This is a genomic window from Mycobacterium sp. E1386, assembly GCF_001672745.1.
Lineage (GTDB): Bacteria > Actinomycetota > Actinomycetes > Mycobacteriales > Mycobacteriaceae > Mycobacterium.
Map to the genome: position 1 here is coordinate 1 of NZ_LZKH01000038.1, position 49,191 is coordinate 49,191.

General features: G+C 67.9%; 40 protein-coding genes. 19 read left to right on the forward strand and 21 right to left on the reverse strand.

Features of this window, described 5'->3' with window-relative positions; all coding sequences use genetic code 11:
- From A5709_RS04240 to A5709_RS04250, 3 genes are all read right to left on the reverse strand, one after another.
- A partial coding sequence (locus A5709_RS04240; protein ID WP_197520074.1) for a chorismate-binding protein occupies positions 1-671 on the reverse strand: 671 nt, incomplete at its 3' end.
- A gap of 28 nt (positions 672-699) precedes the next feature.
- Positions 700-1,611 (reverse strand): RNA polymerase sigma-70 factor, encoded by a 912-nt coding sequence (locus A5709_RS04245; RefSeq protein WP_068118216.1) that lies wholly within the window; start codon positions 1,609-1,611, stop codon positions 700-702.
- Positions 1,608-2,789: an NAD(P)/FAD-dependent oxidoreductase gene (locus A5709_RS04250; protein ID WP_068118219.1), complete on the reverse strand. Its 1,182-nt coding sequence runs from the start codon at positions 2,787-2,789 to the stop codon at positions 1,608-1,610. Before A5709_RS04250 ends, A5709_RS04245 begins: the two co-directional genes overlap by 4 nt.
- A 292-nt stretch (positions 2,790-3,081) precedes the next feature.
- Between A5709_RS04250 and A5709_RS04255 the strand changes: the two genes are divergently transcribed.
- From A5709_RS04255 to A5709_RS04290, 8 genes are all read left to right on the forward strand, one after another.
- Entirely contained in the window at positions 3,082-4,701 is a 1,620-nt protein-coding gene (locus A5709_RS04255) for a hypothetical protein (protein WP_231971997.1), read from the forward strand.
- Positions 4,702-4,926: 225 nt separating this feature from the next.
- On the forward strand, positions 4,927-6,789 hold the full coding sequence (locus A5709_RS04260; RefSeq protein WP_068118242.1) for a bifunctional diguanylate cyclase/phosphodiesterase: 1,863 nt from the start codon (positions 4,927-4,929) through the stop codon (positions 6,787-6,789).
- 10 nt (positions 6,790-6,799) lie between these two features.
- Positions 6,800-8,476 carry a hypothetical protein gene (locus A5709_RS04265; RefSeq protein ID WP_068118222.1) on the forward strand — a complete coding sequence of 559 codons (1,677 nt, stop codon included), beginning with the start codon at positions 6,800-6,802 and terminating at the stop codon, positions 8,474-8,476.
- A gap of 164 nt (positions 8,477-8,640) precedes the next feature.
- On the forward strand, positions 8,641-10,098 hold the full coding sequence (locus tag A5709_RS04270; protein WP_067944127.1) for a polysaccharide biosynthesis tyrosine autokinase: 1,458 nt from the start codon (positions 8,641-8,643) through the stop codon (positions 10,096-10,098).
- Entirely contained in the window at positions 10,095-11,573 is a 1,479-nt protein-coding gene (locus A5709_RS04275; RefSeq protein ID WP_067944129.1) for an O-antigen ligase family protein, read from the forward strand. Before A5709_RS04270 ends, A5709_RS04275 begins: the two co-directional genes overlap by 4 nt.
- Complete coding sequence (locus A5709_RS04280) at positions 11,570-12,583, forward strand: glycosyltransferase family 4 protein (RefSeq protein WP_067944131.1); 1,014 nt, start codon at positions 11,570-11,572, stop codon at positions 12,581-12,583. Before A5709_RS04275 ends, A5709_RS04280 begins: the two co-directional genes overlap by 4 nt.
- Positions 12,584-12,599: 16 nt before the next feature.
- Positions 12,600-13,526, forward strand: a complete 927-nt coding sequence (locus A5709_RS04285; RefSeq protein WP_068118246.1) for an aldo/keto reductase — start codon at positions 12,600-12,602, stop codon at positions 13,524-13,526.
- On the forward strand, positions 13,523-15,208 hold the full coding sequence (locus tag A5709_RS04290; RefSeq protein WP_067944133.1) for an FAD-dependent oxidoreductase: 1,686 nt from the start codon (positions 13,523-13,525) through the stop codon (positions 15,206-15,208). The genes A5709_RS04285 and A5709_RS04290 overlap by 4 nt, the downstream gene beginning before the upstream one ends.
- A 13-nt stretch (positions 15,209-15,221) precedes the next feature.
- Here A5709_RS04290 and A5709_RS04295 read toward each other — a convergent pair whose 3' ends face one another.
- Complete coding sequence (locus A5709_RS04295) at positions 15,222-16,280, reverse strand: glycosyltransferase family 4 protein (RefSeq protein WP_067944135.1); 1,059 nt, start codon at positions 16,278-16,280, stop codon at positions 15,222-15,224.
- Positions 16,277-17,098 (reverse strand): class I SAM-dependent methyltransferase, encoded by an 822-nt coding sequence (locus A5709_RS04300; protein WP_067944138.1) that lies wholly within the window; start codon positions 17,096-17,098, stop codon positions 16,277-16,279. Before A5709_RS04300 ends, A5709_RS04295 begins: the two co-directional genes overlap by 4 nt.
- Positions 17,099-17,288: 190 nt before the next feature.
- Here A5709_RS04300 and A5709_RS04305 point away from each other — a divergent pair, with 190 nt between their 5' ends.
- Positions 17,289-18,155 (forward strand): hypothetical protein, encoded by an 867-nt coding sequence (locus A5709_RS04305; RefSeq protein ID WP_067944140.1) that lies wholly within the window; start codon positions 17,289-17,291, stop codon positions 18,153-18,155.
- 35 nt (positions 18,156-18,190) lie between these two features.
- On the opposite strand, the gene A5709_RS04310 is transcribed toward A5709_RS04305, so the two are convergent.
- From A5709_RS04310 to A5709_RS04330, 5 genes are read right to left on the reverse strand one after another with little or no spacing between them, the layout of a single operon-like run.
- On the reverse strand, positions 18,191-20,116 hold the full coding sequence (locus A5709_RS04310) for a glycosyltransferase family 4 protein (RefSeq protein WP_067944142.1): 1,926 nt from the start codon (positions 20,114-20,116) through the stop codon (positions 18,191-18,193).
- The gene (locus A5709_RS04315) at positions 20,113-21,576 is read right to left on the reverse strand and encodes a flippase (protein WP_068118225.1); all 1,464 of its coding nucleotides are present in this window, start codon (positions 21,574-21,576) and stop codon (positions 20,113-20,115) included. Before A5709_RS04315 ends, A5709_RS04310 begins: the two co-directional genes overlap by 4 nt.
- Positions 21,577-21,582: 6 nt before the next feature.
- The gene (locus A5709_RS04320; protein ID WP_067944146.1) at positions 21,583-23,169 is read right to left on the reverse strand and encodes a sugar transferase; all 1,587 of its coding nucleotides are present in this window, start codon (positions 23,167-23,169) and stop codon (positions 21,583-21,585) included.
- Positions 23,154-23,726 (reverse strand): dTDP-4-dehydrorhamnose 3,5-epimerase family protein, encoded by a 573-nt coding sequence (locus A5709_RS04325; RefSeq protein ID WP_068118228.1) that lies wholly within the window; start codon positions 23,724-23,726, stop codon positions 23,154-23,156. The genes A5709_RS04320 and A5709_RS04325 overlap by 16 nt, the downstream gene beginning before the upstream one ends.
- A gap of 46 nt (positions 23,727-23,772) precedes the next feature.
- Positions 23,773-24,984 carry a PPE family protein gene (locus A5709_RS04330; protein WP_067944153.1) on the reverse strand — a complete coding sequence of 404 codons (1,212 nt, stop codon included), beginning with the start codon at positions 24,982-24,984 and terminating at the stop codon, positions 23,773-23,775.
- Positions 24,985-25,693: 709 nt separating this feature from the next.
- On the opposite strand from A5709_RS04330, the gene A5709_RS04335 reads away from it, so the two are divergent.
- The 4 genes from A5709_RS04335 (at position 25,694) to A5709_RS04350 (ending at position 30,383) form a co-directional block, all read left to right on the forward strand.
- The gene (locus A5709_RS04335) at positions 25,694-26,371 is read left to right on the forward strand and encodes a TetR/AcrR family transcriptional regulator (RefSeq protein ID WP_067944154.1); all 678 of its coding nucleotides are present in this window, start codon (positions 25,694-25,696) and stop codon (positions 26,369-26,371) included.
- A gap of 129 nt (positions 26,372-26,500) precedes the next feature.
- Entirely contained in the window at positions 26,501-27,202 is a 702-nt protein-coding gene (locus A5709_RS04340; RefSeq protein ID WP_067944155.1) for a TetR/AcrR family transcriptional regulator, read from the forward strand.
- Positions 27,203-27,307: 105 nt separating this feature from the next.
- Entirely contained in the window at positions 27,308-29,305 is a 1,998-nt protein-coding gene (locus A5709_RS04345; RefSeq protein ID WP_068009206.1) for a hypothetical protein, read from the forward strand.
- A 22-nt stretch (positions 29,306-29,327) separates the two neighbouring features.
- Complete coding sequence (locus A5709_RS04350; RefSeq protein ID WP_068118249.1) at positions 29,328-30,383, forward strand: polysaccharide deacetylase family protein; 1,056 nt, start codon at positions 29,328-29,330, stop codon at positions 30,381-30,383.
- Positions 30,384-30,387: 4 nt separating this feature from the next.
- On the opposite strand, the gene A5709_RS04355 is transcribed toward A5709_RS04350, so the two are convergent.
- The 3 genes from A5709_RS04355 to metG all read right to left on the reverse strand — a co-directional run bounded on the left by A5709_RS04355 (position 30,388) and on the right by metG (position 33,188).
- Positions 30,388-30,750 (reverse strand): PAS domain S-box protein, encoded by a 363-nt coding sequence (locus A5709_RS04355; protein ID WP_067200408.1) that lies wholly within the window; start codon positions 30,748-30,750, stop codon positions 30,388-30,390.
- Positions 30,751-30,940: 190 nt separating this feature from the next.
- Positions 30,941-31,531 (reverse strand): TetR/AcrR family transcriptional regulator, encoded by a 591-nt coding sequence (locus A5709_RS04360; RefSeq protein WP_068118230.1) that lies wholly within the window; start codon positions 31,529-31,531, stop codon positions 30,941-30,943.
- Positions 31,532-31,646: 115 nt separating this feature from the next.
- A complete protein-coding gene (gene metG / locus A5709_RS04365) occupies positions 31,647-33,188 on the reverse strand; it encodes a methionine--tRNA ligase (RefSeq protein ID WP_068118232.1) in 1,542 nt (513 codons plus the stop codon).
- Between the two features lie 19 nt (positions 33,189-33,207).
- On the opposite strand from metG, the gene A5709_RS04370 reads away from it, so the two are divergent.
- The 5 genes from A5709_RS04370 (at position 33,208) to A5709_RS04390 (ending at position 39,257) form a co-directional block, all read left to right on the forward strand.
- The gene (locus tag A5709_RS04370) at positions 33,208-34,068 is read left to right on the forward strand and encodes a TatD family hydrolase (RefSeq protein ID WP_067944160.1); all 861 of its coding nucleotides are present in this window, start codon (positions 33,208-33,210) and stop codon (positions 34,066-34,068) included.
- A gap of 166 nt (positions 34,069-34,234) precedes the next feature.
- The gene (locus A5709_RS04375) at positions 34,235-35,362 is read left to right on the forward strand and encodes a resuscitation-promoting factor (RefSeq protein WP_197500945.1); all 1,128 of its coding nucleotides are present in this window, start codon (positions 34,235-34,237) and stop codon (positions 35,360-35,362) included.
- A complete protein-coding gene (rsmA, locus tag A5709_RS04380) occupies positions 35,326-36,279 on the forward strand; it encodes a 16S rRNA (adenine(1518)-N(6)/adenine(1519)-N(6))-dimethyltransferase RsmA (protein ID WP_068009307.1) in 954 nt (317 codons plus the stop codon). The genes A5709_RS04375 and rsmA overlap by 37 nt, the downstream gene beginning before the upstream one ends.
- 61 nt (positions 36,280-36,340) lie before the next feature.
- Entirely contained in the window at positions 36,341-37,297 is a 957-nt protein-coding gene (locus tag A5709_RS04385; protein WP_067944168.1) for a 4-(cytidine 5'-diphospho)-2-C-methyl-D-erythritol kinase, read from the forward strand.
- A gap of 325 nt (positions 37,298-37,622) precedes the next feature.
- Positions 37,623-39,257 carry a fatty acyl-AMP ligase gene (locus A5709_RS04390; protein ID WP_068009196.1) on the forward strand — a complete coding sequence of 545 codons (1,635 nt, stop codon included), beginning with the start codon at positions 37,623-37,625 and terminating at the stop codon, positions 39,255-39,257.
- 10 nt (positions 39,258-39,267) lie between these two features.
- On the opposite strand, the gene pth is transcribed toward A5709_RS04390, so the two are convergent.
- The 4 genes from pth to A5709_RS04410 all read right to left on the reverse strand — a co-directional run bounded on the left by pth (position 39,268) and on the right by A5709_RS04410 (position 42,806).
- The gene (gene pth / locus A5709_RS04395) at positions 39,268-39,843 is read right to left on the reverse strand and encodes an aminoacyl-tRNA hydrolase (RefSeq protein WP_067944172.1); all 576 of its coding nucleotides are present in this window, start codon (positions 39,841-39,843) and stop codon (positions 39,268-39,270) included.
- Positions 39,844-39,855: 12 nt separating this feature from the next.
- A complete protein-coding gene (locus A5709_RS04400; protein WP_068118235.1) occupies positions 39,856-40,524 on the reverse strand; it encodes a 50S ribosomal protein L25/general stress protein Ctc in 669 nt (222 codons plus the stop codon).
- Positions 40,525-40,663: 139 nt separating this feature from the next.
- Positions 40,664-41,545, reverse strand: a complete 882-nt coding sequence (locus A5709_RS04405; RefSeq protein ID WP_068118237.1) for an oxidoreductase — start codon at positions 41,543-41,545, stop codon at positions 40,664-40,666.
- 25 nt (positions 41,546-41,570) lie between these two features.
- Positions 41,571-42,806 (reverse strand): cytochrome P450, encoded by a 1,236-nt coding sequence (locus tag A5709_RS04410; protein ID WP_068118239.1) that lies wholly within the window; start codon positions 42,804-42,806, stop codon positions 41,571-41,573.
- Between the two features lie 173 nt (positions 42,807-42,979).
- On the opposite strand from A5709_RS04410, the gene A5709_RS04415 reads away from it, so the two are divergent.
- On the forward strand, positions 42,980-46,300 hold the full coding sequence (locus A5709_RS04415; protein ID WP_068118252.1) for a LuxR C-terminal-related transcriptional regulator: 3,321 nt from the start codon (positions 42,980-42,982) through the stop codon (positions 46,298-46,300).
- 32 nt (positions 46,301-46,332) lie between these two features.
- Here the strand turns inward: A5709_RS04415 and A5709_RS04420 are convergent, their stop codons facing one another.
- From A5709_RS04420 to A5709_RS04435, 4 genes are all read right to left on the reverse strand, one after another.
- Positions 46,333-46,980 carry an LpqN/LpqT family lipoprotein gene (locus tag A5709_RS04420; RefSeq protein ID WP_067944181.1) on the reverse strand — a complete coding sequence of 216 codons (648 nt, stop codon included), beginning with the start codon at positions 46,978-46,980 and terminating at the stop codon, positions 46,333-46,335.
- Positions 46,977-47,321: an arsenate reductase (glutaredoxin) gene (gene arsC / locus A5709_RS04425; protein ID WP_067944183.1), complete on the reverse strand. Its 345-nt coding sequence runs from the start codon at positions 47,319-47,321 to the stop codon at positions 46,977-46,979. Before arsC ends, A5709_RS04420 begins: the two co-directional genes overlap by 4 nt.
- Positions 47,322-48,302, reverse strand: coding sequence for a ribose-phosphate diphosphokinase (locus tag A5709_RS04430; protein ID WP_066957338.1), 981 nt, complete (start codon positions 48,300-48,302; stop codon positions 47,322-47,324).
- Positions 48,303-48,402: 100 nt separating this feature from the next.
- On the reverse strand, positions 48,403-49,191 hold a 789-nt coding region (locus A5709_RS04435; protein ID WP_304442535.1), incomplete at its 5' end, for a DapH/DapD/GlmU-related protein.

Here is a 49,191-nt window from a genome sequence, read left to right on the forward strand (position 1 = left end):
CGCAGGAATAACTCCGGGGACAGCGACGCCACCGCGCCCCACGCCCCGGCCAGATACGCGGCCCGCGCCGGGGAGGTGCGGGCGATGCCGTCGGCGAAGAAGTCCAGCGGGGCGCCGGTGACCGTCCCGGTGAAGTGCGTGCACACGCAGGCCTGGTAGACCTCGCCGGCGCGGATGGCCTCGAGGCAGTTCAGCACCCCATCTCGGTGGGCCGCCCGGTCGGCGGGCCCCCAGTCGATGCGGCAATCGCGCTCCGGCGGCGGCGTCGCCAGCGCGGCGGCCAGCCAGTCCGGCATCGGCGCGCCGGACAGGCTTTCGTACCACCACTGGCCGTCCCGGTCGCGGCGCAGGACGCAGTCGGTCCAACCGCCCGCGGCCTCGGGTATCCGGTTCGGCCCGCCCTCGGCGCCGGGATCGGGATAGGAGAGGTAGCCGATCCAGCCGCCCCCCACCGCCTGCGCGTCGACGGTCTGCGAGCTCAGCTGGACCGCGAAGGCCGCGTCGGGATCGACCGGCTGCACCGACACGCTCGGGGCGATCACCGCCAGCGCGCCGAACCAGTCGCCGGTCAGCGCTGCCGGCGGCGGCAGACCGAGGCGCGCCGTGGCGTCGCCCACGGCGCGTAACACCTCGGGTGCGGCGCCGAGGTCGCCGAGCCGGTCGATACGCACCGCCCTAGCTTGACAGAAGGGCGGTCACCTAGCCGCGGCTGACGTCACGGGCGGTCGCCAGGGCCACCAGCTTGTCCGGGTTGCGCGTGACGTAGAAGTTGGTGATTTTGTCGTCGGCGATCTCCAGCGTGATCACCCCTTCGAGGTGATCGCCCAGGTAGAGCAGGACGGCCGGGGCGCTGTTGCACGTCACCATGTCGACGCGGAATGCGGCGAACTCCGTGGCCTTGCGGATCAGGCCGATGATGGCCCGGGCCACCCGGTCGGCCCCCACCACCGGCCGGCGCGCCGCGGACACCTTGCCGCCGCTGTCCGCGGTCCAGGTGGCGTCGGGGGCGAGCATCGTGATGAGCGTCTCCACATCGCCGCTGGCGGCCGTCGCGAGGAACTGGGCGGTGATCTGCGCGTTGCGTTGCGGGTCGGCCGCGTCGAACCTCTTCCGTCGCGCCCGCACGTGCTCACGCGCCCGATGTGCCACCTGCCGGACCGTCGGCGCGGGCTTGCCCACCGCCTCGGCGATCTCGCCGTAGTCGAAGCCGAACACCTCGCGCAACACGAACACCGCGCGCTCGTCGGGGCTCAGCGTCTCCAACAGGACCAGCATCGCCATCGAAATCGATTCCGCCAGAACGACATCGGTGGAGGGATCTTGGTCGTCGAGCAGCAGCGGCTCGGGCAGCCACGGCCCCACGTAGTCCTCGCGACGACGCGCATCGGTGCGCAGCGCGTTGAGCGCCTGGCGGGTCACCAGCTGGGCGAGATACGACTTGGTGTCGCGCACGGTCGACAGGTCGACCGCCGCCCACCGCAGGTAGCTGTCCTGCAGCACGTCGTCGGCTTCGGTCGCCGAGCCCAGCATCTCGTAGGCGATGGTGAACAGCAGCGGCCGCAGCACGGTGAACCGTTCCGCGTGCTCACTGCCGGCGGGCGGGCGCGTCATCGCAGAGCGATCTCGGCCGGTGCCTGCGCGGGCCTCTTGCCACCCTTGAGCCAGAGGTAGGAGCCGGGCTTGGCGGCCTCGCGCCGGATGGCCCACAGCGTGCCCTTGCAGATGGCTTCTTTGATGGAGGCACCCGTCCTGCCGCCCAGCGCCATGTTCACCGGGGTGTCGTCGGTGCGCGACAGCTGCACCGTGCCGTAGGTGCGGCCGAGGCTGATGCACTGACCGACGAACGCCTGGCTGAGCGGGGCCGGGGCTGTTCCGGCGATGCGGCTGAGCACGGTGTTGGCGGCTTGCGCGCCCAACGGCCCGGCGGCCTGGCAGCTCATCCGCAGGGGCTGCCCCGACGGCGCGGCGGCGTCTCCCGCCGCGACGACGTAGGGATTGTCGACGCTGGTCAGCGTCTCGTCGGTGATTAGGCGGCCCGCCGCGTCCGTGCTCAGGCCGCTGCGCGCGGCCAGGTCCGGCACGGCGAATCCGGCCGTCCAGACGGTCGCCGCGCTCGGCAGCACGGCGCCGTCGGCGAGCACCACCGCGTCCCAGCGCACCTCGGTCACCATCGCGGATTCCAGCACGTTGACGCCGAAGCCGCGCAGGCGCTTGGCGACCGAGCGCCTGCCCCGCTTGCTCAGCGACGGGCCGAGCGCGCCGCCGCACACCAGGGTCACCTGGCGGCCCTGTTCGGCCAGCTCGGCGGCGGTTTCGATGCCGGTCAGGCCGCCGCCGACGACGGTGACGGGCGCGGCCAGCGGCAGGTCGACGAGCGCGTAGCGCAAACGCTGCGCACTTTCCAAGTCGGCGACCGCGTACGCGAAGTCCGCGAATCCGGGCACCGCCACCGGTGTCGCACCGGTGCTGCCGACCGCGTAGATCAGGTAGTCGTAGTCGAGCTCGGCGCCCGAGGACAGCAGGACGCGACGCGCGGTGGCATCGATGCGGTCGACGGTGTCGACGACCAATCGGATGCCGTCGCCCAACAGCGTGGAGTAGTCGGCGGTCGCGGCGCCGGTGTCGGCGACCAACTGATGCAGGCGGATCCGCTCCACGAAGACGGGCCGGGAGTTCACCAGGGTGATGTCGATGTCCGGACGCTGCCGTAGATGGTTCGCGGCCACTGTTCCGGCGTATCCGCCTCCGACCACGACGACGTGAATTTTCCGGGCGGCTACCTCGCTCATTGCTGTCTCCTGTTCTGATGGGCCTGATGCCCTCGAGACACCGCGGGCCGGCCGAGCGTGACAGGCCCGCCCCACATTGTGACGCGCCTCACGAGAGCCACCTCGGGGGCCGGGGACGGCGGCGACGTGCGTGTTAGGCTGCGCTACGCCAATTCGTGACCTGCCCCGCGTCGGATACACGTACCGGATAACCCAGGCAGTATGGGGCCACTTCAGTGGGCATCGGTGTGTGTTGGGAGAAGCAACCGTGAAGACGAGGAATAGCGCGCTGGCCGCTGCCGTGTGCGCGGCTATGGTGCTGAGCGGATGCGGTGGCAAGAGCGATCCCGGCCCACTGTCCGCGATGGTCAGTCCGGCCATTCCGCCTACCGCTCAGGAGATCCCCAACCCGCTGCGCGGCCAGTACGAAGAAGGCTTGAATCCGCTTTTCCCGCAAGGCAATCCCGCGCAGCAGCGATACGCTGCCTGGCCCGCGTCGGACGACGCCAGCTTGCGGGTTTCGTGGCGGCAGCTGCAGCCCGTCGACCCGCGCACGCTGCCCCCCGACGCTCCCGACGACCGCAAGTTCGACTTCAGCGTGATCGACGACGCGCTCACAAAGCTCGGCAGCCGAAACATGCGGCTGACCCTGGGCGTATACGCCTACAAGTCCTGTTGCAACGATTTCTATCCCGACAACACCAACATCGCGATTCCGGACTGGATCCGCTCCGCGGCCACCAGCTATCCCGCGGCGCCTAACGGTGCCGGACCCGGTGTGGCGCAGGTGGTCCCGAATTGGAATGATCCCGGCTACCTGAACGGTTTCGGGCAGTTGCTCGCCGCGCTCGGGCGGCGCTACGACGGCGACGAGCGCCTCAGCGTGTTCGAGTTCTCCGGCTACGGTGATTTCGGCAAGGCCAGCCTCGCGTACGTGCGTGATGCGCTCGGCGCCCCCGGCCCCGCGCCGGACGACAGCGTGCCGAAGTTGGGCTATTACAGCCAGTTCCGTGATCAAAGCATCACCAAGGCGTCCATCGGGCAACTGGTCGCGGCGAACGTCGGCGCGTTCCCTCACACCCAGCTGGTGGTCGCCGCCGAGAATCCGGAGATCGTCCGCGAGTTGTTCGCCGACGACGTGACGAAAAAGCTGTCCGCACCGGTCGGCGTCCGCGCGGATTGTCTTGGGGTGCAGTCACCCCTGCCGGAATGGGCCGAGTCCAGCGACTCCCACTACGTCCGGTTCGACGACGCCGCTGTCAACACGATCAAGCAGCGGCTCACCTCGGCGCTGGTGATCAGCCAGTGGTGCCGGTTGCCGAACGGGACCGACCCCCGGTCGTACTACGAGAAGGCCCTGCACGACGTCGTCAGGTATCACGTCTCGATGACGGCGAGCGCCGACTTCCCCGACCGGGATGCGACCTCGGCGATGGACTCCAAGCTCTATCTGCTCTGGGCCAAGGCGAACACGTCCGCCGGTTACCGGTATTCGGTGGAGGCCAAGCCGGGCTCGCAGTCCATCCAGGGCAAGGTGGCTTCCATCTCGGTCATCTGGACCAACTACGGTTCGGCGGCGGCCACCGAGCGATGGGCACCCGGTTACAAGCTGGTCGATTTCTCGGGAGCGGTGGTCCGCACCATTCCGGCGACGGTCAATCTCAAGACGCTGTCGCACGACGACTCCAGCCAGTCACGCGAGGAGGCGGTTCCGGAGTCGTCGACGGAGTCGGTGCGCGTCGACGTGACGGGGCTGGCGCCCGGGCACTACACGCTGCGCGCGTCCGTGGAATGGCAGCAACACAAGCCGGGCGCCTCCCACGTGGTGAACTACGCGCCGATGGCGCTGGCCCGCGACGGCCGCGACGGTTCCGGCCTGTATCCGATCGCCACGCTGGACATCGCGAGCGACGCCTCCGCCAACGGTCAATGATGCGCCCGTCTCGCCGTAGACCAGCGCCCGCGCAAGTTGCTCGTTAGCCCGGATGAAGCGGCTACTGCGTGATACGTTTTTGCTGACTGAAACCGATCGTGACCTGCCCTCGATGCGTACGGGCGCGCATTCGACGGGATTCGTCATTGAGACCGTCCCCCCGATCGGGCAACCGTCAAACGCGGTGGCCGCCCGGGTGAACGTATGCCCGTATCGGAGGAGACCGTGCCGCGCAGCCTGGACCTGGTCGTCACCTCCGTTGCCACGCAGCTGATGGAAGCCACGGCAGCGACCGCCACCCTGGTGAGCCAGAAGGTGCTCGCACAACTCGTCGAGCAGTTCGACGTGGACGCCAGCTTCTTGCGACACCTCGACCCGCAGACCCGGGCCTCGGCGCTGGTTGCCGAGTGGCCACCCCGAACGGTCGCCGCGGATCCGGATCCCACGGACTTCGCCCAGCTGGACATCGCGGAGTCGGTCCTCGCGCAATGCGGGCACGGCCGCAAACCGGTGGTGATCCGGCCGGCGCAGTCGAAACGCTATTTCCGGCGCGGGCCGGGCGGGGCCAAAGTGGCTGCCTCGCCTTCGGTCGCCGCCGCCCCCCTGGTCTCGGGCGAGACGACGACCGGCTTGCTCGGCTTCGTCAAGTTCGGCGCCCGCAAGTGGGAGCAAGACGAGATCAATACGCTCGAGGCCGTCGCCGCGCTGTTCGCGCAGGTGCAAGCGCGCATCGCGGCGGAAGAGAAGCTCCGCTACCTCGCCGAGCACGACGATCTGACCGGCCTGTACAACCGTCGTGCCCTGGTCGCCCACCTGACCGAACGGTTGTTGGCGGGGCGCCCAGGGCCGGTCGCGGTGCTGTACCTCGACCTCGACCGGCTCAAGCCGATCAACGACTACCTCGGCCACACCGCCGGTGACTGGTTCATCCGGGTCTTCGCGCAACGCATCCGGATCTGCGCTCCCAACAGCACGATCGCCCGGTTGGGCGGGGACGAGTTCGTCGTCGTGCCCGACGAGCCGCTGGCGCCGGAAGCCGCGGAGTCGTTCGCCCGTCGCCTCTCGACGATGCTGTGCGAGCGCCTGGCCATCGGCGGCCACGTGATCAGCCGGACGGTCAGCATCGGGCTGGCGGTGGGCGTCCCGGGGCGGGACAACTGCACCGACCTGCTCCGCCGGGCCGACGAGGCGGTGCTGACGGCGAAACGCGGTGGCGGCAACCAGATTGCGGTGTCCACCGACGACATGTCCCTCAAGCGCGCATTCCGCAACGACATCGAGCTGCATCTGCAGGGCGACATCGGCAGCGAGGCGCTGCTGCTGCACTACCTGCCGGAGGTCGACCTGTCGACGGGCGCCATCGTCGGCGCCGAGGCGCTGGTGCGCTGGCGGCACCCGATCTGGGGGCTGCTGCTGCCGGATTCGTTCATCGGGATCGCCGAATCGACCAACCTGGCGATGGAGTTGGGCCGCTGGGTGCTGCGCAGCGCATGCGCCGAGTTCAGTCGCTGGCAGGCCAACGGCGTCGGCCGGGAAGCCGTCATGCGCATCAACGTGTCGCCCGTCCAACTGATCACCCGCGGGTTCGTGCGCGACGTCGCCGGCATCATCGACGAGTTCGGCATCGCGGCCGGTTCGGTGTGCCTGGAGATCACCGAGCGCGCCGTGGTCCACGACATCGATACAACCCGAAAAACTTTGGCGGAGCTCAAGGAAGTCGGGGTCCAGCTGGCCATCGACGACTTCGGCACCGGTTATGCGGTGTTGTCGCACCTGAAATCCCTGCCGGTCGACATGCTCAAGATCGACACCGGATTCGTGCGCGACCTGGGCAACAACGCCGGCGATCTGGCGATCGTTCGCGCCATCATCGGCCTGGCCGAGGCGTTCGGCCTGGACGTGGTGGCCGAGGGAGTTGAAACAGCGGCCGCGGCAACGATTTTGATGCAGCACGGCTGCCGCCGGGCGCAGGGCTTTTTGTTGTCGCGCCCCGTCCCAGGCGACGAGATGGAAGCGCTGCTGGCCGCGCGGTGGTTGCCGATGCCGTTTTTGGCCGACCTCAAGGCGTTGCCGACGAGCGCCATCTAGCATCGCACCGATGGTCCGAAAATTGAGGAAGTGTGCGGCGGTGATCGTCGCGTGCTCGGCGCTGGTGCTGAGCGGATGCGGTGGCCACAGCGACCCCAACCCGTTGTCCGCCGTGATCAGTCCCGCCATCCCGCTCGGCGTGCAGGAGGTGCCGAATCCGCTGCGCGGGCAGTACGAAGACCTGATGATGCCGCTTTTCCCGCAAGGGAATTCCGCGCAGCAGCGGTATCCGGCGTGGCCGGCGTCGTACGACGCCAGCTTGCGCGTTTCGTGGCGGCAGTTGCAGCCCACCGACCCGAACACGCTGCCCGCCGACGCTCCCGACGACCGCAAGTTCGACTTCAGCGTGATCGACGATGCGCTGGCGAAGCTTGCGAGCCGGAACATGCGGCTCACGCTTCGCGTGTTCGCCTACAACTCCTGTTGCGACGCCACCTATGCGAACAACACGAACATCGCGATCCCGGACTGGATGCGGTCCGCCGCCACCAGCTATACGGGGCCGCAACGATACTGGTGGACACCCGGGGTGGCGCACGTGGTGCCCAACTGGAACGACCCCGTCTACCTGAACGCCTTCGGGCAGCTGCTCGCCGCGCTCGGTCGCCGCTACGACGGCGACGAGCGGCTCAGCGTCTTCGAGTTCTCCGGCTACGGGGACTTCAGCGAGAACCACATCGCCTATCTGCGCGACACGCTTGGCGCGGCGGGTCCCTCTCCGGAAGAGAGCATCGCAAAGCTGGGTTACTACAGCCAGTTTCGTGATCAAAGCATCACCAAAGGGGCCATCGGACAGCTCGTCGCGGCGAACGTGAACGCGTTCCCTCACACGCGGTTGGTGACCACCGCGCTGAATCCCGAGATCGTTCGGGAGCTGCTCGCCGACGATGTCACCAAGAAGGTGTCCGCGCCGGTGGGCATCCGCTCGGATTGCCTCGGCGTGTACGCGCCGCTGCCCGTATGGGCGGAGTCGGATGGCTCGTACTACGTGCACACGAAAGATCCGGTCGTCGGCCAACTGAAAGACCGGTTGGCCTCGGCATTGGTGATCACCGAATGGTGCCAGCTGCCCGATGGAACCACTCCGCGGTCCTACTACGAAAAGGGCCTGCGCGACGTCGTGAAGTATCACGTGTCCATGACGTCGAGTTTCAACTTCCCGGCCGTTGATTCGAACACCCCGATGGATCCGGCGTTGTACCTGCTGTGGGCGCAGGCCAACGTGTCGGCCGGCTACCGCTACTCCGTGGAAGCGCGGCCGGGGTCGGAATCGTTTCGCGATCGCGTGGCGACCATATCGGTGGTTTGGACCAACTACGGCAGCGCCGTCGCCGTCGAGAAATGGGAGCCCAGCTACCGGCTGGTGGATTTCTCCGGCGCGGTGGTCCGCACGCTGCCGACAGCCGTGGCCCTGCACAAGCTGGTCCCGTCCGGGGAGAACTCGGGTAATCAACCGGCTCCGGCGTCGTTCACCGAATCGGTGACCGTCGACCTGGCGGGTTTGGCGCCCGGGCACTACACGCTGCGCGCTTCCGTGGATTGGCAACAGCACAAGCCGGACGCTTCACACGTGGTGAACTATCCGCCCATGCGGCTGGCCCGCTCGGGACGCGACGAATCCGGGGGGTACCCGCTCGCGACCCTCGACATCCCGCGGGAGGCACTGACTTCCGCCCCGCGCCAATGATGGTGGGCTCCAGCAAATGCTTCTAAGCGGGTGTAACAACGCATTGCGATTAGGACGATGCTGCGTGGCGAGTGCTGCATAATGTGCACTGGGCTTTGCGCGGCGGGTGTAAGGCAAATCAATTCGACGCTATTGGCGTGGCGTCGCCCCAGAGAGGTTAGTGGATGGATTTCCGCACCTTTGTCCGGACTCTCCTCACGCACTGGAAACTCGCCTTGGGCGCATTGCTGGCGTGCACCATCGGCGCCGCGGCGGTCACGGCATTGCAGACCAAGCATTACCAGTCGACTGCCACCATCCTCATTTCCTTTCCCGGTGCCACCGACCTCACCGAGTTGTACAACGGCACCCTGACCGCACAGGAACGGTTGTCGTCCTACGCGCAGATCGCCGGCGGCCGGACGGTGGCGGAGCGCGCGGTCAACCAGCTGCAAGCACCGATCAGCGCCGACACCCTGGTGACCCAAACCCAGGTGAAATACACCGCCAAGTCTCAGCTTTTCACGATCACCGTCAAGGACACCGACCCGAACCGCGCCGCGGCCTTGGCGGGAGCCATGGCCGATCAGTTCGCCGCGCTGGTGCCGACACTCGGCGCGACCACGGGTCCGAATGGCCGGCCCGTACCGGTGACGTCCGGCCCGCGGTCCGACGCCGGCGAGCCGAATCCACCCGCGGCCCCACCGTCGGAAGCGCCCGGCCAACCGGCGGCCAAACCCATGCCGGTGGCCAGGGCGCGGGTGGTGGAGGCGCCGCGGGTGCCCGATCACCCCGTGACGCCCGTGCCGGTGCGCAACATGGCGATGGGATTCGTTGCCGGAATCCTGCTGGCCATGGCGGTGGCGGTGGCCCGCGAGGCCAGCGATCGCACCGTGCGATCTCGGGAGAAGCTGGAACAGCTTTCGGGCCTGCCGACCTTGGCCGAGCTGCCCGGCAGGCGCGGGAACACCCCGCGGTTCGGCGTCGACTCCGCCCTCGACGACGCCGTGCGGGGCTTGCGCGCCCGGCTACTCAGGGCGATCGGACCCGACGCCCGCCGCGTGCTGGTGGCGGCGCCGTTCGGTGGGGAAGGAACGACGACCACCGCACTGAACCTGTCGCTGGCCCTGGCCGAAATCGGCGAGGACGTCCTGCTCGTCGAGGGCGATACGCGCCGGCACGTGATCGCCGGTCTGCTGCGGGTCGAGTCAGGGGAGGGGCTGGCCAACGCGCTGGCCAGCCCCGGGATCGCCGCGGAAGCCGTGAAGCCGACGCCGATCGCCAAGCTGTTCATCCTCGCGTCCCGGTCCGCCCGCCGCGAGACCCCGCCCTGCAGCGCGTTTCTGCCGGAGGTGATCGACAGGGTGATGCTGGACTTGTCGTCACGCTTCGACCGGATCGTGGTCGACGGGCCGCCGGTGCTGGCGACGCCGGACAGCGGCCTGCTGTCGGGCGCGGTGTCGGCCACGGTGCTGGTGGTGCGGGCGCGCCGGACCACCGTCGACGAGCTCAACGACGCGGTGACCGCCCTGCGCTCGGCCGGCGCACAGGTGGTGGGCACCGTGCTGACCGACGCCCGGCCGGCGCTGCACATCAGGGCCGCGGCCAAGACCTATCGGACGAAGGTCGGCGGCCCGGCGTGATTCCCTACCTGCCCGGTCGCCCTCGCCTGGCAGTGGACGGCGTCCTGCTGACGGTATTCCTGTTCGGCTGCTTCGTCTTTGGTGTGCTCGCGGTGCGCCGAACCACCGAGGGAGTGTTGCTCATCGCCGCGACGTTCTGCCTGGTTGTCTATTGGGTGAAGCGCGAGGCGCTGGTGGGGGTGACGCTGTTCCTGGCGTTCGCGGCGCTGCCGGAAGGATTGCACATCGGCAAAGTGATCGGGCCGGTGGCGATCTACGCCTACCAGGTGGCCGCGGTGCTGGCGATCGGTTACCTCATCCCGATCGTCAGACCGCGGTCCAAGGATTTCCTGCTGCCGGCGATGTTCGTGTTGACGGTCGTGTACTTCACCGCGGTCGGGTTTCAGATGGGGCACGACGCCACGATGGTGCTGCACGAAGCGACGACTTTGATCGAGATGGTCATCGGCTTCGTCTTGGCGCTGTTGATCGTGTACGGCGGCTATCTGAAGTTCTGCATGCGCGTGATGGTCGTGACGCTGTGGTTCTCGGCGGCGATGGCGATCTTCAGTTCGTTGCATGCCATCCGGCTGGCCGGCCGCGCCGAAAGCCTGGAGGGCGCGACGGGCGCCGGCCAAGCCCTCCGCATCGTCCTATCCACCCAGACGCCGGCCACCGCCGCGCTCACCGCGCTGGTCGCCGCGTCGATCATCGGTCGCGTCCGGCCCATGACGTACCTGGCCTTCGGTCCGCCCGCGCTGATCATTTCGCTGCTGGCTTTCTCGCGGAACACGCTGATCGCGGTGGCGGTGGGCGCGACCGTCGCCTTCTTCGCCAGCTTCGGCTGGCGGGCGCTTCGCCGTTCGGCCGCCGTGGCCGCTGTCAGCGCGGGTGTGGCCGCGCTGATATTGCCCGGGTCGCTATTCCTGCTCCAGCAGTCGGACGCGGGGTCGTGGCTCAGCGATCAGTTCACCGCGTTCAATCAGCGGGTCTTCGGCGGGGTTTCGGCCAGCGCGCTCGCCACCGACGAATCGACGCTGGACCGGCTGCGGGAAGTTGCCCGGCTCAACGCCGCGATCGCCCAGGCGCCGGTGTTCGGCCACGGCCTGGGCTACGCCTACCAGCTGCCGTCCGGCAACGATCCGAAGGCCTTCGCCTGGACGTTGGGCCCCACCTACTCCCACCTTTTCTACCAGTGGTGGCTGGCCAAGGCCGGGGCCGTGGGCATGGCGGCGTTCGCGTGGATCGCGTTGACACCGATTGTCCGCGCGCTGCGCTGTGCGACGATGCAGGCGAAGGTCAGTGCGGCGGTCTGCGCCGGTCTGCTCGCGATATCCGCGGTCTGGCCGCTGCCTGAAATGCCCATGGACGCACTGGCTTTGGGGCTTGCCCTGGGAACGGCGATGGGATTCGCCGGCCTACTTCGCAGGAATTCCGAAGCGGATCAGGCGGACGCCGGCCCGGCGCCGGCGCCGGCCGCTGCCGGCGGAAAATGATTGCGGTCACTCACGTCGGGCCCGACATGTACAGCTTCGGCGGGACGCAGTCAGTGATCCGAGTCATCCGCGACAACAGGATCGGCGCCGACGAAATTCGCGTCCTGTCAACGTGGAACGGGCGTCACCACGCCAAGAACCTGTGGCTCACCGCGCGCGCGGGCGCCGCGCTGGCTCGGGCACCGCGCGGGAGCGTCGTGCACTTCCATATGTCGAACGGCGGCGCCTGGCTGCGCGAAGGGTCGCTGATTCGCGTTGCGCGGGCGCGAGGGTTCCGGGTCATCGTCACCATCCACGGCTCCGACTTTCCGCAGTTTTCCCGGTCGCACCCCCGTTTCGTGGCCGCCACCCTGAGGAAGGCGGACCATCTCATCGTGTTGTCGGAGGAAGCGCGTGCCTGCGCGCAATGGGTTGCGCCCGCGGTGCCGGTGTCGATCGTCGCCAACCCGATCCCCATCGATCGAGACGCGCCCGGGGCCGCCTCGACACCGCCCGTGGTGCTTTTCGCCGGCACCATCGGCCGCCGCAAGGGCGTCGACACGCTGGTCGCGGCATGGCAACTGTTGCTGGCCGAGGGCATCGAAGGGCGTTGCCGCATAGTCGGTGTCGTCGACGACTACACGCCGCCGCCAATGGAGCGGCTCACCGTCGAGCCCCCGGTGCATCCGGATCGGGTCCGCGAGCTACTCCGGTCGGTCCGCGTGGTGACGCTGCCGTCGTACGCCGAGGCAATGCCGATGATCCTGACCGAGGCCCTCGCTGGCGGACGACCGTTCGTGGCCACCCCGGTCGGTGGCACGGCGGAGATCGCCTCGGACCCGGGCATGCTCGTGCCCGTCGGTGACGCGTCCGCGTTGGCGGCGGCGATCGGCCGGTACCTGCGCAACCCGGAGCTGGCAGAGCGCGACGGGCGGCGCGGTCAGGAACACATCGCGGCGACGCGGAGTCCGCGGATCATCGACGCGGAGCTGCGCCGGATTTACGAGGGCTGCGGTGTTGGAACGAGTTGAACTCGAGGGGCCGCAGCTGAGAGTGAGCGCGGTCGGCTTCGGATGCGGCGGTCTGATGCAGTCGCCGTCCCGGCGGGAACGGATGACCGTGCTGGGCGCCGCGGTGCACAGCGGCATCACTCACTTCGACACCGCGCGGATGTATGGCCTGGGCAGGGCGGAGGCGGAACTCGGGGCGTTCCTGCGGACGGTCCCGCGCGACACCGTCACCGTGGCAACAAAATTCGGCATCGACGTCGGGGGGATGGCCCGGCGCCTCGGCCGGTTTCAGGCTCCGGCGCGGGCGCTGCTGCGCAAGGCGCCGGCGCTGCGACGCGCGGTCAAGCGGCAGCAGGCGGCACCCGAAACCGCCCGGGTGTACGCCGCGGCCACCGCGGCCCGCAGCCTCGACGAGAGCCTCGCGGCGCTGGGCGTCGACTACGTGGACATCCTGTTCGTTCACGGTCCGCGGCCGGGGGACACCGTCGCCGGCGGCGAACTTCGAGAATTCTTCGAACGCGCCCGCCAGCAGGGCAAGATACGCGCCTGGGGTGTCTCACAGGACGAGGGGCTCGACACGGATTTCGCCGCAGCCTTCGCGCCGGAAGGGGTGAGCCAGGTGCGCGCCGATCTCTTCCATCCGCCGCCGCGCCCAGCGGATCTCGCGTTCGGCGTGCTGCAACGGTCGTACGCTGCGCTCTCGAACGCGTTGCGGGCCGACGCGGAGTTGGTGCGACGCTGGCGCCAGGCCCTCCAGCTCGATCCGCTCGCTCCCGGGGCGCTGCCCAGGCTGATCCTCGCTTCCTCGGCCAGCGCAACGGGTTGCCGCGCAATCCTATACAGCACCACCGACCCACACCGGGTCGCCGAAGCGGCCGGCGCCGTCTCGGCGCCGCCGGACCAGGAGACCCTGACGCGGTTCCTCGCGCTGGTGGCCGAGGTGCGCGGGGGCGCTGCCGCGTGATCCGCGGCCCCCGGGAGTTCGCCCCGAACACGACGGTCCGGACCGACGTCGTGGTCGTCGGGGCCGGCGCGATCGGCATTGCGACGGCGCTGGAACTCGCGCGAGCCGGCATCCAGGTGGCGTTGATCGAGAGCGGACTGGAACGCAAAGACGAAGCGGCCCAGGATTTGTCGGCCTTGGACTCCCGGCAGGACGACGATCTGCATGCGCGCAGCGAGCTGATGATCCGTCGGCAGGTGGGGGGGACTACCGCGCTCTGGGGTGGCCGCTGCGTCAAGTTCGACCCCATCGATTTCGAGGACCGCCCGCTCACCGCGCAGGCGCCCTGGCCGATCCGATACGAGGACGTCGAACCCTACTTGCAGCGTGCCTGTGATTGGGCGGCGTGTGGCCGGGCGGCGTTCAACGCGCGGGAGATTCCGGAGCTGGCGCACCACGACCTGATCGCCGGGCTGCCCGACGGCGACGTGCGCACAACCGACCTCGAACGCTGGGCGCTGCCAACGCGTTTCGGCCGTGAGTACCGGGACGCGCTGCGTGAGGCCTCTGCCCTCACCGTGTGGACCGGCCTCACCTGCACCGAGATCGTGACGACGCCGGCCGGTGACTCCGTTGACCACCTCGTGGTCAAGACGCTCGAGGGCCGACAGGGGAGCGTCGTCGCCGCGGACTACGTCATCGCGACCGGTGGTTTGGAGGCGACCCGCCTGCTGCTCGCCTCGGACCGCCATCACCCGGCGGGTCTTGGAAACGCGGGCGGCCACCTCGGGCGGTGGTACATGTCGCACGTCGAAGGCCGGGTCGCGCGCGTGCAGTTCGCCACCGACCAGGTCAGCTACGCCTACGAGCGGGACGGGGACGGGGTGTACGTGCGCCGGCGATTCACCCTCGATCCGGCTCTGCAGCGCGAGGCGGGGTTGCCGAATGCCGCTGTGTGGCTGGTGAATCCGCCGATCAGCGACCCGGAGCATGGAAGCGGCATCCTTTCCGGCGTCTATCTCACGCTCATCTCCCCGATCGGCCGCTTCCTGCTGGCGGAGGCCATCCGCGCGAAGCACACCCAAACCGACGGTCCGCCGCGGATCCTCGCGCACCTGCGCAACATCGTGCGAGACCTGTTCCCGTCGATCCGGTTTGCGATTGCCTTCTCCTATGCCCGCTTCCTCCGTAGGGGCCGCAAGGCGCCGGGCTTCTTCGTGAAGAGCGCGGACAATCGCTATCTGCTGCACTACCACGGCGAGCACCTCCCGCACTGGGAGAGCCGCGTCGAGCTTGCCGACGACCGCGACGCCCTCGGCGTGCGCAGGATCCGCACCCATATCCACTTCTCCGAGGACGATTACCAAAGCGTGCGCAGGGCCATCGCCGTGATCGATGAACATTTGCGCCGCCACGGCGCCGGACAAGTGGAGTGGCTGACCGACGACGTCGAGGGCGCCGTCCGCGAGTTCTTGGCCGGGCACGCCGGCTACCACCAGGCCGGAACGACGCGCATGTCGCACGGTCCCGATGGCGGCGTCGTCGACCCGGACCTACAGGTTCACGGTGTGCGCGGGCTATACGTGGCGAGCACGTCTGTCCTGCCGACGTCGAGCCAGGCCAACCCGACCCTGCTTGGCATTGCGCTGGGTGTCCGGCTCGCCGATCGCCTCAAGAAGGCTCGAATGGCTTGCGAACGTTGACGGCATAGGCAGCTCAGCGCCGACTCGCCAGCACCCGGTCGATGACGTCCAGGAAGCGCTCCGCGACGATGTCGACGTCGCAATGCTGCGCGTAGTAGCGCGCCGCCTCGGCCCCGCGCTGCGCCGCGACCGACGGGTCGGCCAGCAGGTCGAACGCGGCGGCGACTCCGGCGACATCGTCGACACCGATCGGGGGACAGCCGGGCGGCTGGTACTCGGGCAGGCCGCCGGACGTCGACACGATCGGCATCACCCCCAGCTGCATCGAGAGCACCTGCACGCCGCTTTGTGACGCGCGTCGGTAATGGCAGACCGAACCCTTCGCGGCGGCCAGTGTCGGGATGACGTCGGCGTAGCGGTAGCTGCCGTTGCGCCAGCGCGTGTGTTTGGGCAGCGCGGCGGGGTCCAGCGGCCCGTCGCCGATGAGCACCAGGTTGTCACCGTGCCAGCCGCCGCCGACGATATGGTGCTGCCACGCCTCGAGCACGACATCGACGTTCTTGTACGGGTTGAGCCGGCCGAACATGACGAAATCCCGGCGACCCTCGGGACCCACGAATGGCGGAACGCGTTGGGGGTCAATATCACTCGCGAGCGGCACGACAAACACGGGCGTGCCGGCGACATCGCGGCGCGAGGCGACGGCTGCCGCAACGTACTCGCTGTAGGTGATGGTGGCGGCCGAGCGCGCGCCCCACCGGTCGAACACCGCGCGTTCGTAGGACGGGACCTGTTCGCCGGGGTCGTGCGGCCGGTCGTCATGCACCACCTGGATGCGGGGAACGCGCCCGGCCAACGCGATCCAGCGGGGATCACGGACGATCTCGGCGATCACGACGTCGGGTCGAAACTCGCGGATCCGGCGCCACGCCTTGAAGGTTGGGAGCCAGGTGGCGGCGGTTTTGAACCGCGGATCGAGCACCAGCTCGTAGTCGCGGGCGGCGTCCGACTCGGGGTGCCGGTCGGAGGTCACCAGCAACACGTCGGCGCCGCGGCGCAACAGCCCCTCGGCCTGCACGCGCACCGCCGGCCGTGTCCACGGCGAAAGCCAAAGTACCCGAGGCGATTTCATTGCTCGTTGTCGGCCTGCAGGAAAACGTCGGCGTCGGTCCACATCCGTGTCTGAAGCGCGCGTCGTGGCAGGCCCTCGAGGAGGCCCGTGATGCGGGGGGAGGCCAGCAGCCGCCAGGCCAGCGGATTGATTTTCTCGCGAGTCCATATGTGCAGACCCATGCCCCCGAGCTGCCACCACCGCGTCTTGGAGGTGTGGAACTGCATGCCGAACTGCTTTCCGATGAGCGCCAACGTCGATTTCTGATAGAAGGTGATGTGCTGGCCGGTGGCAAAGGCGTAGTACATCCATTCCTCCGGTGGCGGGGGCCGGCCGTCAAAGAGTTCGGTGGTGAACACGATGGTGTCGGTGCCCGTGGTCTCCAGCAATTCGGCAACAAATCCGACCGGGTCGGCGAGATGCTCCATCACCTCGAAGGCGGTGACCACCGTGTACGGCGGGCCCGGACCCGCATCGGCCTCGAAGCCTTGCGCGGTCAGGTTGGGGGAGTGCTTGTCGGTCCAGTAATAGTCGAAGCCGATGTCCCGCATCAGGCGGGTGAAAACACCATAGCCCCCGGCCGCGTCGAGAAACCGGCCGCGGCGATCGAAGAAGAAGTACAGCAGCACCGACATCGCCCGTGCAAGATACTGATTGCGCCACAGCATGGTGGTGTCCGCCGCCGCGATGGGGCTGGCGTAGGCCTCGTCCAGCCAATGCGGCTCTTCGGTCTGCAGGCCGCCGCAGTTGTCGCAGAAGTAGTACTTGCAGTCGTATTTGGCGAGGACCCGGTGAGTGAACGCCAGACTGGTGCTCGAATTGCAGATGCGGCACAACACGCCTATCAGACCCTCCCGAGCATGACCCGCGCCTTGAGCAAACACCGGGACAATGGAGAACCTACGGCACCCGCAACGCCATCGGCAAGCAAATCGGGACCGAATTTCGGCGCGGACGGGCGTTGTGCAGCACCGCTATTCAGCGAATGCCGGGAATAGTCAGGCGGGGCCGTGATAGCTTTGGTCTCCAATGGCCAAAAGCGCTACACCGCCGCCGAAAGAGACGCTCCGGCAGAAGGTCCGGCGCATTCTCGGCAGTGAAACGCGGGACCAGCTCAAGGATCTGATCCTTTTCGATCATTCCCAGTCGCTGAAGGCGAACCATCCCAACCCGCTCAACCGCGCGGGCAAAAAGTGTTTTTCGGCGACCGACGAGGACGGAATAACGCTGGAGATCCTGCGCCGCATCGGCCGGCTCGACGGCGGCGTCTTCGCGGAGTTCGGCGTCGGCGACGGGACCGAGAACAACACCCTGATCCTTGCGGCCCTGGGCTGGAAGGGCTTCTGGGTCGGGGGCCAGGACCTGGCCGTGGCCGTCGAGGACCACCCGCGGTTCGCCTACGAGAAGGCGTGGGTAACGGCGGACAATATCGTTGCGCTGGCCCGGTCCTGCCTGCGGAGGATCGACGCCACCCAGGTCGACGTGGTCTCCCTCGACCTGGACGGCAACGACATCTACCTGGTCGAGAAACTCCTGGCCGATGGCATCCGGCCCAAACTCTTCATCGTCGAATACAACGGGAAGTTCCCCCCGCCGGTGAAGTTTCAGATCGCCTACGACCCCGAGCACGTGTGGCAGTCCGACGACTATTTCGGGGCGTCGCTGAGCAGTTATGCCGAGCTGTTCGCCCGCTTCGGCTACCGCCTGGTCTGTTGCAACTCCCACTCCGGTTCCGATGCGTTCTTCATCGACACCGCCCTGTCCGAGTGCTTCGCCGATGTGCCGACGGGCATCGAGCAGCTCTACGTGGAACCCAGGTATTTCCTGTACAGCGGGTTCGGGCAGCACAAGACGTCGCCCCGCACGGTGGCCAGGATCCTCCGCTACGAGCGGTAGGGCCTTGGACGAAAGCCATTGCCCCCAGCGGGCGTTCACAGCACCGCATTGATCGCCTCGAGGTAGGCGTCGGTCATCGCCTCGACGGTGTAGTGCTTACGCATCCGTTCGAAGCCTCGCCGCCCGACCGGCGGCAACGCGTCCGGCTCCGCCAGGATCCGCGCCAGGCTCTCCCGCCACCCCACCACCGACACCGGCTCGACCAGGAATCCCGCCCTGCCGAAATCGAGCATTTCCGGCACGGCGCAAATCGCCGACGCCGCAACGGGAACCGCCCGGGCCATCGCCTCGAGAATCACCAGCGGAAACGCCTCGGACCGGCTCGGGACACACAGCAGGTCCGCGTCCGCCAGCGCGGGCCCGGGTCCGGCCGACCATCCCCGCCACTGCACCCGATCGCGCAAGCCGGCCGGGGTAAGCGCCTGCAACCTCTCGCGATCCGGGCCGTCACCGAAAACCGAGAGCCGCCATGGCATATCGGGCAGCTCGCCGAGCGCCTCGATCAGTAGGTGCGGGTTCTTGTGCTCGACGATCCGCGACAGCATGACCAGGTGCAGCGGGTCACCGGCCGTGCGGACCCGGGGCGCCGGGTCACCGGCGAGGGCGACGCCGTTGGGCGCAACGAAGTGCCGTCCCCACAACCGATGCTGGGCGACCAGCATGTCCCAATGCCGTTGGGCCAACACGATGAAGCCGTCGGCGCGGCGCATGGCGGCGGTCAGCGGCCGCGAGTAAATGGGCCGGTCCTGCTCGGGAGGGACATGCGGAGCCACCAACCAGCGCCGGCCGGCCGCGCCCGCACGCCACAGTGACGCGAATCCCGCCTCCGTGTTGGTGTCGGCGGTGATGAGCACCGCCGGGCCTTCGGGGATATCGACCACGGGCGCCCACCACGGCTGGCGCACCACGCGCACGGTGTCCGGAATCTCGGCGATCATTGGGCCGAACCGTTGCACGCAGACGATGGTGACCGAGTAACCCCGGCTATCCAACTCCGTTGCCAGCAAAGCCTTTTGCCTCTCGGCGCCGCCGTAGACCAGGCGGTTGGTGGTGATCACGATCGCGGGCAGGTCCTTGCGGCGGCCGCCGTGAAGGCTCCGCCGCGACCGCAGCAGGGTGGTACCGGCCAGGTACGCGTCGGCGTGGTGCACGCTGTGCTGGTGCTCGAGCAGCAGCGCGGTATCGGCTCGCGCCAGATCCCGCTCGCGGCGGGGCTCGGCGGCGGTGCTCTCCTCGTCGCCGAGACCGGCACCCTCGACGCCGATCTCATCGGCCAGCAGCATCCGCCAGCCCGCCGCGCGGGCGCGGGCCTGCCAGTCCGCCGCCGCTGCGACGCCGCTGAACTCCTCGTCGAAGCCCCCGACGGTGTTCCACGCCGCGCGGTTGATCGCCAGGCAGGTGGGGTCCAATTCGCCCTCGACGCCCTCTGATTCGGGTGGTTGCCGGGCGTAGCGGCGTGAAAACGGTGAGCCCCGCCGCCTGCCCGCCGCCAGCTCGCGAACCAGGGTCCGGCGGCGGGTTGCGACGTCCCACGGCGCCCAGCCGGGCGTGGTGTCGCCCCGCGCCATCGGCGAAACCGCGGCCACCCGAGGTCCGCGCAGCAACTCGCGAGTGCGGGTCAGCGGTCCCAACAGGCGGACTCTGACGTCCAGCAGCAGCAGATCCGCGTCGCTCGGGGCGTGCCCCACCAGCGCGTTGAAGGCCTCGGCGAAGCCAACTTTCGCCGCGCCCGACACCAAGTGGACCCACGGGTGCCGGGCCGCCACTTTCCTACAGTCGCCGGTCGCGTAGACATAGACGGCCAGCCCGGGCAGTTGCTCGGCGACACCGGCGAGGCACCCCTCGAGCGTGTCGGGGCCGCACCCGGCCACGATCAGCACGGCAAGCGGCCGGACCGGTGGCAGCCCGGCCGCGCCGCCGACCGGGCCCTTCAGATATTGCCGGTCCAGTTCACGCTTCATGCCGCCAGCCGATTTCGGCGCAAGGAGGCAAGGTCCGACCAGCGCAGCGGGCCGGCGGCCGCGCTGGTGGCGAGGTAGACGACGGCGGCCACCGCGAGGACGAGAACCACGTGGTGACCCCGGAGCAACAGGGTCGCCGCGACGCTGGCTGCCGTCGGCATCAGCACCCGCAGCAAGAACGCCACGGGCGTACGGTAACCGCAGTGCCGGCGCAGCCACCAGCTGCTCACCGCCAGGTTGAAGAACTCCGTGCATACCAGCGCGATGCCGGGGCCGACGGCGCCGAGCCGGCCCGCGAGCGCGACGTTGAGCGCGACGTTGAGCACCAGGGTGGCGACCGTCAGCCAGAGCAACACCCGCTGATGATGGCTGGCGACCAAACCCTGGCCCAGCGTGCCGCTGATGAATCGCAGGGCCGCCGCAACGAACAGCAACGCCAGCGTCGGCGTCCCGCGGGCGACGAACCCCTTATCGCCGAACAACCCGATCAGCGGTCCGGCCAACGGCGCCCCGACAACCGCGACGGGGATCGCCACGAAGTACATCAACTCCACGCTGCGGCGCAGGAAGGCGGCGAACGCGGCGACGTCACGCGAGAACAGCTCGGTGGCCGTCGACAGCGTCGACTTGAGGAAGACCAGTGAGACCACAATGGTGTTGAACGCGATGGTGAAGGCCAGCCCGTACACGCCCACCTCGGAGTGGGTGCTCAGCAGGGACAGGATCACCCCGTCGGCGCGGCAGTACAGGAGTCCGACGACCAGAAACCCCATCAGCGGCAGGCTTTCCCGCAACAGATCCGCGGCCTCCCGGGGCGCGAAGATTGGGCGCACCGAAATGTGCCGCATCGCCGCGGTGCCCTGGATCACCAATTGCAGGGCGGGCGGGATCAGTTGCGCGACAGCGAACCAGACGACGTCCGCCCGCGCCGCGACCAAGCCGACGACCATGGCCAGCGCGGCCAGGCGCCCGGCGACGTCGGAGATGGCCACCGCCGAGAACCGGACGGTGGCCAAGAACACCGGCTCGAACCGCGTCGTCATGGTCTGCATCAGCAGCGCCCCGGACAGCACCACGAGCATCACTCGGACGTCGGCGTCGTGATAGATGAGCAAGCCGGAGCCGGCCGCCAACAACGCCAGCGGAACGCAATAGATCAGGGCCATGCCGCTGTTGACGCGCACCAGACGCTCGAGGTCGCCCTGGCCCGAGGTCACGCGGCGCACGATCACGGTCGCGATGCCGAGATCGGCCAGACTGGTCCACACGGCGATGAAGAGCACCGCGATGGAGAGTTGGCCGTAACGGCCCGGACCCAGGTAGCGCGCCGTCATCGCCACCGAGACCACCGAGGCCAGCATGCCCAGTGCCCGGCAGATCAGTTGAATCGAGAACGCGTGAGCCATCCGCGAGAGCGGCACCGATGGGACGACCGCACCAGGGGTCGTCGGCTCAGTCATGACTCCCTAGTATGCGCCGTGACTGGTGAGAACGGCCTTAATCGTCTTGGCGATGATCATCAGATCACCCGACATCGACCAGTTGTCGACATAGGAGAGGTCCAACCGCACCGACTCTTCCCAGGACAGGTCGGATCGGCCGCTCACTTGCCACAATCCGCTCACGCCCGGCTTCACCAGCAGCCGCCGCTTGACGTCACCCTCGTAGTTCTCGACTTCCCGCCGCAATGGCGGGCGCGGCCCGACGACGCTCATCTCGCCCTTGAGGACGTTGATGAACTGCGGCAACTCGTCGATGCTGAACCTGCGCAGAATCCTGCCGACGGGAGTGACCCGTGGGTCCTGGCGCATCTTGAACAGCACGCCGCCTGCGCCTTCGTTCAGCTCCAAGAGGTGATCGATCTGTGTGTCTGCGCCGTCGATCATGGTCCGGAACTTGAGCATTCTGAAGGGCTTACCGTCGATGCCGATCCGTTCGGATGGGTAGAACACCGGGCCCTTGCTGGTGAGCTTGACGGCGATCGCCGCCGCGATGAGGAAGGGCGCCGTCCCGATGAGGGCCGCCAGCGAGAAGAGGAAATCGAAGACCTGCTTCTGAAAGCGCTGCGTCCCTTCGTATTGCGGCTTCTCGACATGCAGCAACGGCATGCCCGCCGTGGGACGCAGGGTCAACCGCGTCTCCGCCACGTCCATCACGCCGGGCGAGACCACGACGTCGACGTCCATTGTCTCCAACTGCCACATCAGCTCTCGGATTCCGTGCATCCCGAAGTGGTCCGTCTGCGTGATCGCCACGGTGTCGGCGCCGCAGCGCTGAATCGCCGCCACCGCGTCGCTGACGTCACCGAGGATCGGCACCGCACGGCCGCCGAGGGTGAGGGCATTGCCGCGCGGTCTCCCGTAGCCGGGAATGCACACACCGACGACGGCGTAGCCGTCCAGCGGGTTGCGTGTCAGTTCGTGGGTAAGGTGGGAAACCGCCTGGCGGTCCCCGATCGCCAGGACCGTCGTCTGGCATTGGCCGTTCGCGCGCATCTGGCGGATGTGCTTGCGCCACAGGCTGCGGCTCCCCAGCAAGCCCATGGTCCCGACGGGAAGCGCGATCGCGAGATAACCGCGGGCCAGGTCGACCTTGGCGAGCAAGGTCACCATCGCGATGATTCCGAACGTCCAGAATGACGCGCTGCCGATCCGCCGGTACTCGTCGATGCCGGCACCGATGACTCGCGTTGAGCGCGTTTGGAATACCGCCAGCGATGACAGCCACAGTGCCGCGAACAGGAATGACAACATCGTCATCGCTACGTCCGAGTAACCCGAGGTGTTGGCGATTTCACCGAATCGGACGTACTGCGCGAGCAACACCGACGCACACACGATCACGGTGTCGCTGATGCGCAGATGCTGCGAATACTGCTGCTGCCAACGCCGGACGGCATTCCCCGCGGGGGAGGGCGCCGAAGCGGCGGTGACGGGTAAAGCGCTCGTTTGGTGGCGAGCCGACGGGATCATGCCGGCAGGCCTCCAGTTGTGCGGCCCTGGTTCGGCGTGCACGACATCCACCAATTCCCGGGTCATCAACGGCTTAGACATGACGCTGCCCTCTCGATTGGCGTGAAGGTCGGCGTTCGCGATGGCCAACTGGCGTCCCGCTCGGAGATGACCGTGACCGGCAGCGGCCAGACAATCCCGAATTCGGGGTCGTTCCAATGCAATCCCTGCTCGTCGGAGGGTGCCCGCTCACCGCTGACGTGGTAGCTGACTTCGGTGTCGTCGATCAGGGTTTGGAAGCCGTGCGCGACAAACGGCGGCAGGAACAGCGCGCGGTAATTGTCCGCGCTTAACTCGACCATCACGTGGTCGCCGTAGGTCTGCGACCCGGGCCGGATGTCCACCGTCACGGCCGCGATGGCGCCGCGGGTGCAGCGGACCAGTTGGGTTTGGGCGTACGGCGGCACCCGATGGTGCAGACCCCGCACGGTGCCACGGGTGTAGTTGAAGAAGATGTTCGTCTGGGTGACGTCGAAAGTCAGCCCGCGGCTGGCGAATTCGTCGGCGCAGAAGGTGCGGGAGGAAAAGCCGCGGTGATCACGTTGCGGTTCGAGGTCGATGATCGTCACGCCGGCGATCTGGGTGGGCGTGTACTTCACTTACCGCTCCTTCCGTAACGAGTGCTTGGTCGGTTGATGTGACGGCCTATGCGTATCCACCGGATGGCGGGCGCGTCATCACGGTCGGGATGACCCCATACCGGGGCCCGAGGTTCTTGCCGGACGCGGCGGCCAGGCGCGGCAGCGACCCCATGATGCTGGGCGGCGTGTTGGCGCCGGCGAGACTGATGGTCGGCAAAGCCGAGGCGGCACTGTGCGCCGCCGGGATCACGCTGGTCCAACTGGCGGGCACCGCCAGTGGGCCCAGCGAGGCCGCGCTACCCAGGCTGCCGATCACGCCGGATCCGAGCGAGCCGATCGCGCCCGCGCCCGCGCTCGCCGCGCCCGCTGCCGCGCTCGCGGCCCCGGAGGCGGCAGCGCCCGCAGCGTTCGCGGCCGCCATCGCGCCGTTCGCCAAACCCTGGCCGGTCTGGGCCATGCCGAGGATGGAGGACATCCCGTACAGCGGGGTCGCCGCGGCCATGAAGTAGGTGGGAATGGCGCTGGGGACGCTGGACGCGAGGCTCGACATCAGCGACGAACTGGCCGAGTTGGTCACGGTGCTCGTGGCGCCGGTACCGGCGTCGGTGAGGGTGCTGGCGATCATCGGCGACGAGAGCCCGTGCAGGGCGTTGGGCACCGAGGACACCACGTTCGAGAGCGACGTATGGGTGGCCGTCAACGTTTCGGCCTGGGCGAGCGCGCTGCTCTGGCTGGCCACCCCCGCCGGGTTGGTGACGTCCGGCGGCGGGCTGAACGGGGTGACCTCGCACGCGGCGGCCGAGCCCGCGGCGTACGCGTACATGGCCGCGGCGTCCTGCGCCCACATCTCGCCGTATTCGGCCTCCGTGGCCGCGATCGCCGCCGAGTTCTGGCCGAAGAAGTTGGTGGCGATCAGCGTCGCGAGCTGGACCCGGTTAGCGGCGACCGCGGGCGGGGGGACGGTCATCGCGAAGGCGGCTTCGTAGATTTCGACGGCGAGCCTGGCTTGACCGGCCGCCTCGGCCGCCCGCGCGGCGGCCCCGGCGGTCCACGCCATGTAGGGCGCGAAGGCGGACGCCATGGTCAACGACGAGGGACCCATCCAGCGCCCGCTCGTCAATCCGGCGATCACCGACCGGTAACAGCTTGCCGCGGAATGCAATTCGGCGGCAAGGCCGTCCCAGGCCACCGAGGCGGCCATCAGCGAGACGGGGCCGGGACCGGCATACATCCGCGCGGAGTTGAACTCCGGGGGAAAGGCGCCGAAATCGATCACTTCAGGCCCTGCCCTCAGCGGCGGCCCGGCTCGTCGCACGCGAAGACCCGCTGACTCCGGCGGGAGGCAGGTCGGCTTCGGCCGGGGGCGCGCCGTACTGCAGCACCGGCATTCCGCAACCAAACATACTTAAAGTATGGAATAGGACCATAGCGCTAGCGAAGAGTATTTCGCCCGCGGCGGCGAAGGCACTTAGTCCTTTCCCTGGTGGTCCACCTGCTGACGCTGCCTGCGCACGTGGCCTCGTGGTCACGACCGGCATCTACTTCTCCTCACAACCTGCAGGTGGCCCGGGACGGGGCGTATTTGCTGTTCAAAAGCCTGAACCATGGGTTTGGGCCATCTCTGACCACAAACTGACAAACTGATAATAGCGTACAAATCATACTAATAGTCTGTAAAGATCGTGTGATCCGCACTACAGGTATTTGCGGGACCGTCAAGCCGGGCGTTTGTGGCTGCTAATCTCAGAAGTGGCCCAAGTACTGCCCGGGGGTGGCCGGTCGGTTTCGCTTCAGACCGCCTGAGAACCGAGGTGTATGCCCTGCTCATCAACCTGATGGCGATCGAACAGGTCAGGGTCGCAGCCCCCGACGAGGACACTTGCGTTGTCCGCCCCGACGCGGGAGGCCCCGGCATTCGTGTCGGGTTCACGCCTTCGCATGAGGGTCGCGTCTTCGCGGCCGATGAGAGCTGAGCTGGCATCCCGATGACGACCCACTCGACCGATGGACGCGCCGACGCGACGCGGCGGCAGATTCTGCGGGCTGCGTCCCATCAGTTCGCGCGCCGGCCCTATCACGACGTCGGGCTCGATGACATCCTGGCTGAGGCTCAGCTGACCAAGGGCGCGATGTATTTCCACTTCAAGTCGAAACACGCCCTGGCGGTGGAGCTCATCAACAAGCAGATCGCCGCGGCCACGGTAGCGGTGGAAGACCTGTTGACGAGGGGGCTTTCGGGTCTGGAAACCCTCATCGACTTCTCGTACCTGATCGCCGTTCAAGACATCAAGACGGATCTGGTCAGGGCCGGGCTGAATCTGATCGAATCGGTCGGGCAGCCCGAAGGTCTGCAGGACACGATGCTCGGCGGATGGGTGGAAGCCCTCTCGGCGGTCGTTCAGCAAGCCATAGACGAGGGCGACATCGGCGAGAACTGCGATCCCGACGACGTTGGCCGCCTGATGGTGGCCCTGCATATGGGGTTGCGGAAAACGAGCAATCTGGACGAGCCGGAAAGGTTCCTGCTCGACCTGGAGAAATGCTGGATGCTCATCCTGGGTGGCATCCTGCAGCCGGACCGAACCGATTACTTCCGCCAATTCCTAAGGCGGCGTGCGGCCCTCGCCGTCAACGCGAGTTCGACCGGAGAAGACTCGCCATAACGGCAGCCAGGCCGACCGGACGGCACGCTCGCGGTGGCCGCGGCTGCTAACCTTGGACGTCTTGGCGGTCGATGCGAGCCCAGAGTGACGACGTCCTCGCAGCCATCGCGGATCTGGAGGAGCAAAACGATGCCGCGCCAGGTCCGGTCCGAAGCCACTCGACGCAAGATTCTCGATGCCGCAATCGAGGTGTTCGGCGAAGTCGGATACGCGGCCGCCGGGTGGGGGGCGATCATCGAGCGGACGGGGATGACCAAGGGCGCCCTGTACCACCACTTTGATTCCAAGGAATCGCTGGCGTCGGACATCCTCAAGGAGGGCTCCGACGCTCTTCTCACCGCCTTCCGGAACGTGTGTGGGTCGTCATCGCCGGGGCTGGAGAACCTATTGCACGGCGCCTTCACCATCGTCGAAGTGCTGAATACGGACAAGACGGTTCGCACCGCTGAGCAATTGGCCTCTGCCTTAAGCGGATTGAACGAGGCCGCGGCGCGCTTCTATGCGGACCTGGCAGCGAAGATCGCCGAGGAGGCCAGGAGGGCGATCGGCGAGGGAGACCTTCGCAAGGATGTCGACCCCGAAGTGCTGTCCGAGTTCCTCGTCGGGGCGATGTTCGGAACGCGCTTGGTATCCAACGCGATAGCGCGCCATGACGCGAACAGGGGTACCGGTGTCGACATCTCCGGGCGCCTGCGGCAGATCTTGGAACTGCTGCTGCCCGGCACCGTGACGGAAGCGTCACTCCCGTACTTCCGGCAATTCCTCGGTCGCGAAATGATGCGCAACGCCCCGGCCGTCGCGGCCCGCGCCGACGCCTCGACGGAGCCCTGACCGCCCTGGGCTCCGGGTGCCGACGTTCGGGCCGGATGTGCCGCACCCTCTTTCGCGGTCCTCTAGCCGTTGATTCGGTAAGTGGGACTTGACGCGCATCCAACGATGCATACTGTTCCGGTGATGTACCCGAGACGTCTGGGCAAAGCGGTTGCGCTGGCCGCCGTGACCGGATTTTTGGTGATCAGCGCCCCGGCGTCGTGGGGTGCGCCCGGCGACCCGGCGACCGCGGCCGACTCGCCGACCCTGTCGCTGACCGACATTGGGTCAACCCCCACCCTGGAGTTCTGGGGTTTGACGAGCAGCCAGCAGCTGACCGTGCCTGTGCTGCACGGGCTGACGCCGACGGCGGTGAACACCACCGTCGAGCTGCCGATCAACTTGCGGTCCGGGTTGATCACCGTGACGCAGGGCGAGCGCACCATCGCCCGACTGAATCTGCCCTCCGCCGATCAATCGCCGCTCGTCATTCCGTTGGCCGGAGCGGAAGTGAATGACAACTGGCTGACGGTGACGCTGCGTTCCTACCTGGTGCCGCTCGATGGGTACTGCTTGTACCCGGAGAGCCCGCTTCGCCTGACCAACGGGTCGGTCACCTACACCGGGGTTGAACTGCCGCCCACCACGGTGGCCCATTTCCTGCCCCCGGTGCTGCGGAAGCTATCCATCTTTCTGCCGCAATCTCCGTCCGCTAACGAGGCCGACACCGCCGTTCAACTGGCCGCCTCCGTGGCCAGTCACTACGGCAGGCAGACCCCGGAGATATCCGTGACGCCGTTGGCCGAAGGACAGGCGGCACCGCCGACGCCGCCGCAAGCGCTGGAACGTCAGATCGTCGTCAAAGAGGGCCCCGACAACGGGCTTTCCCTGCAGGGCGCCGCCGGTGTGCCGTGGCTGTTGATGTCGGGACCGCTCGGCCAGTCCGACGAATCGAACACTGCCGTGCTGTTCAACGACGTGTCTCAGCTGGCCCTGTCGTCCAAGGCGGCGGTGGAACAACTGAAGCCCAGCTTGCAGCGGCCCGGCGACAGCGTCGCGCTGCGCGAGTTGGGGCAGCCGGTCGTCAACGCCACGTCACTGCAACCGCGAGTGTCGATCGGATTGGACCAGACCAGGTTCGGCCGATCCGTGCACGACCTGCGCGTGCATCTGCAGGGCTCCTACACGCCGACTCCGGGCAATATCGCCGGCCAGATCACCGTGGCGGTCGGTCCGGAGACCATCGACCACTGGCCGACCGACGGCCATGGCACCATCGACCGCTGGGTCGACGTGCCGGACCGACTCCTGCAGCGGTACACCAGCCTTGACCTGGTTCTCGACGTCGCGGCGAACGTCGGACATTGCGGAGACTTCTACACTGCGGGGCCCGGCAATCAGCTCCTCACGTTGAACATCAACGGCGACAGCACGATACAGAGCACCCCCGCAGCGCCACCGGTGCCGGACGGGTTTCAGTCGGTGCCACAGTCGTTGATGCCTCGGGTGCAGGTGGGCATCGAGCCGCACTCGTTGATCGACGCCGTACGGGCGATCAACCTCGTGGTGGGCCTGCAGCGAATAAGCTCCGTCCCGCTCTACACGACGGTCACGAGTGTGCAGCAGGCGATCGACTCGTCGGATCCCGCGATATTGATTTCTGCCGACGGGTGGAACCACTCCAATGTCGTGCTGCCGGTGTCCGCGGGACCCAGCGGGCCGATCACCGTCAACGCCATCCAATCCGACGGTAAACCGGCCAAGCTCGCGCTGGACCCCAATCTTCGGTTCGCCTCTCTCCAAACGGTTTTCGATCGGGGTAGGTCCTTGTTGGTGGCCACGTCGAACGGCGCACCGGCACAGCTCGACGAGCTGCTTCGGTGGCTCAACGCCGATAACAAGCGTTGGCAACGCCTCAAGGGCGTGGCCGTGGTGTCCGCACCGGGGGGACAGGATCCGGTCGCCGTCGAACACTCACCCGTGGCCGGTCCGGCCGCGGGGTCGCAGAGCCACTCCGATCTCGGCTGGCTGTGGTGGTTCGGCGCAGGATGGATCGCAGTAGCCATAGTCGGTGTAGGTGTGATCGTGTGGCGCACCAGGCGCGAATCATGGCGGCGCCGCTAGCATTTGGCGCCTGATGTCACGACTGAGAGACTTGGCGGCCCGCCCGGCCGTCAAGAACCTCGCGGCAGGGCTGCTCTGCGCCGCCGGCGTTCCGGCGTTCGCGCGGCGGCGGCACCGGGATGCGGTCGCGATCGTGATGTTCCATGGAGTCGAAGACGAACCGCTTACACCGGTCTGCCGGCACGTGCTCGGCTCGGCGCTATACCGCCGTCAATTGGAGTACATCCGTAGGCATTTCAACGTTCTTCCGCTGAAGGAGGCGCTCGATCGGCTCGCCGGGGGCACGTTGCCGCCGCGCGCGCTGTCGATCACCTTCGACGACGGCACCCGCAACCTCGCCACGCACGCGGTCCCGGTGCTGCGCGAGCTGGGACTGTCCGCGGCGGTGTTCTTGGCGACCGGCCCGATGGACAGCGGCGAAACCTTGTGGCCTGACCGGCTTTGGCTCGCGATCGCCCGCACCGTGGCTAACGAGATCGACCTTGGCGCGTTGGGATGCGGCGTTTGCTCGCTCGACGGCAGCGGCAACCGCGGCAAGGCCTACGCCGTCGCGGTTGAGGGGTTGAAAAACGTGCCCGATGCGGACCGCATTGCCGCACTGGATGCGATTCTCGGCGCACTGGGGTACCGCGACGACGGCGACGGAGGTCCGTTCCGGGTGCTCAGCTGGGACGAAGCCCGGGCCATGGTCGGCGACGGGCTGGTGACGCTGCATCCACACTCGGTGACCCACCCGATCCTGGCCCGCTGCGACGACGACAAGGTCGAGCGGGAGATCGCCGCTTCCTGCGCGGCGCTCGAACGCGAGACTGGCTTGGTAGCAAGTATTTTCGCGTACCCCAACGGCCGACCGCAGGATTTCGACAACCGGGCCAAAGACGCGCTGCGTCGCCGCGGCATCCGCTGGGCGTTGTCCACCACGGCGGGCTTCGCGGATCGCCATTGCGACCCGCTGGCGTTGCCGCGCCTGGCAGTGGCCGGCGACGCGTCGTTCAGCCACTTCCGGCTGATGGTCTCCGGCGGCCTGCCGCGCCGCTATCGGAGACGGCGCGAGACGGCCGCCGCAACCGGCCGCTGAGGGGCTAGCGGTCTTCTTGCCACAGCTGCTCGGTCAGATCCTGGAAAGCCGCGAGCACGAATTGGTCGTCGGCTCGCATCGCTGCCGACTTGCTCATCAGGGCTCGCACGACCGAGCCGTCCTTGTGCGCCAGTTCGACGACCATGTTCGCCAGGGAATGAACGACCGATAACAACGATTCCGAGGCCGGCGCCTGATGGAAGATCTGATGGAACCGGAGCGACAAGACCTCCTCGGGCTCGTAGCCCATCATCTCGGCGAACGCGGCGTTGGAAAACAGGATGGCGCCGTCATGTTCGATGGCCAGCACGGGAATTGGGATCCGCTCGAGCACCACGAGTGCCGGCAGCTGCTTCAAGGTCGTCATCGGCGAATCCCCATGTTGCCGATTACGTCGTCGCTCCACCGGCCGATTATGGCGCATAACATAGGCTATACACGAGGTCTTCGCTCAGATGAGCACGCCGAACGTGGCGGCGCCTTCCCTTTTCGCACTCGATTCGGTTTCGCGGCGCCTTCCCCGAAGCCGCGGCGGCGTCGAGAGCCGGCGTGGCGACTCACCTCGTCGCGGTGGTGGCGCCGCAGAATCCGCTGATCAGCATGTCGACGCGGGCGGGGTGCTGGTCCGGGCGCAACCGGCCGCTGCGGTCGAGGGTGACCAGGCCGTGCAGTGCGGCCCACACCACCTCGGTCAGCGTGTCGGGATCCCGTTGGCCCGCGACCATGTCGACGGCCGCGCGGAGTTCGGCGAAGGCCGCGGCCAGCTCGGCAGGGGTGTCCGCGCTGGCGAACTGCAACGTCGTCCTGCGGGTGAACATCGCGTCGAACAGTGCGGGGTTCTCCCGGGCGAACCCGACAAACGCCTGAGCGACTCGGGCCAGGGCGTCCCGGCCGTCGGTGGCATCGCGGCGCGCGGTGCGCAGCGCCTCCGCGAGTTCGCCGAATCCCTCGACGGCGACCGACGCCGCGATGTCTTCCATGCCCGAGAAGTGTTTGTAGAGCACCGGTTGGCTGTATTCGATCTCGGCGGACAGCCGGCGGGTAGTAACGGCGTCCCAACCTTCTTGTTCGGCCAGCCTGCGCGCCGTGGCGGTGATCAGCCGACGACGGGCGGCGCGGTCGCGGGCGCGGCGATCCTCAATGGCCACCCCGCCATATTAGCGCCGATACAAATAATAGCAACGCTATTGACATGATCGAGATCGCCGCGAATATGCGCGACGCCGACGGGCGCGTCACCGTGCGCGTTCGCCTCGCGGGCGGCTAGTCGACTTGGTAGCGGGGGAAGACGCCGGTCGGCACCGGCAGCGCGGTGCCGGGCACCAGCCTTGCGCCGATGGCGTCGAAGCTGCGCTGCTCGGGCGGTTGCCCGAGCAGGTCGAGTAGCTTGCTCGCCGAGCCGGGCATCACCGGCTGAATCAACAGCGCCGCAATGCGAACCGCTTCGCACGTCGTGTAAAGCACCGTCGCGAATCGCTTCTGGTCTGCTTCCGACTCGCTCTTGCGCAGCACCCACGGCTGCTGAGCCGAGAAGTATCTGTTGGCCGCGCCCAGCATCAGCCAGATCGCCTCCAGCGCCAGATGCATTGCCTGACTGTCGAATTCGGCGCGCACACGCTCGAGCAGGCCGTCGGCGATGTCGAGCAGTTCGGTGTCCTCGGCGGTGAATTCGCCGGGGGTCGGCACCACTGAGTCCAGGTTCTTGGCCACCATGGACAACGACCGCTGGGCCAGATTGCCCAGCTCATTGGCCAGATCGGTGTTGATCCGGGTGATGATCGCGTCTTCGCTGTAGCTGCCGTCCTGGCCGAACGGGACCTCCCGCAACAGGAAGTAGCGGAGCTGGTCCACGCCGAAGGTATCGATCAGGGCAACGGGGTCCACGATGTTGCCCACCGACTTGCTCATCTTCTCGCCACGGTTGAGCAGGAAGCCGTGCGCGAAAACCCTTCGCGGCAACTCGATCCCGGCCGACATCAGAAACGCCGGCCAATAGACGGTGTGGAACCGGATGATGTCCTTGCCGATCATGTGCAGATCCGCCGGCCAGTAGCGGCGGAACAACTCCGACTCGGTGTCGGGGTAGCCCACCCCGGTCAGGTAATTGGTCAGCGCGTCGACCCAGACATACATGACGTGGTCGGGATGATCGGGTACCTTCACGCCCCAGTCGAATGAGGTGCGCGAGATCGACAGGTCGCGCAGGCCGCCGGAGACGAAACTCACCACCTCGTTGCGCCGTACCTCGGGCGCAATGAAATCCGGGTTGGCGTCATAGTGGGCCAACAGTTTGTCGGTATACGCCGACAACCGGAAGAAGTAGGTCTGCTCCTCGGTCCAGGTCACCGGCGTGCCGGTCTCGACGGCGACGCGCGTCCCATCGACAAGCGCGGTCTCGGATTCGACGAAGAAACGCTCGTCGCGCACGGAGTACCAACCGGAATAGCTGTCCAGGTAGATGTCGCCCGCCGCCTCCATCCGCTGCCAGATCGCCTTGGAGGCTTCGTGATGGTCGGCGTCCGTGGTCCGGATGAACCGGTCGAAGGAGATGTTCAGCTTCTCCTGCAACCGTTGGAACACATCGGAGTTACGCCGGGCCAACTCGGCGGTCGGTACGCCTTCCGCGGCTGCCGTCTCGACCATTTTGAGGCCGTGCTCGTCGGTGCCGGTCAGGAAACGCACGTCGAAGCCGTCGAGCCGCTTGAACCGGGCGATGGCGTCGGTGGCGATGTACTCGTAGGCATGCCCGACGTGCGGATCGCCGTTGGGGTAGGTGATCGCGGTCGTGACGTAGAAGGGCCTCATCGAGAGTCCACCTTATTGTGTGCCGGTGAGCTCCAAACCCCGAGAACGCCGAGAACGAGAAGCCCCGCCCGCGCCGGAACCGCTGGCCCCCTTGGTCGACGCCCACACCCACCTCGACGCCTGCGGTGCGCGGGACGCCGAGGACGTGCGCGCCATCGTGGAACGCGCCGCGGCGGTCGGGGTGGAGGCGGTGGTCACGATCGCCGACGATTTGGACTCGGCGCGGTGGGTGACGCGGGCCGCCGAATGGGATCCGCGGGTGTATGCCGCGGTGGCGCTGCATCCGACACGCGCCGACGCGCTGGACGAGGGCGCACGCGTCGAGATCGAGCGGCTGGTGGCGCATCCCAGGGTGGTGGCCGTCGGCGAGACCGGCCTGGACCTTTATTGGCCCGGGCGCCTCGACGGCTGCGCGGCCCCAAAGACCCAGCGGGAAGCCTTCGCATGGCACATCGACCTGGCCAAACGGTGCGGGAAACCGCTGATGATCCACAACCGGGACGCCGACGCCGAGGTGCTGGACGTGCTGGCGGCCGAAGGCGCCCCCGACGCCGTGATCTTCCACTGCTTCTCGTCGGATGCCGCGATGGCCCGCCGGTGCGTGGACGCCGGATGGATTCTCAGCCTGTCCGGGACGGCGAGCTTCCGCAACGCCCGCGACCTGCGGGAAGCCGTCCCGCTGATACCGCTGGAGCAGCTGCTGGTGGAAACCGATGCGCCGTTCCTGACGCCGCACCCCTACCGCGGGTCGCCGAACGAGCCGTACTGCCTTCCTTATACTGTGCGAGCGGTCGCAGAACTGGTCGGTCGTCCAGCCGAAGAGCTGGCACAGGCCACCACGAACAACGCTCGGCGGGTCTACGGACTGGCTCACGGCTAAGACGCCGAACCTGGCGATTCCGTAAACAAACTCGCGCCGGAGTTGCTCAACATTGGCCGGTTCGTTACCGTCTTGTGATCGAAAGGGTGGGGCCTACGGGCCCTTATTTGTCGCTTGGTGCTGATTAGGTCGTTGGAGTGCTTGCTGTGGTCGGGATAGACGCGCGTTGACTGTATTAACAAAACTTCATCAGACCCCATCTCCGATGTTGCGGCTTGTTGTCGGAGGACTGTTAGTAGTTCTGGCGTTCGCCGGTGGGTACGCGGTCTCCGCGGTTAAGACCGTGACGCTGACCGTCGACGGCATCGCGATGCGGGTGACGACCATGAAGGCGCGGGTCATCGACATCGTCCAGGAGAACGGCTTCGCCGTCGACGAGCGCGACGACCTGTACCCCGCCGGAGACGTCAAGGTGCACGACGCCGCCAACATCGTGCTCCGCCGCAGCCGGCCGCTGCAGATCTCGCTGGACGGCCACGACACCAAGCAGGTGTGGACGACGGCGTCGACCGTCGACGAGGCGCTGGCCCAACTCGCCATGACCGACACGGCCCCCGCCGCGGCCTCCCGCGGTAGCCGGGTCCCGCTGGCCGGGATGGCGCTGCCCGTCGTCAGCGCGAAGACGGTTCGCATCAACGACGCCGGCGCGACCCGCACGGTCCACCTGCCGGCACCGAACGTCGGGGGGCTGCTCAGCGCCGCCGGCGCGCCCCTCCTCGAGGGCGATCAGGCGGTACCCAACGCGGCTTCGCCCATCGTCGACGGCATGGAGATCCAGGTGACGCGTAACCGGATCCAGCGGGTCACCGAGCGGATGCCGTTGCCGCCGAATGCCCGTCGGGTCGAGGACCCAGACATGAACATGAGCCGCCAGGTGGTCGAAGACCCGGGAGCCCCGGGCACCCAGGACGTCACGTTCGCGGTGGCCACGGTCAACGGGGTCGAGACCGGCCGGTTGCCGATCGCCAACACCGTGATCACGCCGGCCCGTGAGGCCGTGGTGCGGGTGGGTACCCGGCCCGGCACCGATGTGCCACCGGTCACCAACGGATCCATCTGGGACGCGATCGCGGGCTGCGAGGCCGGCGGGAACTGGGCGATCAACACCGGCAACGGCTACTACGGCGGCGTCCAGTTCGACCAGGGCACGTGGGAGCGCAACGGTGGGCTGCGGTTCGCTTCGCGCGCCGACCTGGCCACCCGCGAAGAACAGATCGCGATCGCCGAGGTGACCCGAGAGCGCCAGGGTTGGGGCGCGTGGCCGGTGTGCAGCGGAAGAGCTGGTGCCAACTGACCATCCGGCTGCTCGGTCGCACCGAGATCAGGCGGCTTGCCAAAGAACTTGACCTTCGGCCACGGAAATCGCTCGGGCAGAACTTCGTTCACGACGCCAACACGGTCCGCCGGATCGTCGCGACTTCTGGGATAGGCCGTTCCGACCACGTCCTCGAGGTGGGCCCCGGACTGGGCTCACTTACGCTGGCCCTGCTCGACCGCGGCGCCATCGTCACGGCCGTCGAGATAGACCCGGTGCTGGCCGAGCGGTTGCCGCAAACCGTCGCCGAGCATTCGCGCAGCGAGATCAACCGGCTCACCGTGCTCAACCGCGACGTCCTGACCCTTCGGCATGACGAGCTGGCCGCCCAGCCCAACGCGGTCGTCGCCAACCTCCCTTACAACGTCGCGGTGCCCGCGATTTTGCATCTGCTCGCCGAATTCCCGTCCATTCAGACCGTGACCGTCATGGTGCAGGCGGAGGTGGCCGAACGGCTGGCCGCCGAACCGGGCGGCAAGGAGTACGGCGTCCCGAGCGTGAAGGTCCGGTTCTTCGGCGCGGTTCGGCGGTGCGGCATGGTGTCGCCGACGGTCTTCTGGCCGATCCCGCGCGTCTATTCCGGGCTGGTTCGCATCGACCGCCATGCCGCCCCGCGCTGGCCCACCGACGAAGCCTTCCGGCGTCAGGTATTCCAGCTGGTGGACATCGCGTTCGCGCAGCGGCGCAAGACGGCTCGCAACGCGTTCGCGGAGTGGGCCGGCTCGGGCAACGAGTCGGCGAACCGGCTGTTGGCCGCCAGCATCGACCCGTCCCGTCGCGGTGAGACGCTGTCCATTGAGGACTTTGTGCGGCTGTTGCGGCGATCGGCCGACCCGGCCGGCACCACCGTCACCTCCGGGCCGCCCGCGGCCGAACAGCAGCCTTCCCCGAGCTGACTGTGGTTTCTTCGGGGCGCCGCTGCGTGTAGTTGACCGGCGGCAGCGATAGTCTGCTGCGGTGTCCGCATCTGACGGCAATACCGCCGCCCAGTGGGTGCCCACCGGGTCGGTCACCGTTCGGGTGCCCGGAAAGGTCAACCTCTATCTGGCGGTCGGCGACCGCCGGGAGGACGGCTATCACGAGCTCACCACCGTTTTCCAGGCCGTCTCCCTGCTCGACGAGGTGACGGTCCGCAACGCCGACGTGCTGTCGCTCGAGCTCGTCGGCGAGGGCGCCGACACGCTGCCCACCGACGAACGCAACCTCGCCTGGCAGGCCGCCGAACTGATGGCCGAACACGTCGGCCGGGCGCCCGACGTCTCGATCATGATCGACAAATCCATCCCGGTAGCCGGCGGGATGGCCGGCGGCAGCGCCGACGCGGCCGCGGTGCTGGTCGCCATGAACTCGCTGTGGGAGCTCAACGTGCCCCGGCGCGACCTGCGCATGCTCGCCGCACGCCTGGGTAGCGACGTGCCCTTCGCCCTGCACGGCGGCACCGCACTGGGCACCGGCCGCGGCGAGGAGTTGGCCACTGTGTTGTCGCGCAACACCTTCCACTGGGTGTTGGCGTTCGCCGACGGTGAGTTGCTGACGCCGGCGGTGTTCGTCGAGCTGGACCGGCTCCGCGAAGCGGGGGACCCGCCGCGGCTCGCCGGCCCGGGCCCGGTGCTGGCGGCCTTGGCCGCGGGCGACCCGGAACAGCTGGCGTCGCTGCTGGGCAACGAGATGCAGGCGGCCGCCGTGAGCCTGAATCCGAAGCTGCGCCGAACCCTGCGAGCCGGGGTCGAGGCCGGTGCGCTGGCGGGCATCGTGTCCGGGTCGGGCCCGACATGCGCCTTCTTGTGCCCCTCGGCCGCCTCGGCGGTCGACGTGGGCGCCCAGGTGTCCGGGGCGGGTGTCTGCCGGACGGTACGGGTAGCCACCGGGCCGGTGGCGGGGGCGCGTGTGGTGCCGACGCCCACCGAAGTGTGAAAAGCACCCCAAAAACCGCATTCGTTTGGGCTGTTCCCTAAGAGGAGTTTAAGATATGCGCGGTGACGAGTCGCGCTGAGCAAGATCACACATTTCTGTCGTCCGCCGGGGTCTCCGGCGGGCGACTGATGCTTCGGGCCCGCCGGCGGTTCTCGGGCCCGCTTCGCGCTCATCGGCCGGCCGAATGGCAGGTAGCCGACTCATCGCCGATTCGAGACCTAACCGCCGCCCGACTGTGTTTGCGCGCCTGTTCCGAAGCGTTACCCAGTGGGCGGAATATGAAATCCCGGGCGTTGGGCCAGGCGCCGGAACCGAGGAGGTTTGCGTGAGCAGGTTTACCGAGAAGATGTACCGCAATGCCCGTAACGCGACGACGGGCATGGTCACCGGTGAACCGCACGAGCCGGTCCGGCACACCTGGGGCGAGGTCCACGAGCGCGCCAGTCGCATCGCGGGCGGCCTGGCCGCCGCCGGGATCGGCCTGGGCGACGCGGTCGGTGTCCTGGCCGGCTTCCCGGTGGAGATCGCCCCGACGGCGCAGGGCCTCTGGATGCGCGGGGCCAGCCTGACGATGCTGCACCAGCCCACGCCGCGCACCGACCTGGCCGTGTGGGCCGAAGACACCATGAACGTCATCGGCATGATCGAGGCCAAGGCCGTCATCGTCTCCGAGCCGTTCCTGGTCGCCATCCCCGTGCTGGAGGAGAAGGGGATCAAGGTCCTCACCGTCGCCGACCTGCTGGCGTCGGAGCCGATCGACCCCGTCGAGGTCGGCGAGGACGACCTCGCGCTGATGCAGTTGACGAGTGGCTCCACCGGTTCTCCCAAAGCCGTCCAGATCACCCATCGCAACATCTACTCCAACGCCGAGGCGATGTTCATCGGCGCCGAGTACGACGTCGACAGGGATGTCATGGTGAGCTGGCTGCCCTGCTTCCACGACATGGGCATGGTTGGCTTCCTGACCATCCCGATGTACTTCGGCGCGGAGCTGGTCAAGGTCACGCCGATGGACTTCCTGCGTGACACGTTGCTGTGGGCCAAGCTGATCGACAAGTACAAGGGCACCATGACCGCGGCGCCCAACTTCGCCTACGCCCTGCTGGCCAAGCGGTTGCGGCGGAACGCCAAGCCCGGCGATTTCGACCTGTCCACCCTGCGTTTCGCGCTCTCGGGTGCCGAGCCCGTGGAACCCGCCGACGTGGAGGACCTGCTCGACGCCGGCAAGCCGTTCGGCCTGCGGCCGTCGGCGATCCTGCCGGCCTACGGCATGGCCGAGACGACGCTGGCTGTGTCGTTTTCGGAGTGCAACGCCGGTCTGGTCGTCGACGAGGTCGACGCCGACCTGCTGGCCGCCCTGCGCCGCGCCGTGCCCGCCACCAAGGGCAACACCCGCAGGCTGGCGACCCTGGGCCCGCTCCTGCAAGACCTCGAGGCGCGCATCATCGACGAGAACGGCGACGTGATGCCGCCGCGCGGCGTCGGCGTCATCGAGCTGCGCGGGGAGTCGCTGACGCCCGGCTACCTGACCATGGGCGGTTTCATCCCGGCGCAGGACGAGAACGGCTGGTATGACACCGGTGACCTCGGCTACCTGACCGAGGACGGGCACGTCGTGGTGTGCGGCCGCGTCAAGGACGTCATCATCATGGCGGGCCGCAACATCTACCCCACCGACATCGAGCGGGCCGCCTGCCGCGTCGAGGGGGTGCGGCCCGGCTGCGCCGTCGCGGTGCGCCTGGACGCCGGCCACTCACGCGAAACGTTCGCGGTCGCCGTCGAGTCCAACGCCTGGCAGGACCCCGCCGAGGTGCGCCGCATCGAGCACCAGGTCGCCCGCGAAGTGGTGGCCGAGGTCGACATGCGGCCCCGCAACGTCGTGGTGCTCGGGCCGGGCACCATCCCGAAGACACCGTCGGGCAAGCTGCGCCGGTCCCACTCCGCCACCCTGGTCACCTAAGCCGCGGCGGTTACCAGGCGTGGACCTGGTTCTGCGCCGGCTCCAGTCCCACCTGGATGAGCAACTCGGTGGCGTCCGCGGCCTGCTCGCAAATGGTCGGGACCTCGCCGCGCTCGGCGGCGGTGAAGTTCTCCAACACGAAAGCCGCCGGGTCTTTGCGCCCCGGCGGCCGGCCGATCCCGATGCGGACCCGCTGAAACTCCTTGGTGCCCAGCGCGGACGCGACCGAGCGCAGCCCGTTATGGCCGCCCTCGCCGCCGCCGATCTTGAGCCGGATGCGGCCGAAGTCGAGGTCGAGGTCGTCGTGGACGACGATGATGTCGGCCGGGGTCACCGAGTAGAACTTCGCCAACGGCCCGACCTGGCGGCCGGACTCGTTCATGTAGCAGCGCGGCTTGGCCACCAACACCGAGCGCCCCGCCAGCCGGCCGCTGACCACCTCGGCGCCGGAACGCTTGTGCACCTTGAACTTCGAGCCCAGCCGTTCGGCGAGCAGGTCGGCGACCATGAACCCGAGGTTGTGCCGGGTGCGGGCGTAGTTGTCTCCGGGATTGCCCAGGCCGACCACCAGCAACGGCTCGGCCACGTTGCGGTCCGCCTACTCGGACTCGTCCGCGGGGGCCCCGGAATCTGTGGCCTCGCCGGCTTCCTCTTCCGCGGGGGCTGCTTCGGCCTCGGCGACCTCGCCCGCGCCCTCTTCCTCGAGGTCCTCGGCGGTCGGCGCGGTCACCACGTTCACCACCAGCATCTCCGGGTCGGAGATCAGGTTGACGCCCTTCGGCAGTGCGATCTGCCCGGCGGTGAACTGGGTGCCCGGCTCGGCGTCCTCGACGGACACCGTCAGCTGCTCGGGGATCGAGAGCGCGTCGGCCTCGATCTCGATGGTGTTGGTGTCCTGAGTGACCAGGGTGCCGGGAACGGCGTCGCCCTCGATGACGACCCGGACCTCGACCACGACCTTCTCCCCGCGGCGCACGACCAGCAGGTCGGCGTGTTGGATGGTGCGGCGGATCGGGTGGATGTCGAGCGCCTTGGTCAGCGCCAACTGTTCCTTGCCGTCGATGTCCAGGGTCAGCACCGCATTGGTGCCCGCGTGGCGCAGCACGGCGGCGAAGTCGTGACCGGGCAGCTCGAGGTGCTGCGGGTCGCTGCCGTGGCCGTAGAGGACGGCGGGAATCTTGCCCTCGCGGCGGGCTCGGCGGGACGCGCCCTTGCCGATCTCGGTTCGCACCGTGGCGGTGAGTTGGTTGCCTGCGGACTTGGCCATCGTGTCGCTCCTGTGTGCTCAATGCCTGAGTGTCGGGGCACGGCCGGGGTCGCGACAGTTCGTCGGTCTCCGTCGATAACGGTGCTGGCTGGCCAGCCACCCTCGCCGTGACGCCCGGTCAGGTTAGCGCATCCGCACCTCAGAGCGGAAATTTGGTGCCGGTGAGCTGCTCGGACAGCTCCCACAGCGCCGCCGCCATCGCCGGGTCCTGCGCCCGGCGGCTACGTCCGACCGATTGGGTGCGGCCGGTCTGGCCGAACCGCGGCCCGACGAACGTGTCGCCCGGCAGGTCCTGCGAGGCGGCGTAGAGCGTTTGCCGGGCGCCGAAGTCGGCGTCGGTGGCCACCACGCGGGTGACGGCCGACATCAGCGCGTCGCCGAGCTTCCGGCCGGATGCGCCCTGCAGGTTGGTGTGCGAGTAGCCGGGATGGGCGGCCAGCGCGCGCAGCGTGGAACCGGCCGCATCCAGGCGTCGCTGCAGCTCGCTGGTGAACAGCAGGTTGGCGAGCTTGGACTGGCTGTAGGCCAGCCAGGGTGAGTATCGCCGCCGCTCCCAGTTCAGGTCGTCGAGGCTGATCCGTCCCGCCCAGTGCGCCATCGACGACACCGTGACCACCCGGTCGGTGAGCTTGGGCAGCAGCAGGTTGGTCAGCGCGAAGTGACCGAGGTGGTTGGTGCCGATCTGGCTCTCGAACCCGTCGATGGTCCGGGCGTACGGGGCGGCCATGATGCCGGCGTTGTTGATCAGCACGTCGACCTTGTCCACCCCGTCGGCGAACTCCCGCACCGACGACAGATTCTGCAAGTCGAGTGGGCGCACCTCGACCGGGCCGGTATGTGAGCCCCTGATCTGCAGCGCGGCCTTCTCGCCCTTGCGAACGTCGCGGACGGCCATGACGAGCGTCGCGCCTCGCCGCGCCAGCTCGCGGGCGGTCACCGCGCCCAGTCCGCTGTTGGCCCCGGTGACGATCACGCTGCGCCCGGCGAACGACGGCAGGTCTGCGGCGGTCCAGTTGGTCATGGCTGACGAGCCTAATAGGACTCCCTCAGTGCCCGGTGTCGAAGTCCAGCGGCACCGTGGTGGGCCCGGTGATGCCGATGATGGCCCTCCACTGCGCGGGGCCGGCCGCGCGGGGATTGGGCATGCGCTGGGTGATGACGCGAAGCGCCTCGGTCAGCTCCAAGCGCGCCAGGTGGGCGCCGAGGCAGTAGTGCACGCCACCGCCGAAGGTGAGCATGGGCGCGGCGCCCTCGCGGGTGATGTCGAGGCGGTCCGGGCGGTCGTAGACACTGGGGTCACGGTTGGCCGCGGCGGTGTTGGCCAGCACGAGCGTGCCCGCGGGAACGCGAACCCCGGCCAGGTCGACATCTTCGGCGGCCCGCCGGATGGTGCCGAAAATGATTGGCCAGTAACGCATCAGCTCGTGGACCGCGTTGGCCGCCAGCTCTGGACGCCGGGCGAGCAACGCCCATTGGTCGGGGTGCGCGCAGAGCGCTTGCACCGCCGCCGCGAGCTGGTTGCGCGTGGTGTCGGTGCCGGCTCCCAGCAGCGTGGCGCACAACATGAGCAACTCGTCATGGGTGAGCCGGTCGCCGTCCTCCTCGGCGCGAATGAGGTCGGAGACGAGGTCGTCGGTCAGTGATGCGCGCCGACGGGCGATCAGGCCTTCGAGGTAGGCGTCGAGCTGGTCCCAGGCGGCCAGGATCGCCGGGGCGTCCTCGGCGACGTTCCAGTCGAAGAGCTTCTTGATGTCGTCGGTCCAGTCGGAGAACAGCTGCCAGTCCTCGGGCGGCGCGCCGAGCAGGGCGCAGATGATCGGGGTGGGGTAGCGGCGGGAGATGTCGGACACCACGTCGCAATGCCCGGCCTCGGTCAGCGGATCGACCAATCCGTTGATCACCTCGACGATCAGCGAACGCAGCCGCTCGGCACCACGCGGCGCGAACGCCTTGGATACCAGCCGGCGCAGCCGGTGGTGCTGGGCACCGTCGAGTCCGAGGATGTTGGCGGTCGCCCTGTCCCACAACGGGCCGGAGGTGACGCCTTGCAGGTCGAGCCCGAGGCCGTGGGCCGTGATGAAGCGGGGGTCCCGCAGTACCTGGTGGACCAGTTCGTAGCTCAGCACCTCCGGCCCCCGCGGCCCCATGGCGATCGGGGACTGTTCGCGGGCGGCGGCAATGGCGTGGTGCGCCTCGTCGGGATCGGTGAGGTGGTCATAGGAGAAGAAAGGCACCCCAGCGTCGAACACGCTCGGGCACTCACTGGTTTGGACGGTGGTCATAGCGGTCTCCTCACTCGGCGTTGAGTCGACTATCGGGGGGCGGGCGACAAAGACCATCCGCCGCAGCGCGTAAATGTGCGCGGTCGACCGCGTAGGTTTCGGCGGCGCTTTCGGGGAAGATCTACGCGCTGTGGCCGATGTTTGCGTGCTGGGAGCCCGCGAAGCTGGCTACCATGAGCCAACACGCGGAGATGCCGTCGCTGAACTGGAACGAGTTGGGCGTGAGCGAGTTGCTGCCGACAGGCACGGTGACGTTGCTGCTGGCCGATGTCGAGGGCTCGACCCGGCTCTGGGAAACCCGGGCTGAGGAAATGACCGCCGCGCTGACCCGGCTGAACAAGACCGTCAACGACGCCGTCGACGCGCACGACGGTGTTCGCCCACTCGAGCAGGGCGAGGGGGACAGCTTCGTGGCCGCCTTCGCCCGCGCGTCCGACGCGGTGGCGTGCGCGCTTGCCGTGCAGTGCGCCCCGCTGGCGCCCATTCGGCTGCGGATCGGGATACACACCGGCGAGATCCAGTTGCGCGACGACGCCAACTACGCGGGCCCCACCATCAACCGCACGGCCCGGCTACGCGATCTCGCGCACGGTGGCCAGACGGTGTTGTCCGGCGCGACCGAAGCGATGGTGGTGGACCGGCTGCCCGACGGCGTGTGGCTCGCCGACCTGGGTAGCTACCCGCTGCGCGATCTGCCGCGCCCCGAGCGCGTCGTGCAGCTGTGCCATCCCGACCTGGCCAACGAATTTCCGCCGCTGCGAGTGGGCAATGCGGTTGCCGCGCATAATCTTCCGACCCAATTGACGAGTTTCATTGGGCGCGAACAAGAAATCGAGCAGTTGCGACACATCGTCGCGGACAACCGCATGGTGAGCCTGACCGGGGCGGGCGGCGTGGGCAAGACGCGGCTTGCCATCGAGATCGCTTCCGATCTCAGCGACCGCTTCCCCGACGGGCAGTGGTACGTCGACCTCGCGCCGATCACGATTCCCGCCGTGGTGCCGGTCGCCGTCGCGCGTGCGCTCGGGCTTCCCGATCAGCAGGGGCGTTCTACCACGGAACTATTGGTGCGGTTCTTCGGTCGGCGGAACGTGTTGCTGTTACTGGATAACTGCGAGCACCTGATCGACGCGTGCGTGTCGCTGACCGAGGAATTGCTCAAGGCGTGCCCGCAGCTGACCATCCTGGCCACCAGCCGCGAACCGCTCGGCGTGCCGGGCGAATTCGGTTGGCGGGTACCGTCCTTGAGCTTGGCTGACGAAGCGATCGAGTTGTTCGCCGACCGCGCCCGGCGCTCGCGACCCGACTTCATTGTGGGAGAGGATAATCGGGCGCCGGTCGAAGAAATCTGCCGGCGGTTGGATGGCATGCCGTTGGCGATCGAGCTTGCCGCCGCACGGGTTCGGGCGCTGTCGTTACAGCAGATCCTCGACAGCCTGCATGACCGGTTCCGGCTCCTCACCGGGGGCGCCCGCACCGCGGTGCGCCGCCAGCAGACGCTGCGGGCCTCGGTGGATTGGTCGCATGCGCTGCTCACCGAACCCGAACGAATTTTGTTCCGCCGCTTGGCCGCATTTGCGGGCGACTTCGACCTGCACGCCGCCCAAGCCGTCGGTGCCGGCAGCGAAGTCGAGAGCTACCAATTGTTGGACCAGTTGAGCCTGTTGGTCGACAAATCTCTGGTGGTCGCCGAGGAGACCGGAGCCGGGATGCGCTACCGGTTGTTGGAGACGGTTCGTCAATATGCGCAGGAAAAACTCGGTGAGTCCGGTGAGTCTGACGAGGTGCGGACCCGCCACCGCGACTACTACACCGCGAAGGCCGCGGAACTGGCGTCAGAGGGCCATTCCCGCGATGAGCTGCTGTTGCATTGGGGAGAAACGGAAGTCGACAATCTGCGGGCCGCCTTCACCTGGTGCCGCGAGAATTCCGACCTGGAGACCGGGCTGAGGCTTATCTCATTACTCCGACCGCTGTGGCTGCGAGGCGGGCGCACCCTGGAGGGCATAGCCGGACTGGACTCGATTCTCAACGAGGCAAGTCATTCCGGGATCGCTCCGGCAGTGCGAGCGGGTGCCGTGGTCGAGCGACAGGTCCTCGCGGCGTGGATCGGAATCCCCACGGAGTTGGGGCCCGCTGAGGACGCGCTTGGAATAGCACGACAGCTCGACGATCCGACGCTGGTCACCCGGGCGCTGATCGGTTGCGGAATGAGCACCGTTTACAGCTCGGAGGTGGCGCAGCCCTACTTCGCGGAGGCGATCGACCTCGCCGGCGCCGCCGGTGATTTGTGGAGCCTTTGCCAGATCCACAGCCACCAGGCGACGGTGGGTGCCTTCGCAGGGCGACCAGTCGAGGCGCGCGCGGCCGCCGAAAGGGGGCGTGCTCTCGCCGACACGCTGGGTGACAAGTTCTTCTCTCGCAATTGTCGAACCTGGCTCGGTATCGCGCTGATGATGCAGGGGCATCTCGCCGAGGCCAAGGAGGTGGGGAGGACTTTGGCGCAGGAGGCGGAGGCGGCGGGCGAGGTAGTAATGAAAACCTATGGCCACACGGTCCACAGCGTTGTGCTCAGTCGCCTGGGTCGCGCCGCCGCCGCGCGATCCGCCGCCGAGTCCGCCCTGGTGGCCGCCGAGGCGATGGGCGGGTCGTCCGAAGACACGGTGTACGCGATCCTCGCCGACGCCGTGCTGACCGACGACGATGCGGACGAGGCGCTGCGGTTTTGTGAGACGGCATGGCAGCGCACCAGTCCCTCGCGGGAGGTGTTCACCAGAAGCGTCAACCCGATCGCCGAGGCCGCACTTGCCTGCGGCCACCTGGACGTCGCCCGCCGATGGGCCGACGAGAACGTCACCATCGTGCCGGGCTACCAGCAGGTGGTGGCGCTGACGGCGCGCGCCTACATCGCGCTGGCACAGGGCGAACCGGACGAAGCGGAGCGTGACGCGCACGACGCCCTGGCGGTCGCCGCCCGCGTCCAGGGATACCTTCGGGTGCCCGACACGCTGGAATGCCTGGCGTGCCTGGCGGTAGACGCCGGCAAACACGCGCACGCGGCTCGCGTGCTGGGCGCGGCGGATGGCATGCGGCGGCGGACCGGTGAGGTTCGCCGCCCGATGTACGAATCCGGCTACCAGGCCGTGCTGGCGAAGGCGCGAGAAGCGCTGCCGAACAGCGACTTCGACACCAATTGGGCCGAAGGCGCCGACATGTCCACCGATGAGGCGATCGCCTACGCACAGCGCGGGCGCGGCGAGCGTAAGCGCCCGGCCAGCGGGTGGGGATCGCTGACCCCGACGGAGCAGGACGTGGTGCGTCTGGTCCGGGAAGGCTTGGGCAACAAGGACATCGGGGCCCGCCTGTTCATCTCACCGCGTACGGTTCAAACCCATCTCACCCACGTCTACGCCAAACTCGGGATCACTTCGCGAGTCCAGCTAGTCCAGTTGTCGCTCGGAGGCGGGCAAAACGCGCAGTCCTACACGCAGTGATTCATGTGACGGAAGTGGCGCGCACTGGCCAATCACTTCGCCGCGACGACGAATCCTCGCATGATCGCCTCGATGTCGGTCGACTGCGCGACCGCCTCGTTGGCCAGGCCGGTGATGGTCAGCTGAACCAGGTATCGCTGCTTGGCGGGCGGGGAACCGGTGGCGATGACGATCCGGTTGAAGCTGTGTAGCCGGGTGCCATCCAAGTCGTAGCTGCCCTGAATCATCGACGAAGGGAAGCCGTTGTAGGGCGTCGTCGAGGCGTCCAGCTGCTTGAAGTCTTGGAACAATTGGGCGTCGTCGTTGCCGTGCTGGATCACTTGTGCGGCGTCGAAGTCGCCGTGCAGTACGAACACCACGAGTCTGGCGGTCGGATACTTGCCGCCCTTGGAGATCATCAGCGTCTTCGGGGAGATGTGCGGATTGTTCGCGACCGACCAGCCCGGGGGTGTCGGTATCGACACCGTCAGGTCGGGCAGGTTGCCCGGCGCGACCTGCTCGCCGGTCACACCGATGTTCTGCAGATATTGCGACAGCGGCACGGGCTTGGCGACCCGTGTCGTGGTCGTCGTAGTTGTCGGCGTCGTGGACCAGATCGATTGATAGTCGGGCGTTTTCGGGCCGCACGCCACCGCGGGCAGCGTCACCGCAATTGCGGCGGCCGCGCAGGCACGTCTCACAGAATCTCGCGGACCGTGTCGACCGGCCGAGCCAGCCGGGTGCCCTTCGGTGTGACGACGAACGGCCGCTCGATCAGGATCGGGTGTTCGGCCATCGCGTCGAGCAGCTGCTCGTCGGTGGCGTCGGCCAGACCCAGTTCGGCGTACAGCGCTTCCCGCTTGCGCACCGCGGTGCGCACGTCGATCCCGGCGTCGTTGATCATGTTGATCAGTTCGTCGCGGGACGGGGGGTTCTTCAGGTATTCGACGACCGTCGGCTCAAACCCGCTGTCGCGCAACAAGTCCAGCGTCTTGCGGGACGTGCTGCACTTCGGGTTGTGGTAGATGACGGTATCGGCCATCTAGGCGTCCCCGTCGAATAGCCCCGTGACGGAGCCGTTTTCGAAGACGGCGCGAATGGTGCTGGCCAACAGCGGCGCGATGGACAGGACGGTGAGCTGGGGGAAGCGCTTCTCCTCGCCGATCGGCAGCGTGTTGGTGACGATCACCTCGCGGGCGCCCGACGCCGCGAGCCGCTCGGCGGCCGGGTCGGACAGCACGCCGTGGGTGGCGGCGATGATGACGTCGGCGGCGCCGTCGTCGCGAAGCAGCTGCACAGCGCCGGCAATGGTGCCGCCGGTATCGATCATGTCGTCGATCAGCACGCAGGTCCTGCCCTGCACCTCGCCGACGACGCGGTTGGACACCACCTGGTTGGGCACCCGCGGATCCCGGGTCTTGTGGATGAAGGCGAGCGGGACGCCGCCCAGCGCGTCGGCCCACTTCTCGGCGATGCGCACGCGGCCGGAGTCGGGGGAGACGACCACCATGTTTCCGTCCGGGTAGTTGTCCCGGATGTAGCCGGTGAGCAGGTTCTGCCCGCGCATGTGGTCGACCGGCCCGTCGAAGAAGCCCTGGATCTGGTCGGTGTGCAGGTCCACGGTCACGATCCGGTCGGCACCGGCCGTCTTGAGCAGGTCGGCGACCAGTCGCGCCGAGATCGGTTCGCGGCCGCGATGCTTCTTGTCCTGGCGGGCGTAGGGGTAGAACGGCATGACGGCGGTGATCCGCTTGGCGCTGCCCCGTTTGAGCGCGTCGATCATGATCAGCTGTTCCATCAGCCAGTCGTTCACCGGCGCGGGGGCCGACTGCAGGACGAACGCGTCGCACCCGCGGACCGACTCGTGGAACCGGACGAAGATCTCGCCGTTGGCGAACTCCCGCGCCGTCTGAGCGGTGACGTGGACGTCGAGCTCTTTTGCCACCTGCTCGGCCAACTCCGGGTGCGCACGGCCGGAGAAGAGCATCAGGTTTTTGCGGTTGTCGGTCCAGTCGTGGCTCAACGCGCTGCCCTCGCCGTTCGGATCAGAAGTGGATGGCCAATCGTACGTAGCGAATGGTACGGAAATGTGGCCGGGTTACCAGATACCAAAGTCACGATGTCTATTCGGGCCCGGATGTCTCGTGGTCGGCCTTCGCCGCCTTCGCGGCCGCTTCCGCCGCCGCGCTGCCCGGCCGTTTGCGCTGCACCCAGCCCTCGATGTTGCGTTGCGGTCCGGCGGACACCGCCAGCGCGCCCGGCGGGATGTCCTCGCGCACCACGGTCCCGGCGCCGGTGTACGCCCCGTCGCCGACCGTCACCGGGGCGACGAACATGGTGTCGGACCCGGTGCGCACGTGCGAGCCGATGGTGGTGCGGGCCTTGGACGTGCCGTCGTAGTTGACGAACACGCTGGACGCTCCGATGTTGCTGTGCTCGCCGATGTCGGCGTCGCCGACGTAGGTCAGGTGCGGAACTTTCGTGCCGGCGCCGATGGTCGAGTTCTTGGTCTCGACGAACGCGCCGAGCTTGCCGTCGTCGCCCAACACCGTTCCGGGCCGCAGGTAGGTGAAGGGACCGACCGTGGCGCCGGCGCCGATGGCCGACGACGTGGCGTGGGTGCGCACCACCGATGCGCCGTCGCCGACGGTGACGTCGGTGAGCGTGGTGTCCGGGCCGACGACGCAGTGGCCGCCGAGCTGGGTGCGGCCCAGTAGCTGCGTGCCGGGGTGGATGACGGTGTCGCGGCCGATCGTGACGTCGACGTCGATCCAGGTGGTCGCCGGGTCGATGACGGTCACCCCGGCCATCTGGTGGGCGGCGACGATCCGGCGGTTGAGTTCGGCGCCCAGCTCCGCGAGCTGGACGCGGTTGTTGACGCCGGCGACCAGGGCGCTGTCGTCGACGCGCTG

Bases quoted from the DNA above. Each gene is read 5' to 3' on its own strand.
- A5709_RS04315 (WP_068118225.1), bottom strand. From the start codon at position 21,576: ATGACTGAGCCGACGACCCCTGGTGCGGTCGTCCCATCGGTGCCGCTC.
- A5709_RS04320 (WP_067944146.1), bottom strand. From the start codon at position 23,169: ATGTCTAAGCCGTTGATGACCCGGGAATTGGTGGATGTCGTGCACGCC.
- A5709_RS04305 (WP_067944140.1), top strand. From the start codon at position 17,289: ATGGCCAAAAGCGCTACACCGCCGCCGAAAGAGACGCTCCGGCAGAAG.
- A5709_RS04410 (WP_068118239.1), bottom strand. From the start codon at position 42,806: ATGACCACCGTCCAAACCAGTGAGTGCCCGAGCGTGTTCGACGCTGGG.
- A5709_RS04405 (WP_068118237.1), bottom strand. From the start codon at position 41,545: ATGACCAACTGGACCGCCGCAGACCTGCCGTCGTTCGCCGGGCGCAGC.
- arsC (WP_067944183.1), bottom strand. From the start codon at position 47,321: ATGGCCGATACCGTCATCTACCACAACCCGAAGTGCAGCACGTCCCGC.
- A5709_RS04255 (WP_231971997.1), top strand. From the start codon at position 3,082: ATGGTGCTGAGCGGATGCGGTGGCAAGAGCGATCCCGGCCCACTGTCC.
- A5709_RS04265 (WP_068118222.1), top strand. From the start codon at position 6,800: ATGGTCCGAAAATTGAGGAAGTGTGCGGCGGTGATCGTCGCGTGCTCG.
- A5709_RS04355 (WP_067200408.1), bottom strand. From the start codon at position 30,750: ATGACGACCTTGAAGCAGCTGCCGGCACTCGTGGTGCTCGAGCGGATC.
- A5709_RS04270 (WP_067944127.1), top strand. From the start codon at position 8,641: ATGGATTTCCGCACCTTTGTCCGGACTCTCCTCACGCACTGGAAACTC.
- A5709_RS04295 (WP_067944135.1), bottom strand. From the start codon at position 16,280: ATGAAATCGCCTCGGGTACTTTGGCTTTCGCCGTGGACACGGCCGGCG.
- metG (WP_068118232.1), bottom strand. From the start codon at position 33,188: ATGAGGCCCTTCTACGTCACGACCGCGATCACCTACCCCAACGGCGAT.
- A5709_RS04280 (WP_067944131.1), top strand. From the start codon at position 11,570: ATGATTGCGGTCACTCACGTCGGGCCCGACATGTACAGCTTCGGCGGG.
- A5709_RS04245 (WP_068118216.1), bottom strand. From the start codon at position 1,611: ATGACGCGCCCGCCCGCCGGCAGTGAGCACGCGGAACGGTTCACCGTG.
- A5709_RS04335 (WP_067944154.1), top strand. From the start codon at position 25,694: ATGACGACCCACTCGACCGATGGACGCGCCGACGCGACGCGGCGGCAG.
- A5709_RS04345 (WP_068009206.1), top strand. From the start codon at position 27,308: ATGCATACTGTTCCGGTGATGTACCCGAGACGTCTGGGCAAAGCGGTT.
- A5709_RS04400 (WP_068118235.1), bottom strand. From the start codon at position 40,524: ATGGCCAAGTCCGCAGGCAACCAACTCACCGCCACGGTGCGAACCGAG.
- A5709_RS04310 (WP_067944142.1), bottom strand. From the start codon at position 20,116: ATGAAGCGTGAACTGGACCGGCAATATCTGAAGGGCCCGGTCGGCGGC.
- A5709_RS04250 (WP_068118219.1), bottom strand. From the start codon at position 2,789: ATGAGCGAGGTAGCCGCCCGGAAAATTCACGTCGTCGTGGTCGGAGGC.
- A5709_RS04415 (WP_068118252.1), top strand. From the start codon at position 42,980: ATGAGCCAACACGCGGAGATGCCGTCGCTGAACTGGAACGAGTTGGGC.
- A5709_RS04340 (WP_067944155.1), top strand. From the start codon at position 26,501: ATGCCGCGCCAGGTCCGGTCCGAAGCCACTCGACGCAAGATTCTCGAT.